Below are 54,962 nucleotides of genomic sequence, written 5' to 3'. Positions count from 1 at the left end.
GAGCGTATTCATAGTTTTACTATGAGTGACAGCAAGGCCTCGGGGTCCCGGGACAGGACCGTGCAGAGCGCGATAGCGTCACCGCTGAACCACGTAGCGCGTTGTCCGGGGGCGGGTTCCCGGCCCTGAAACGCTTGTACCACCTTGGAGGTGAGGGTGTCCCAGATCGCAGGCGAGCCCGCGACCCAGGACTTCGTGGAAGTCCGGCTGCCGGCCGCGGGGGCCTACCTGTCGGTGCTGCGCACGGCCACGGCCGGCCTCGCGGCCCGTTTGGACTTCACCCTCGACGAGATCGAGGACCTGCGCATCGCGGTCGACGAGGCCTGCGCGATCCTGCTGCAGCAGGCCGTGCCGGGGTCGGTGCTCAGCTGTGTCTTCCGGCTCGTCGACGACTCGCTCGAGGTCACCGTCTCGGCGCCGACCACCGACGGCCATGCCCCCTCGCGGGACACCTTCGCCTGGACCGTCCTGTCCGCGCTCGCGGGCAAGGTCTCCTCCGCCGTGGACGAGGACAAGACCGTTTCGATCAGCCTCTACAAACAGCGCGGCGCGGGACCCGGGCCGGCGTGAGGAACGAGGACGGGCCGGTGCGGGACGAAGAACGCGGCACACGGGAGCTGGCGGCCCAGGGCGTGCCGGACGGCATCGACGGCATCCCCGAGCAGGCCCGGCCGCATCCGGAGGAGGACTCCGGAACGGCCGGGGCCCCGGGCGGCCCCGCGGACGGTGCCGGACGGCGCACGCCCGCGGGCGGCCGGACGGGTGCTGCCTCCGGTCAGGCGGGCGTCCCGGCCCGCACCAGGCCGGCGACGGGGGACGAGGCGAACGCTCGGGGAAGGGCGACGGGCGGGACGATGAACGAGCACGAGCGATACGCCGAGGACGAGGCGCCGCGGGCGCCGGGTGGGCCGGGTGGGCCGGGTGCGCCGGCCGCACCGGCCGCCCGCAGCGCGCCGGGCCCTCAGGGCACGCACGGCACGCACCACGACCCGCAGGACCGCAGCGGGGCGCGCGCCATGTTCCTCCGGCTGCGCACCCTGCCGGACGGCAGTCCCGAGTACGCGGAGCTGCGCAACCAGCTGGTCCGCATGCATCTGCCGCTGGTGGAGCATCTGGCGCGCCGCTTCCGCAACCGCGGTGAGCCCCTGGACGATCTCACCCAGGTCGCCACCATCGGTCTGATCAAGTCGGTCGACCGTTTCGACCCGGACCGGGGCGTGGAGTTCTCCACCTACGCGACCCCGACGGTGGTCGGCGAGATCAAGCGGCACTTCCGCGACAAGGGCTGGGCGGTGCGGGTGCCGCGCCGGCTGCAGGAGCTGCGCCTGGCGCTGACCACGGCCACGGCCGAGCTGTCCCAGCTGCACGGCCGCTCCCCCACGGTGCACGAGCTCGCCGAGAAGCTGGGCATCTCCGAGGAGGAGGTCCTGGAGGGCCTGGAGTCGGCCAACGCCTACTCCACGCTGTCCCTGGACGTCCCCGACACCGACGACGAGTCCCCCGCGGTCGCCGACACCCTGGGCGCGGAGGACGAGGCGCTGGAGGGCGTGGAGTACCGGGAGTCGCTCAAGCCGCTGCTGGAGGATCTCCCGCCGCGCGAGAAGCGGATCCTGCTGCTGCGCTTCTTCGGCAACATGACCCAGTCGCAGATCGCGCAGGAGGTCGGCATCTCGCAGATGCACGTCTCCCGGCTGCTGGCCCGCACTCTGGCGCAGCTGCGGGAGAAGCTGCTCGTCGAGGAGTGACGGAGGGTGAGCACACCCGGCGCGTGAGCAGGGCCGAGCACATCCGGAGGCGCGCGGCGGGGGCCCGCCTCGGCCGTGCGGACTTCTGGGCGCGCGCCCGCCTGCCGGCCCGCGGATCCCGCCGGCCGGCCCCGGCCGCGGGGCGCACGGGGACTGGCGCTGCTACTTCCCGGCGTTCCCCGGGCCCCGGATGCCCAGGGCCTGCGTGGTCTCCGCGTTGATCAGCAGGACCAGGGACGTGACGGCGACGACGGCGAGGGCGATGCCCGCCGGGATGGCGATGCTGTCGGCCTGCAGCAGGTTGTAGGCGACGGGCAGGGCCATGATCTGGGTGATGACGGCCGGGCCGCGGCTCCAGCTGCGCCGGCCGAGCAGCCCGCGGGCGGCGAGCAGCGGCAGCAGTGCCAGGAGGATCAGCGTGATCCCGCCGGTCACCGCCTGCTGGCGGTCGTCCGGTTCCCCGGTGATCCCGAGCACCAGCATCCAGGCGCCCCCGACGACGAGCGTCAGCCCTTCCAGGGCGACGAGGCCCGCGGCGTAGGTCAGCCGGCGCGGACGGGGGCCTGTGGTGTCCGGTGCGGTGGCGGGGGTCTGGTCCTTGCTCACCCCAGAAGGGTAGCCCTCGCCCTGGGCGCGGTACCGCCCAGTAGGTACCCTGCATCGCATGCGTGCACTTCTCGTGGTCAATCCGGCGGCAACGACTACCAGTGCGCGCACGCGCGACGTGCTGATCCATGCGCTCGCCAGTGAGATGAAACTCGACGCGGTCACCACCGAGTACCGCGGGCACGCACGCGATCTCGGCCGGCAGGCCGCGCTGAGCGACGACATAGACCTGGTGGTCGCCCTCGGCGGGGACGGCACGGTCAACGAGGTGGTCAACGGACTGCTGCACGCGGGACCCGACCCGGAGCATCTGCCGGGCCTCGCGGTGGTCCCGGGCGGCTCCACCAACGTCTTCGCCCGCGCCCTCGGTCTGCCGAACCAGCCGGTGGAGGCCACGGGCGTGCTGCTGGACGCGCTGCGCGAGGGGCGCGAGCGCACGGTCGGCCTGGGCCTCGCCTCGGGCACGCCGGGCACCGAGGACGAGGCGGTCCCGGCCCGCTGGTTCACCTTCAACGCGGGGCTCGGCTTCGACGCGGGCGTGGTCGGCCGGGTCGAGCAGCACCGCGAGCGCGGAAAGAAGTCGACGCACTCCCTCTACATGCGGCAGGTCGTGCGGGCGCTGTTCGGCGAGCCGCACCGGCGGCACGGGGTGATCAGCCTGGAGGTGCCGGGCGAGGAGCCGGTCGAGGACCTGGTGCTCTCCATAGTCTCGAACACCTCGCCGTGGACGTTCCTGGGCAACCGCCCGATCTACGCCTCCCCCAAGGCCTCCTTCGACACCGGCCTGGACATCTTCGGTCTGAAGCGCCTGTCCGCCGCCGCGGTTGCCCGGTATGGCACGCAGTTGCTCGCTTCGTCCCCTGAGCGCGGTCCCAAGGGCCGGCACGCCGTCTCCCGGCACGATCTCACCCAGTTCACCTTGCATTCGAAGGTGCCACTGCCCCTTCAGATGGACGGTGACCACCTGGGGCTGCGTACCAGCGTGACGTTCACAGGCGTACGCCGTGCACTGCGTGTGATTGTGTGAGCAGAACGGCCCAAAGTCCTTTCACTCGAACGTTTAGGCCAGGGTCCACCCCATGGAAGTACGGCTGTGACCTAGTCGACACCGAAGAATCCAAAAAAACTTCCTGGAAGGGGTTGTATCCGGGGTCGAGGTTTGCGAGTCTCTACTTGGCGATCGGGACGGCCCGCAACACCGGCCTCCACAGATCACCGGAACCCCTCTACGAACCCAAGGACCACGCCAGGGAACCTGGCGGTCGGCCCTTCCCTTGTTGAGGGATTCGTGAAAGCGTTCACATTCACAAGCAACCCGCAGTAATACCAAGGAGAGGTAGCAGCCATGGACTGGCGTCACAACGCCGTTTGCCGCGAGGAAGACCCCGAGCTCTTCTTCCCCATCGGCAACACCGGTCCTGCGCTGCTGCAGATCGAGGAAGCCAAGGCCGTCTGCCGCCGCTGCCCGGTGATCGAGCAGTGCCTGCAGTGGGCGCTCGAGTCCGGCCAGGACTCCGGCGTCTGGGGTGGTCTCAGCGAGGACGAGCGCCGTGCGATGAAGCGCCGCGCCGCCCGCAACCGGGCCCGTCAGGCCTCCGCCTGACACACCCACCCCTGCTGACAGCCTGAGCTTGGCGGCGCGTGCACCGCGTACGCATCTCCCGCCCCCGAGCCGCAGCGCGCAGTTCCCGAATGCGCATCAGCCCCGGACCGTTCACCGGTCCGGGGCTCTTTGCCGTCCACGCACCCCGACTCGCCGTCTGTCCCAGGTCACCTACTTGTCGACCTGCACGGGGATGTCCAGGATCACCCTGGTCCCCCGCTCCGGCGCCGGAACCATGTCGAAGGTGCCGCCCAGCTCACCCTCCACCAGGGTCCGGACGATCTGCAGACCCAGATTGCCGGCTGTCTTCGGGTCGAAGTCCTCGGGCAGACCGACCCCGTCGTCCTGGACGGTGACCAGCAGCCGGGCCTCCCGGCTGGTGCCGCCGCGCACCGCGGAGACCTCGACCGTGCCGGTGTCGCCCTCGCGGAACCCGTGCTCCAGGGCGTTCTGCAAGATCTCGGTGAGCACCATCGACAGCGGGGTGGCCACCTCTGCGTCCAGGATGCCGAAGCGGCCCGAACGCCGGCCGGTCACCTTGCCCGGCGAGATCTCGGCGACCATCGCCAGCACACGGTCGGCGATGTCGTCGAACTCGACGCGCTCGTCGAGGTTCTGGGAGAGCGTCTCGTGCACGATCGCGATCGAGCCGACCCGGCGCACCGCCTCCTCCAGCGCCTCCCGGCCGCGGTCGGAACCGATCCGGCGGGCCTGCAGGCGCAGCAGTGCGGCCACCGTCTGGAGGTTGTTCTTCACCCGGTGGTGGATCTCCCGGATGGTGGCGTCTTTGGTGATCAACTCCCGTTCGCGGCGGCGAAGTTCGGTGACGTCCCTGAGCAGCACCAGCGAACCGATGCGCGTGCCCTTCGGCTTGAGCGGGATGGCACGGAACTGGATCACCCCGTCGTGCGCCTCGATCTCGAACTCGCGGGGCGCCCAGCCGCTGGCGACCTTGGCCAGCGCCTCGTCGACAGGCCCGCGGGAAGGGGCCAGTTCGGCGGTGGTGCGGCCGAGGTGGTGGCCGACCAGGTCGGCGGCGAGGCCCAGCCGGTGGTAGGCGGACAGCGCGTTCGGGGAGGCGTACTGGACGATGCCGTCGGCGTCGAGGCGGATCAGCCCGTCGCCGACGCGGGGCGAGGCGTCCATGTCCAGCTGCTGGTTCGCGAACGGGAAGGCTCCGGCCGCGATCATCTGGGCGAGGTCGGAGGCGCTCTGGAGGTAGGTGAGCTCGAGCCGGCTGGGGGTGCGCACGGTGAGCAGATTGGTGTTGCGGGCGATCACCCCGAGGACCCGTCCGTCGCGCCGCACCGGGATCGACTCGACGCGGACCGGCACCTCCTCGCGCCACTCGGGGTCCCCCTCGCGCACGATCCGGCCCTCGTCGAGTGCCGCGTCCAGCATGGGCCGGCGGCCGCGCGGGACCAGGTGGCCCACCATGTCGTCCTGGTAGGAGGTGGGGCCGGTGTTGGGCCGCATCTGGGCGACGGAGACATAGCGGGTGCCGTCACGGGTCGGCACCCACAGCACCAGGTCGGCGAAGGAGAGGTCGGAGAGCAGCTGCCACTCCGAGACCAGCAGGTGGAGCCACTCGAGATCGGTGTCGTCGAGGGCGGTGTGCTGGCGTACGAGTTCGTTCATGGAGGGCACGTCAGCGAGCGTACCCGCGCGATCGTGCAGCGCTGAAACACCCGCGGGGTACGCCCCCGGGACGCCGGCGGGGTGCGCCCTGGACCGCCTTCGGTACGGCCCTGAGACACCCGCGGGCCGCGGCGCCTGGGAGGGACCCTCAACCCTCCCGGCACCGCAGCCCGGAGCATGATCGGCCGTGGGGTGTGCGGTCCCGGTCGGCCGAGCGTGAGGATCCGGTGCAGTCAGGGCAGAGAGCCCCGGATCCTCGGTCCGCCTTCCTGTGCGGGGGAAGGCAGGTCTGTGTGTTCCTGTCTGGCATTGTGGACTAGACCACTAGCCATGTCCATGCTCGCGACGTCGTTCCCGTCCCGTTCTCCGCCTCTGCCCGGCGTTCGGGCCGGCGTCACGTTCAGAACGCAGCCTAGCTCGAAGGAGTTCCCCTGCGGAGCCGCTCGGCCGTGCAGTTTTCCCGAATGTGATGACGCCGGCGCCCCGCGGGGACACGCGGGGCGAGGACCCCGGCGAGCGCGAGCCGTCCGCGCACACCGCCGGGATGCCGGGGTACCCGGAGCAGGGACACGAAGACGCGGAGAAGACGCGGAGAAGACGCGGAAGAGAGGGAAGAAGGGCCATGGGGCGGGACCCGCTCCTCTGTTAGATTGGTCTAAACCACATCCGGGACGGGCGCCCGCACCGGCGTCCCGCCCGGCCCGAGCCCCTCCTTCCAGATCGGCAGGCCCAGCGTGGAAGTTGTCATCGTTCCGGACGCCCCGGCCGGCGGCGAACTCATCGCCGAGGCCATCGCTCAGCTCCTGCGGCGCAAGCCCGACGCCCTGCTCGGCGTGGCCACCGGCTCCACGCCGCTGCCCGTGTACGAGGCGCTGGCCGCGAAGGTGCGTGCCGGTGCGGTCGACGCCTCCCGGGCCCGGGTGGCGCAGCTCGACGAGTACGTGGGCCTGCCCGCCGACCACCCCGAGTCGTACCGCTCGGTGCTGCGGCGCGAGGTGCTCCAGCCGCTCGGCATCCCGGTGGAGTCGTTCATGGGCCCCGACGGGACCGCCGAGGACGTGCAGGCCGCCTGCGAGGCGTACGACAGGGCGCTGGCCGAGGCGGGAGGTGTGGACCTGCAGCTGCTCGGGATCGGCACGGACGGGCACATCGGCTTCAACGAGCCGTGCTCCTCCCTCGCCTCGCGCACCCGGATCAAGACGCTGACCGAGCAGACGCGGATCGACAACGCGCGCTTCTTCGACGGCGACATCGAGCAGGTGCCGCACCACGTCATCACCCAGGGCATCGGCACCATCCTGGAGGCCCGCCACCTGGTGCTGCTCGCCACCGGCGAGGGCAAGGCGGACGCGATCGCGGCCACGGTGGAGGGCCCGGTCGCCGCGGTGTGCCCGGCCTCGGCGCTGCAGCTGCACCCGCACGCCACCGTGGTGGTCGACGAGGCCGCCGCCTCCAAGCTGAAGCTGGCCGACTACTTCCGTCACACCTACGCGAACAAGCCGCACTGGCAGGGGCTCTGATCACCGTCTCACCACCCCGTCATGGACTAGACCAGCCCCCGTCCCGGCGGTATACAGAGGAGATCACGGAGCGTGCGGGGCACCGCCCCGCCGCGAGCCGTGCCACGATGTGGTCCGTGGCCGATGGGGATGTCGGTCGCTTCGGGACTCGGAGCCGGGAAGGCAGAGCATGAGCACCGACGTCAGCAGTGCGGAGAACGAGAACGGGACCACGGTCCGTACGGCGCGCGTGCCCAAGTACTACCGGCTGAAAAAGCACCTGCTGGACATGACCGAGACCGCGCCGCCCGGCACGCCGGTGCCCCCGGAGCGGACGCTGGCCGCGGAGTTCGACACCTCGCGCACCACCGTGCGCCAGGCGCTGCAGGAGCTGGTGGTCGAGGGGCGCCTGGAGCGCATCCAGGGCAAGGGCACGTTCGTCGCCAAGCCCAAGGTGTCGCAGGCGCTGCAGCTGACCTCGTACACGGAGGACATGCGCGCCCAGGGACTCGAGCCGACCTCGCAGCTGCTCGACCTGGGGTACATCACGGCCGACGACCGGCTCGCCGAGTTGCTGGACATCGCGCCGGGCGGCCGGGTGCTGCGCATCGAGCGCCTCCGGATGGCCAACGGCGAGCCCATGGCCATCGAGATCACCCATCTGAGCGCCAAGCGCTTCCCGGCGCTGCGCCGCAGCCTGGCGAAGTACTCCTCGCTCTACACGGCCCTCGCCGAGGTCTACGACGTGCATCTGGCGGAGGCCGAGGAGACCATCGAGACCTCGCTGGCCACGCCGCGCGAGGCCGGCCTTCTGGGCACGGACGTGGGCCTGCCGATGCTGATGCTCTCCAGGCACTCGCTGGACCGCGACGGCAAGCCGGTGGAGTGGGTGCGCTCGGTGTACCGGGGCGACCGGTACAAGTTCGTCGCCCGGCTCAAGCGCCCGCAGGAGTGAGCGCCGGACGGGGCGCCTGCCGGGACCGCCTGCCGGGGCGTCCGTCGAGACCGCTGCCGGGGCGTCCGTCGCGACCGCTGCCGGGGCGTCCGTCGCGACCGCTGCCGGGGCCCGTGTCGCACCCCGCGTTCCCGGCGAATCGGACGGTTGACAGAGATTTCGTTGCTGTTGTTTTGCGGTTGAGCAGCGCTCGCATACCGCTGAGCGGACACGGGGTTCCTGACCTGGTGCGCCTGACCTAGATTTCCTGCGCATTGCCAGCCGGTGATCCGTGAGGGGACAGGAGCCGCAGATGTCGCAAGCCCCAGACACCGGCAGGGAACCGGTGGTGACGCCCGTGCGCGTCGTCATCGGTCTCTGCCTCGTCGCACCGTTCGTCGCCATGCTGTGGGTCGGCTCGTACGCCAAGACCGACCCGGTGCTGATCGGCATCCCGTTCTTCTACTGGTACCAGATGCTGTGGGTGCTGATCTCGACCGCGCTGACGATGATCGCGTACAAGCTCTGGCAGCGTGACCAGCGTGCCCGCAAGGCCTCGAAGGGCGGTGCGGAGCAGTGAACGAGGACGTCAACGTCGTAGCGCTCGCCGTCTTCATCTTCTTCTTCGTGCTGGTCACGGTCATGGGCTTCCTGGCCGCGCGCTGGCGCAAGGCGGCGAACGAGCACACCCTGGACGAATGGGGCCTGGGCGGTCGGTCGTTCGGCACCTGGGTGACCTGGTTCCTGCTGGGTGGTGACCTGTACACCGCGTACACCTTCGTGGCGGTCCCGGCGGCGATCTACACGGCCGGCGCGGCGGGCTTCTTCGCGGTGCCGTACACGATCCTGGTGTATCCGCTGATCTTCACCTTCCTGCCGCGCCTGTGGTCGGTGTCGCACAAGCACGGCTATGTGACCACCTCCGACTTCGTGCGCGGCCGCTTCGGCTCGAAGGGGCTGTCGCTCGCGGTGGCGCTCACCGGCATCCTGGCGACGATGCCGTACATCGCGCTGCAGCTGGTCGGCATCCAGGCCGTGCTCGACGTGATGGGCGTCGGCGGCGGGGAGCACACCAACTGGTTCATCAAGGACCTGCCGCTGCTGATCGCCTTCGGTGTGCTGGCCGCGTACACCTACTCGTCCGGTCTGCGGGCGCCCGCGCTGATCGCGTTCGTCAAGGACACGCTGATCTACGTGGTGATCGCGGTGGCGATCATCTACATCCCGATCAAGCTCGGCGGGTTCGACGACATCTTCGCCAGCGCGAGCAAGGCGTTCAGCGAGACCAACCCGGCCACCGGCCAGCCGCGCGGTGCGCTGGTGCCGGGCGACGCGGGCCAGTGGACCTACGCCACGCTGGCGTTCGGCTCGGCGCTCGCGCTGTTCATGTACCCGCACTCGATCACCGCGACGCTGTCCTCGCGCAGCCGTGAGGTGATCCGCCGCAACACCACGATCCTGCCGCTGTACTCGCTGATGCTGGGTCTGCTGGCGCTGCTCGGCTTCATGGCGATCGCGGCCGGGGTGAAGGTGCAGAACGGCCAGCTGGCGATCCCGCAGCTGTTCGAGAACATGTTCCCCGACTGGTTCGCGGGCGTGGCCTTCGCGGCCATCGGCATCGGCGCGCTGGTGCCGGCGGCGATCATGTCGATCGCGGCGGCCAACCTGTTCACCCGCAACATCTACAAGGACTTCATCAAGCCCGACGCCACGCCCAAGGACGAGACGCGGGTGTCCAAGCTGGTCTCGCTGCTGGTGAAGGTGGGTGCGCTGGTCTTCGTCCTGACCATGGACAAGACGGTGGCGATCAACTTCCAGCTGCTCGGCGGCATCTGGATCCTGCAGACCTTCCCGGCGCTGGTGGGCGGCCTGTTCACCCGCTGGTTCCACCGGTGGGCGCTGCTCGCCGGCTGGGCGGTCGGCATGATCTACGGCACGGCCGCCGCGTACGGGGTGTCCTCGCCGACCCAGAAGCACTTCGGCGGGTCCGCGGACGAGATCCCGGGCATCGGCGAGATCGGGTACATCGGTCTCACCGCCTTCGTGATCAACGTGCTGGTCACGGTGGCGCTGACCTTCGTGCTCCGCGCGGTGAAGGCGCCCGAGGGCCGGGACGAGACCCAGCCGTCGGACTACACGGCGGACGCGGGCGACCCCGGCGTGCAGGTGGAGCTGCCGCCGGCCACCGCGGCCTCCAAGCACTGACGCGCCGACCCACCAGGCGTGGTTCCCGCGCCGTCGCGGGCCGGACGACGGGCCGCCGGAGTGATCCGGCGGCCCGTCGTCGTACCCGCGTGCGGCAGACCCCTCGTCGCACCCGTGCGGCGGACCCGTCGCCGTACCGTGCGTGGCAGGCCCGTTGTCGTACCCGTGCGGCAGACTCGGCCCATGGACATCGTCATCAGGCCGGTGCAGACCGAGGAGTACGAGGAGCTGGGGGAGATCACCGCCCGGGCCTATCTCGACGACGGGCTGCTGGACTTCGGGGAGAGCGACCCCTACCTGGGCGAGCTGCGGGACGTGGCGAAGCGGGCGGCCGCCGCCGAGGTGCTCGTCGCCGAGGAGCGGGGGCGGCTGCTGGGCGGGGTGACCTTCGTGCCGGAGGCAGGGCCGATGGCGGACATCGCCGGGCCGGGCGAGGCCGAGATACGGATGCTCGCGGTGGACCGGGCCGGCCGCGGGCGGGGTGCCGGGGAGGCGCTGGTGCGCGCCTGTGCGGAGCGGGCGCGGGCGCTCGGGCGGGAGCGGATCGTGCTGTCCACGCAGGCGTCGATGCGCACGGCGCACCGCATCTACGAACGGCTCGGCTTCGTCCGCACCCCCGAGCGGGACTGGAACCCGCTCCCGCACCTGTACGACCTCACGCTGCTCACCTATGAACTGACACTCTGACAGCAGCGCGGCACAACATATGGGGGTGCTCGCAGCACCCGGCACAAGATGTATGCTCATGCTCGCTGTCGCCGCAGGGGAATCCGGTGCGAATCCGGAACTGTCCCGCAACGGTGTACTCGTGCGTGCCCGCATCCCGTGCGCGTCCACGAGCCAAGTCCGAGGACCTGCCGACAGTGCGCCCGGCCGTCCGGCCGGGTGCCCTGACGTCCGGGCCTCGCGGAATGGGCCGGTGGACGCGGCGCCGCGTGCGCTCGTGAGCTGCCTCCTGCCCTCGCCGAGGCCCCTGTGCCGAGCGAGGGAGACCCCACGTGACCATCGCGCCAGCCGATCCGGCTTCAGCGATCGACGTGACCGAGGCGGGCGACGGTCCCGGTGCCGCGCTGCTGCGGACCCTGACCGAGCTGACCGCCGACCTGCCCGACGCCGACCCCGGCCGGGTGGCCGCGGCCGCGCTGCGCGGCCGCTCCGCCCGCGCCGACGAGGCGGAGCTGCGGGAGCTGGCCACCGAGGCGGCGGCCGGGCTGATCTCCGAGGACCCCGCCTACTCCCGGCTCGCCGCCCGGCTGCTGACCATCGGCATCCGTGCCGAGGCCGCCTCCCAGGGCGTCACCTCGTTCACCACCTCGGTCGCGACCGGTCACCGCGAGGGCCTGATCGCCGACCGGACCGCGGCCTTCGTCCGGCGGCACGCCGAGCGCCTGGACGCGCTGATCGACACCGGCGCGGACGACCGCTTCGGCTACTTCGGCCTGCGCACCCTGCACAGCCGCTATCTGCTGCGGCACCCGATCACCCGCAAGGTGATCGAGACGCCCCAGCACTTCCTGCTGCGGGTGGCAGCCGGTCTCGCCGAGAACGACACCGTCCGCGCCCTCGAGGAGGTCGCGGCGCTGTACCGGCTGATGAGCCGTCTCGACTATCTGCCCTCCTCCCCCACGCTGTTCAACTCCGGCACCCGCCACCCGCAGATGTCCTCCTGCTATCTGCTGGACTCCCCCAGGGACGAGCTGGATTCCATCTACGACCGCTACCACCAGGTGGCCCGCCTGTCGAAGCACGCCGGCGGCATCGGCCTGTCGTACTCCCGCATCCGCTCCCGGGGTTCGCTGATCCGCGGCACCAACGGGCACTCCAACGGCATCGTGCCGTTCCTGAAGACGCTGGACGCCTCGGTGGCCGCGGTCAACCAGGGCGGCCGGCGCAAGGGCGCCGCGGCGGTGTACCTGGAGACCTGGCACTCGGACATCGAGGAGTTCCTCGAGCTGCGCGACAACACGGGTGAGGACGCCCGGCGCACGCACAACCTGAACCTGGCGCACTGGGTGCCGGACGAGTTCATGCGGCGGGTCGCCGCCGACGAGCAGTGGTCGCTGTTCTCGCCCTCGGACGTGCCCGAACTGGTCGACCTGTGGGGGGAGGAGTTCGACGCGGCCTACCGCAGAGCGGAGGCGGCGGGCCTGGCGAGGAAGACCCTGCCCGCGCGGGAGCTGTACGGGCGGATGATGCGCACCCTCGCGCAGACCGGCAACGGCTGGATGACCTTCAAGGACGCCGCCAACCGCACCGCCAACCAGACCGCCGAGCCCGGCCAGGTGATCCACTCCTCCAACCTCTGCACCGAGATCCTGGAGGTCACCAGCGACGGCGAGACGGCGGTGTGCAACCTGGGGTCGGTCAACCTCGGCGCGTTCGCCGATCCGGCGACCGGGGACATCGACTGGGAGCGGCTCGACGAGACCGTGCGCACGGCCGTGACCTTCCTCGACCGGGTCGTCGACATCAACTTCTACCCGACCGAGCAGGCGGGCCGGTCCAACGCCAGGTGGCGGCCGGTGGGCCTGGGCGCGATGGGGCTGCAGGACGTCTTCTTCAAGCTGCGGCTGCCCTTCGACTCCCCCGAGGCCAGGGCGCTCTCCACCAGGATCGCCGAGCGGATCATGCTCGCCGCCTACGAGGCCTCCGCCGACCTGGCCGAGCGCAAGGGGCCGCTGCCCGCCTGGGAGAAGACCCGCACGGCCCGGGGCGTGCTGCATCCCGATCACTACGACGTCGAGTTCGCCTGGCCGGAGCGCTGGGCGGCGCTGCGGGAGCGGATCGCGTCCACCGGGCTGCGCAACTCGCTGCTGCTCGCGATCGCGCCGACCGCCACCATCGCCTCCATCGCGGGCGTCTACGAGTGCGTCGAGCCACAGGTGTCCAACCTGTTCAAGCGCGAGACGCTCTCGGGTGAGTTCCTCCAGGTCAACTCGTATCTGGTGGAGGACCTGAAGCGGCTCGGGGTGTGGGACGCGCGCACCCGGGAGGCGCTGCGCGAGGCGAACGGCTCGGTGCAGGACCTGGCATGGATCCCCGAGGACGTGCGGCGCCTGTACCGCACGGCCTGGGAGATCCCGCAGCGCGGCCTGATCGACATGGCCGCCGCCCGCACGCCGTTCCTGGACCAGTCCCAGTCCCTGAACCTGTTCATGGAGACGCCGACCATCGGCAAGCTCTCCTCGATGTACGCGTACGCCTGGAAGTCGGGCCTGAAGACGACGTACTACCTGCGTTCGCGCCCGGCGACCCGGATCGCCCGCGCGGCCCGGGCCCAGCAGCCCACCGTCCCCGCGCAGACCACCGCCGATCCCGGGGCGGTCGCCTGCTCCCTGGAGAACCCCGAGTCCTGCGAGGCATGCCAGTGACCACCAGCACCACCCGTCCCCAGAACCTGCTCGACCCCGGCTTCGAACTGACGCTGCGGCCGATGCGGTACCCCGACTTCTACGAGCGCTACCGGGACGCCATCAAGAACACCTGGACCGTGGAGGAGGTCGACCTCCACTCCGACGTGGCCGACCTCGCCAGGCTCAGCCCTGCCGAGCAGCATCTGATCGGCAGGCTGGTGGCGTTCTTCGCCACCGGCGACTCGATCGTGGCGAACAACCTGGTGCTGACGCTGTACAAGCACATCAACTCGCCCGAGGCGCGGCTGTATCTGAGCCGTCAGCTGTTCGAGGAGGCCGTCCACGTCCAGTTCTATCTGACGCTGCTCGACACCTATCTGCCCGACCCCGACGACCGGGCCGCCGCCTTCGCGGCCGTGGAGAACATCCCGTCGATCCGGGAGAAGGCCGAGTTCTGCTTCAAGTGGATGGACTCCGTGGAGGAGATCGACCGGCTGCGCACCCGGGCGGACCGCCGCCGCTTCCTGCTCAATCTGATCTGTTTCGCCGCCTGCATCGAGGGCCTGTTCTTCTACGGGGCCTTCGCCTACGTGTACTGGTTCCGCAGCCGGGGCCTGCTGCACGGGCTGGCGACCGGCACCAACTGGGTGTTCCGCGACGAGACGATGCACATGTCGTTCGCCTTCGACGTGGTCGACACCGTGCGCAAGGAGGAGCCGGAGCTGTTCGACGAGGAGCTGGGCCGGCAGGTGACCGACATGCTGCGCGAAGCGGTCGAGGCGGAGCTGCAGTTCGCCCGTGACCTGTGCGGCGACGGGCTGCCGGGGATGAACACCGAGTCGATGCGGCAGTACCTGGAGTGCGTCGCCGACCAGCGGCTGACCCGGCTGGGCTTCGCCCCCGTCTACGGCTCGGAGAACCCGTTCTCCTTCATGGAGCTGCAGGGGGTGCAGGAGCTGACCAACTTCTTCGAGCGGCGCCCGTCCGCGTACCAGGTCGCCGTGGAGGGCACGGTCGACCTGGACGAGGACTTCTAGCCGTCCTTCCGGGTCTTTGGGAGAGCGGTCCCGGTCTCCGCTGAGGCGGTCCCGGTCTCCGGGCGCGGTCCGGCCGGGGTCCGCTCGGGTGCCACCTCGCCTCACGCCGCTCGTGCGGTGTGCTGCGAGGTGGCACCGCGGCGCGACGGGTGGCCGGCGGAGGCCGGCGTGCGGCCGGCGGGGGCACGGGACGTGTCCCGTGTCGTGTCCCTGGCGGTCCCGGCCCGGCGGAGCTGACGGTCGATCCTCCGCTCGTGCGCGATGCCGATCGCGGCGGGGAGGACCATCAGGGCGAACAGGGCGAGAACGACGAGCATTCCGATCAGCGCTTCCACGTGTGCGGTATCCATGAACACCACTGTTGCGCCGGACACTCCTTACAAACAGTGGCAGGACTGTCGCACACCCTCGATTTACTGCCAATGACGCGGCACACTGGGCGCATGCTCCGCAACGTGGCGGCCGTCCTGCTGAACGGCGTGAACCCCTTCGAACTCGGTGTCGTCTGCGAGGTCTTCGGCATCGACCGCAGCGACGAGGGACTGCCGGTGTACGACTTCGCCGTGGCCTCGGCGGAGGGCCCCGTGCTGCGCTGCAACTCGGGCCTCACCCTCCAGGTGGAGCACGGTCTGGATCGGCTCGAGGAGGCCGACCTGGTCGCCGTGCCCGCCGGGTCCGGCTTCGAGAGCCGCCCCTTCCCGCCGGAACTGCTCGAGGCCCTGCGCCGGGCGGTGGACCGGGGTGCCCGGGTGCTCAGCGTCTGCTCCGGGGTCTTCGTGCTCGCCGCGGCCGGGCTGCTCGAGGGCCGCCGCTGCACCGTGCACTGGCGCCACGCCGAGACGCTGAGCAGGCAGTATCCGCATCTGACGGTGGAGCCGGACGTGCTCTACGTGGACGAGGACCCGGTGATCACCTCCGCGGGCACCGCCGCCGGGATCGACGCCTGCCTGCACCTGGTGCGCAAGGAGGAGGGCCCGGAGGTGGCCAACAAGATCGCCCGGCGCATGGTGGTGCCTCCGCACCGCGACGGCGGCCAGGCCCAGTACATCGAGCGCCCGCTGCCGCAGCACCGCGGGGACACGGTGGCCGAGGTGCTGGTGTGGATGGAGCGCAATCTCGACCAGGAGGTCACCGTCGAGCAGCTCGCCGCCCGCGCCCACATGTCGCCGCGCACCTTCGCCCGGCGCTTCCAGCAGGAGACCGGCACCACGCCCTACCGCTGGATCCTGCGCCAGCGGGTGCTGCTCGCCCAGCAGTTGCTCGAGCAGACCGACGAGACGGTGGACACGATCGCGGGCCGCACCGGCTTCGGCAACGCGGCGGCGCTGCGCCACCACTTCGTGCGCGCCGTGGGGACCACTCCGCAGGCCTACCGGCGCACGTTCAGGGGCACGGAGGCCGCCTGAACGCGCGCCGGTCGACCGGTCAGCGAGGCGCGCCGTGCCGGCCGGTCAGCGGGGCAGCGCCCGCAGCATCAGCCGCCTGGGCCGCAGCGTGATACCGATGCGGGGCCGGGTGTCCGAGCCGGGTGCGTGCTCGAACCGGTAGTTGGAGGCGATCGCCGCGGTGATGAGCGTCAGCTCGGCCATCGAGAAGTGGTCGCTGGGGCACTTGCGGTTGCCCACGCTGAAGGGGCTCATCGCGTACTTCGGCACCTCCTTGGACCGCTCGGGGAGCCAGCGGTCGGGGTCGAACTCCTTGTGCCGCCGGTACGACCGGTGGTCGCGCTGGATGGCGTACGGGCTGTAGATGAGGTCGGCCCCCTTGGGAATGCGGTATCCGCCGAGTTCCGTGTCGGCCACCGCCCGCCGGGTCAATATCCAGACGGCCGGATACAGGCGCAAGGTCTCGGTCACGACATTCGCGGTGTACGTCAGCTTTCGCACGTCCTCGAATGCGACCTGCCGGTCACCGACGACCGCTTTCACCTCGTCGCGGATCTTGTCCCCGATCTCCGGGCGTTCGGTGAGAACCAGGAGTAGCGACATGACTACGGATCCGACGGTTTCACTGCCGGGCGTGAGTATCGCGATGACCTGGTCGTGGATCTCCTGTTCCCCGATGGGCCGGCCATTCTCGTCCTTCGCCTCGAGCAAAGCCGTCAGCAAATCGTCCGGCTTTTGACCGCTTGCCCGGCGGTCGGCGACGATCTCGTCCACCAGGAGGTGCAGATCGGCCAGCGCGCGGTTGAATTCCCGGTTGGCCGGAAGCGGCACCTTATAAAGCGGGCCGAGCGGCACCACCATGCGCTGGTACATGCCGCTGAACAGAGTGGCGAGCGAGGCGCAGATGCGCTCCGCGCGGGCGTCCATGTAGCTGCCGCGCATCAGGCAGCGGGCGGCGACCCGCACCGCCACCCGGAAGGACTCCGCGGTGACGTCCAGGACCTGTCCCGAGCGCCAGCGCTCCACCAGCGCGTACGCCTCCTCCGCCATGATCGGTCCGTAGGCGGGTATCGCGTCGAGCCGGAAGGCGGGCTGGATGGTGCGCCGCTGGCGGCGGTGCAGCGGCCCGTTGGCGGTGGCCACTCCCTGCTTGCCGAGGAGGCTCTCCAGGGACTCCCACAGCGGGCCGGCGATGATGTAGTCGGGACTGAGGGCCACCGCTCCGGTGAGGGCGGGGGTGGTGACGGCGTACACCGTCTTGGGGCCCAGCTTGAGGCGGACGACGTCGCCGTGGTCGCGCAGCTGGGCCAGGAAGGCGAGCGGGTCGCGGACCAGCTTCCAGCCGTGGCCGAGGACGGGGACCGCGCCCCCGGCCACCGGCGGCTGCCGCAGTCCGTCGGCTGAGTGTGTCGCGGTTGCTTCGGGCCGCACCGACTCGACGGTCATGTGTCACCTGCCGCTTCGTTGTTGACGTACGGGGGCGTGGACCGGTCGTCCCAGCTGTCGACCATGTACCGACCGGACTCGTGGTGGAACCAGTAGACGGAGCTGAACCAATTGCGCATATTGCCGAGGCAGGACTGTACGGCGCCGCTGAGTTCCTTTCCTCCCACCGTCCCGTCGTCGAGGGAGTCGGCGAACCGTAATGCCTCGCTTTCCGCGGCCATGAATTCGGAGATGCAATTCTCGATGCGCCGCCGCATGTCGGCGATCGCCTCTTCCAGAGTCAGCCCCTCGTGCGTGATGAGACTGATTCCGAGATTGTGCACCTCATTGCCCGCGATCTCCTTCGGGAGCGAGCAGAGGTCGTTGTACCAGGCGGCGAATTCCTGGCTGAGCAGTGCCGCCCGGTGAAACGCCGGATTCTCCCGCACCTCGGCCGGGAGTTCACATCCCGCACTGGGCTCGAGCAGATCCGTCCAGATCCAGTGCGCAAAGGTGAGCCGGCGCAGCTGCAGGTACTCCTCGACGCCGGGGACCACTCCGCCGGTGCGGTTGTGGAACTCGCGGTCGTAGGCCTCGATCACCTCATGGAAGTGCCCGGCGAACCGGAGGTTCCAGCGGTCGGTCAGGAAAGAGTAGAGCCGCTGCACGCTGTCCGAGAAGCCCGCGACCAGTGGATCGCTGTGACCGAGGTGGTCGTCGGGGCTGTCGAGGGCGGTGTGCAGCTGGTCCTTCAGCCGCCGCCAGGCGGCGGGCCTGCCGTGCACGATGTCGCGGTCGTGCCGGTCGTCCCAGACGAAGAACCACGCACTGTAGTCGGCGATGGCCTGCAGGACCTCGTCGGCGGCTCCTATGTAGTAGCCCGCCATCAGGTCGGTGTAGCACAGTCCGTCGGCATATTCCGCCACCTTGTCCGCCGACATGAGCCGCTTTTCGAGCAGCCACGCCCGGGTCCGCTTCTGGAGCGTCGGCCAATACGGATGGAGTTGACGCGGAAACGCCCTCTCGATCAACGGGAGGGACAACGACGGTGGAACTGCGATGGCGCTCGGTGCGGATGTGGTGCCGTGTGACAAAGCATGCACGAACAATCCCCTCTCAGCGGCCAGTTGACACGCACCCGTCCCCCGTGCCGGGCGTGCGCCGGTGTCACGCATCCCCGCACAACCATTCAGCACCACAACTGACCGTTCTGGGAATGGATTTGCTTCTTTCACTACCCCCAGATGCCGAGATTCTCCCCATGTGTGTCTAATTCTGTATCAGGACACGACCCGCAGGGGATCGAACGTGTGACGAACATACGAACGGCGTCCCGCCGTGGCGGCCGGGGCCGCCGGCGGGACGCCGCAGGGTCAGGTTCGAGAAGATCAGTCGTTGGCCACGACGGGGTAGCGCGGCTCGTTCTCGGCCATCTGCCGCAGCGCCTCCTTGCGCTCCCGCTTCGACAGCCGGTCGATGTACAGGTAGCCGTAGAGGTGATCGGTCTCGTGCTGCAGACAGCGCGCGAAGTATCCGGTGCCGCGCACCTTGATCGGGTTGCCCCACTCGTCCTGCCCGGTCACCTCGGCGTAGTCCGGCCGGGCCAGCGGCGCGTAGGCGGTCGGCACGGACAGGCAGCCCTCGTTGCTGTCGTCGAGCCGGCGCTTCTCGGCGGGCAGTTCGACGAGCTTGGGATTGCAGACCACACCGACGTGGCGCACGCCCTCGTCGTCCGGGCAGTCGTAGACGAACACCTTCAGATCGACGCCGATCTGGTTGGCGGCCAGGCCCACCCCCTCGGCGGTGCGCTGGCTGGCGAACATGTCGTCCACCAGCTTGCGCAGCTCGTCGTCGAACTCGGTGACGTCCCGGCACTCCCTGTGCAGCACCGGGTTGCCCACGACCGTGATCGGACGGGAGGTGCCCCGCTCGCGGTAGGCGGCCTCACGCTCCTCGCAGTCCTCCGTGTCGATGACGTACCCCTCGTCGTCCACGGGGAGCACGCCCGCGCGCCGCTGTTCGGTGTCCTGCTGAGCCATGCCGACGTAAGCCTTCCTGCAAGCAAAAGGGGGTTGCACTGCTGATACAGGGTACGTGCAAGCGCCCCTGGAGGGGCGCGGCACCGCATCCGGTGCGCGAAGGGCGTCCGGTGCCCGGGAGCCCACGGCGGTCCCGGCTAGCAGACCTCCTCGAGGTCCCGCCAGTCCCGGGTGTCCGGGCTGTCCGCCACCCAGCCGTCCAGCAGCCCCCTGACCAGCGCGGCCGGCGCCGCCACCCCGCACTCGCGCTCCGGCACCCACAGCTGCCCGTCGGTCCGGTGCCCCAGCGGTCCGGGGTGGCCCGGCTCGCTGTGGTCGTGCGGGTCGAGGTGCTCGCCCTCGCCCTCGTCGGACGGCATCCGCGACTCCGAGCACATCCGGCACAGCAGCCGCACCGACGACGACCAGTCCTCCGCCGCGAACCCGGCGTCCGCGGCCAGCTGCTCCAGCGCGTCCCGGTCCGCCTCGCTGGCCGCCTCCAGCAGCACCACCCAGGTCGGCACGGGTGACGGCGCCCACAGCTCGATCTCGTCGAACACCGGGTAGGTGTGCCCGGCGGCCGTGCTGCGCTCGCCGTGCGGCACCCCGTCGTGCAGAACGACCTCGCCCCAGCGCCGCCCCGAGGACGGCAGCGGGATGGACAGGACCTCGATCCGGGCCGGATCGAGCCGCCGCCCCCACACCACCTCGGCCTCCCCCTCCGGGGAGAGCCGCACGGCCGCACTGCCCAGGTCCATGCCGAGCGGCTCACCGGAGTCGGTGGCGGCGCCGGGCACCTTCAGGCCGTAGGCCTGCCAGGCGCGGCGGGCCAGCGGCCAGTCCTGCAGGGCGGTCGCGGCGATGCCGACGTTCCACCAGTCGGGGGCCCCGGTGTCCCGGTCCAGCAGCGCCACCGCCCGCAGTCCCGCGGCCCGCGCCTGCTCCCAGTCGTGCCGGAACTTGTGCAGCAGCGCCAGGTTGAACCAGGACTCCGACAGCCAGGGCTCCAGATCGGCAGCACGTGTCAGCAGTGCGCCCGCGTCCTCGTAACGCCCGTCGCCGATGAGCGTGAACGCCCGGTCCGTCGCCTCCCGCCAGGAGGCGGAGGGCCGGTGCCGTCCCTTGCCGAAGATCCTCACGATTCCCGCCTGCCAGTTCCGTGCGGTGGGCCGGCTGATCCTTGCTCGCGCCCCCCGGACACCCTCTTGTTCGCATCCAACCACGTACGGCCGCAAGGGCGCTCATTACCCATGGGTTACCCAGCCCCGAGGCGGGTCAGACAGTTCTTCCCCCTGTCTCCCGCGTGGCTCCCGCCACGCTCAGCCCCTCTGTTCACGCATCACCTCCGGGTTCCTCGACAGCACACGGGCCAGCGACTCGACCACCTCCGGCGCGTACTCCCCGGCGGTGCCCAGCCGCAGTTCCTCCAGCGCGGTGAGGGGCCCGCCGGGGCCGCCTTCCCGGGACTTCTCCTCGTACGCGTTGACCGCGCGCACGATCCGGGCGGCCAGCAGCTGCTCCCGGTGGGGGTCGGCCTGCTGCTCGACGATCCGGGCGACCCGCGGGTCCACCCCGGTCTGCCGGACGACGGCGCCGCCGAGCAGGGCGATCCGCCGCTGCTCCGTCCGCGGCAGGCCGGCGGTGGCGCCGGCCGGGACCGGGTCGACGAGGCTGAGCTGGCCGATGTCGTGCATCAGGGCCGCGTACTCCAGCACGGTCAGCTCGGGCTCGGTCAGCCCGAGGTCGCGGCCGACCGCCTGGCTGAGCGCGGCGACCCGGCGGGCGTGCCCGGCCGGGGTGTACCCGGCGATCTCGGTGGCCCGGGCGAGGGAGGCGATGGTCTGCCGGTAGGTGGCGCGCACCGCGGCCACCCGCCGGTGCGCCAGCTGGGCGAGCAGCAGCGGCACCGAGAAGACCGGCAGCGCCCACAGGCCGACCACGGCGACCGCGAGCGCCATCACCGCCCCGGTCGCGATGACCGCGGCACCGATGCCGGGCACGGCACGCAGCTCGTCCCGCAGCACCGGCCCGAAGGGCCAGCCGTGCCGGGAGTGGGCCAGGGCGGCGGCGAGCACGGCGTCGCACAGCATGGTCAGCGACAGCAGCAGAAGCAGCAGCAGCGCGTAGGCGGGGCCGCCCCAGTCGTCGAACGTGCCCCGGTTGCGCGGCGGCTGGAAGCAGACGGCGACGAAGCCGACGGTGAGCACCCGGCGCGCCAGGTGGTCCAGGGTGGGCCCGTGCCCGCGCCCGACGTGCGGCACGCTGCCGAGCAGGGAGGCGGCGAGGACCACGGTGACGACCTGGGCGGCGCCGTGCGTGGTGGGGCGCCCGCCGATCTCGCCGAGCAGCCCGTAGGCGAGGGAGCCCGCGGCGGCCAGCGGCGCGGCCTGCCGGACGGGGGTGCGGCCGCGGCGGGTGAGCTCACCGACGGCGACCAGGATGCCGAAGGCGAGGGCGGCACCGCGGCTCTCCAGACCGTGCCACAGGGTGCTGCCCAGGCAGCCGCCGGCCACGGCGGCAGCCGCGCCGTGCACGGCGGTGTGCAGGGGCGGGCGGGGGATCACCTCCGGGCCCCGGACCGGTCGGCAGCCGGCGCGGCGGGCGGGGGCACCCGGGCCGGGGACTGGTCGGCGGTGACCGCGGGATGCCAGCCGACCCGCCCGATCACCCGGACCAGGGCGGCCACCATCCGCGGGTCGAAGTGCGCCCCGGCGCACCGCTGGAGCTCCTTCAGCGCCACGGGCACCGGGCGGGCCCGGCTGTAGGAGCGGGTGGAGGTCATGGCGTCGAAGGCGTCGGCGACGGCCACCACCCGCGCCGACTCCGGGATCTGACTGCCCGCGAGGCCGTAGGGGTAGCCGGTGCCGTCGAGGCGTTCGTGGTGGTGGAGCACTGCGGCGCGGGCCTCACCCAGGAAGGCGATGCCCCGCACCATCTCGTGCCCGTACTCGGGGTGCAGTTCGATGATCCGCCGCTCCTCGGGGGTGAGCGGGCCGTCCTTGGTGAGCAGCCGGGTGGGCACGCCGAGCTTGCCGACGTCGTGCAGGATGCCGGCGAAGCGCAGCACCTCGACCCGCTCGTCGTCCATGCCGAGTTCGCGGGCGATCATCATGGCGGCCTGCCCGACGCGTTCGCTGTGCCCGCGGGTGTAGCCGTCCTTGATGTCGACGGCCTGCACCAGGGCCCGGATGGTCGCCTGGTGGGCGGCGCGCTCCCGGTGGTACTGGGCGAAGGCCCACCAGGAGACCCCCATCGGCAGCAGCACCAGCAGCGCGGCCACCGGGCCGTAGGGGCTGCGCCACAGCAGCGCCATCATCAGGCCGGCCAGCCCGTGCACGGTGAGCGGCGCCAGGGAGCTCAGCAGCAGCCGCCACCAGGCGTCACCGCCGGTGCGGCCCGCGCGGCGCAGCGGACTGCCCGAGGTGAGGGCGAGAACGAGGCAGTCCAGCAGGGTCAGCACCAGGCTGAAGGCGACGACGGCGGCCCCTGCGGCGGCGAGTGCCGCGGGCACCTCGCAGCCGGCGACCGCCTCCCGTCCGCCGGCCGCCGTGTGGGTCTCGGCGGCGGCCCGGACGGCGAGCACCAGCTGGGCGGCGCGCCAGATCCGCCGCGGCAGCAGCGGGGGTTGCTCCACGGGGGCGAGCAGCGCCGCGGGCAGGGCGACCAGCGCGGCGGCGTGCGGCGGCAGCAGGAAGGCCCCGGCGAGCAGCACGGGATAGAGGGTGCCGGACGGGTTCGCCGCTCCGGGGCGGGCGGAGCGGACGAGCCACTCGCCGGCGGCGTAGAGCAGGGCGAGCAGTGCGGCGGCCTGCCACCACCAGGCCGGATCGTCCGGTGCCGGCAGCGGCAGCAGGCACAGCAGCGCGACCAGCGCCGCGCCCGTCACACAGATGCGGGCTCGTGCCGGTAACGCCTCCATGAGCCCCTCCCCGACCGTGCCGGCCGCTCTCGGCCTGCCGCCCGTCAGCCTCCGGAGCCTAGGGCGCGCCGGCACCCGGGCGGGCCGATAAGCCGGGGATTAGCACGTACGAGTGACGCGAGGGGTGCGGGGCTCCTCGGTGGTCAGGACTCCTGTGGTGTGGCCGGTGAGGCGGCGACGTCGTGGTCGGGCACCGTCTCGCCGGAGCGGATCAGCTCGATGCGGCTCATGACCTTCGACCGCAGGTCGCCCGGCACGTCGTCGTGCCCGCAGCACCGCTTGACGAGCTTCTTCACGGCCTGCTCCAGGCCGTACTTCTCCAGGCACGGTGAGCATTCCTCGAAGTGGTGCTCGAACTTCGCACAGTCGTCATCGGGCATCTCACGGTCGAGGAACTCGTAGAGATGATCGAGGATTTCGCTGCAATCCGTCTCGTGCGGCTCTCCGCAGCTCATGACCCCGAGCCTTTCGCTTCGTTCGACTCTCCGGCGCCGGCCGGGACCAGTCCGCGTTCGCGGGCGTAGTCCTCGAGCATGCCGCGCAGCTGGCGGCGGCCGCGGTGCAGCCGGGACATCACCGTACCGATGGGTGTCCCCATGATGTCGGCGATCTCCTTGTACGCAAAGCCCTCGACATCCGCCAGATAGACGGCGATGCGGAACTCCTCGGGGATCGCCTGGAGTGCGGCCTTCACGTCCGAGTCGGGCAGGTGGTCCAGCGCCTGCGACTCGGCCGAGCGCAGTCCGGTCGACATGTGCGACTCGGCGCGGGCGAGCTGCCAGTCCTCGATGTCCTCCGCGGCGCTGCGCTGCGGCTCGCGCTGCTTCTTGCGGTAGGAGTTGATGAAGGTGTTGGTGAGGATCCGGTACAGCCAGGCCTTGAGGTTGGTGCCCTCGCGGAACTGGTGGAACGACGCATACGCCTTGGCGTAGGTCTCCTGCACCAGGTCCTCCGCGTCGGCCGGGTTGCGCGTCATGCGCAGCGCCGCCGAGTACATCTGGTCGAGGAACTCGAGCGCGTCCCGTTCGAAGCGCATGTTGCGCTCGGCGGTCGACTCCGCGCCCGTGCCGCCCCGGCTCTCGGGCTGCTCCGCCTGGCCGTGATCGGTCCCTGCGTCGGTACCGGGAACCGGACCCACCTCCTCCAAGGTCGACGCGGGACCGAGACCGGCCCCACTCGAATCGGAGGATAGACGACGATCCGGTCCGCCCGCCGCCCGAATAGGAGCGGTCTTCGCCGCGTGCAGCACCGTCCAGTCCAGGTCGGCGCGGCTGGTGCGGCTCGGGCAGTGGACAGAACCCATGCGGCGGACTCCCTTGCTGTGACGGCGGTGCCGTCGGCCGGCACGTACGTCCCCTCCAACAGCGGGGGGCGGCCGGGCATTCCCCGGAGGGCGATGGCGGGACCGGGCGGGCACCGTCCGGGGGCGGCAGCCGGACCGGGGCGGGCACCGTCCGGGGGCGGCAGCGAGAGGCGGGCGGCGATGGTCCCCGGGGCCGGCGCCGGGCGGGCGTGCCCGGCGCCGGGCGGGCTGCCCCGCCCTCACCTCCCTCACTCCAGCGAGCCGGTCCACCTCACGACCGCGTCCGTGAGCCGGGCCATCGTCTCCTGCTCGGTGACGCCGGCCCGCTTGGGCACCGCGAAGCCGTGGTCGCCGTGCGGGATCTCCACCAGCTCGTAGGGGCCCTCGGGGAACTCCTCGGGGCGGCCGAACGGGTCGTTGCCGCCCTGCACCACGAGGGTGGGCACGCCGGCGCCGAGCAGTTCGTCGGCACGGGACTTCTCCGGCCGGCCCGGCGGGTGCAGCGGGAAGCTCAGCGCCAGCACGGCACGGGCCCCCAGCTCGCGGGCGGTGCGGCAGGCGACGCGGGCGCCCGCGCTGCGCCCGCCGGAGATCACCGGCAGGCCGGGCGCGGTGAGCGCGGGCCAGACGCCGCGCCAGCCGGTGTCCAGGGTCCTCGGGGCGGGGGCGACCTTCTTGCCGGCCACCCGCCAGGGCTGCTCGACCAGGGCCACGGTGACGCCGTGCGCGGGCAGCGTCCCGGCGAGCGCCACCAGGTCCCTGGCCTCGATGCCGCCGCCCGCGCCGTGGCTCACGGCGAGGACCAGGCGCGGCCCGGACCGGGCGGCGTGCCAGGTGACACGGGCCGGCCCGGCGTCGGTGTCGATGGTCTCGGTCGTCACATCGGAAGCGGTGGTCACATCAGAAGAGTGTGCCCTCCTCGGGGGCCGCCAGCTCCTTCAGGAGCTCCGGCCCGTTGTTGCGGACGTTGCTGACCGCCGTGCTCACCGGGTAGGCGCGCATCAGCCCCGGGGGCGGCGGGGCGAGCAGCTCGCGCAGCTCGCCCGGGTCGGTGCGGGACGGGTCGAGCCAGGCGTCCCAGCGGTCCGGGGTGAGCATCAGCGGCATCCGCGGGTGGATGTCGGCGAGCGACCGCGGCCCCTCGGCCGGGCCGACCGCGAGCGGGGTCCGCTCCGCCTCGGTGGTGATCACGGAGCAGGTCACCCACCAGGCCCCCGGGTGGTCGTCCGGCAGGGTGCGGTCCCGCCAGAACTCGTAGAGGCCGGCCATCGCGAACACCGAGCCGTCGGCGGGGGTGACGAAGTACGGCTGCTTGCGGGGCCGCTTCCGCTTGCCCTCCACCTCCAGCTCCCGCTCCTGGGTACCGGTGACCCACTCGTAGTAGCCGTCGGCGGGCAGGATGCAGCGGCGGGCGGCGAAGGCGCGGCGGTAGGACGGCTTCTCGTGGACCGTCTCGGCGCGGGCGTTGATCATGCGTGCGCCGCCCTCGGGCGTCTTCGCCCAGGACGGGACGAGCCCCCACTTGAGTCTGCGCAGCTGCCGCACCGGGCGCGGGTCGGGGTCGTCCTTGAGCGGACGGTCCAGGACCGCGTAGACCTCCTTGGTGGGGGCCACGTTGTAGTCGGGCTCCAGGGACTCCTGCGGCTCCCACTTCTCTATCTCGAAGATGCCCGCGAGATCCTCGGGCCTGCGGCTCGCCGCGTACCGTCCGCACATGTCCGACGCCCTCCCACCGTCTTCAAATCCCCCACACCTTACGAGGCGGCACCGACAACGGACCGGTCCCCGGCCCGCGGCGGTGCCGTGACCTGCGGGTTCCCCGCCGGGAACGGGCCCTGGCGCACAGGCGTCTCAGGTACCGTCCGCACAGACGTGCCACACTGCCAGACTCCGCCCGCACGCAGGGAGCCACCGGGATCACATGGAACGCATGGTCAGCACCGCATCCGCCTCGCTCGCCTCGCTGTGGGACGAGGTCTCCGGCACCCAGCCGGAGCCCGATCAGTGGGTGGTGGTGGCCACGCTGGTCGCCGCCCTCGCCGTGGTCGTCTGGCATCCGTCGTGGCGGCTGTCCCGCAACGCGATCACCATCGCCCACGAGGGCGGGCACGGCCTGGTGGCGCTGCTCACCGGTCGCACGCTCACGGGGATACGCCTGCACTCGGACACCAGCGGCCTGACCGTCAGCCGCGGCAAGCCCTACGGCATCGGCATGATCCTCACCGCGGCGGCCGGCTACACCGCTCCCCCGCTGCTCGGCCTCGGCGGCGCGGCGCTGCTGGGCGCGGGCCGGATCACCCTGCTGCTGTGGGTGGCGACCGCGCTCCTCCTCGCGATGCTGGTGATGATCCGCAACGCCTACGGGGCCGTGACGGTGCTGCTCACGGGGGGGACCTTCCTGGCGGTCTCCTGGCTGACCGGGCCGCAGGTGCAGGCGGCGTTCGCCTATGCGGTGGTGTGGTTCCTGCTGATCGGCGGGGTGCGTCCGGCGTTCGAGCTCCAGGCGAAGCGGGCCAGGGGCGGGGCCGGGGACTCGGACGCCGACCAGCTCTCCCGGCTGACGCACGTACCGGCGGCGATGTGGTTCTTCCTGTTCCACGCGGTGTCCGTGTGTTCGCTGCTGGGCGGAGGGCGCTGGCTGCTGGGGCTGTGAACGCCCGGTCCGGGGCGCACGGGGCGAACGAGCCGTCCGAGAGCCCGCACGCCGAACGAGCCGTCCGAGAGCCCGCACGCCGAACGAGCCGTCCGAGAGCCCGCACGCCGAACGAGCCGTCCGAGGGCGCGCACGCCGGACGAGCCGCCAGGAGGCCGTGCACCCCCGAACGTGCCTCTCCGGGGGGCGCGCGCAGGCCGCGCTGCCGCTCCGCCGCCCGGGCGCACCCCGCCCCCATGGCGCCGCACCGGCCCGGCGGCCTCCTTATAAAGTGGCCCCATGGCCCCGAACCCCGCACACACCGCCCTCTGGCCCGCCCCGCACGCGAGCGGAGCCGTCGATGCGACGGTCCACGTGCCCGGGTCCAAGTCGGTCACCAACCGCGCCCTGGTGCTGGCCGCCCTGGCCTCCGAGCCGGGCTGGCTGCGCCGCCCCCTGCGCTCCCGCGACACGCTGCTGATGGCCGGCGGGCTGCGCGCCATGGGTGTGGAGATCGAGGAGGGCGTGGGGCCGGACGGCACCGGTGAGGCCTGGCGGGTGCTGCCCACGGGGCTGCGCGGCCCGGCCACCGTCGACGTCGGCAACGCCGGCACCGTGATGCGGTTCCTGCCGCCCGTCGCCACGCTCGCCGACGGTCCCGTCCGCTTCGACGGCGACCCGCGTTCGCACGAGCGCCCCCTGAACGGCGTCATCGACGCGCTGCGCGCGCTCGGGGCCCGGATCGACGACGACGGGCGGGGCGCGCTGCCGATGACCGTGCACGGCGGGGGCGCCCTGGACGGCGGCACCGTCGAGGTCGACGCCTCCTCGTCCTCCCAGTTCGTCAGCGCGCTGCTGCTGTCCGCGCCGCGCTTCAACCAGGGCGTGGAGGTCCGGCACACCGGCGAGACGCTGCCGTCGATGCCGCACATCCGGATGACCGTCGACATGCTGCGGGCCGTGGGCGCCCAGGTCGACACGCCCGAGTCCGGCGGGGAGCCGAACGTCTGGCGGGTCACCCCGGGCGCGCTGCTCGGCCGGGACCTGACCATCGAGCCGGACCTGTCCAACGCCCAGCCGTTCCTGGCGGCGGCGCTGGTGACCGGCGGCCGGGTGGTGATCCCGGACTGGCCGGAGCGCACCACCCAGCCGGGTGACCGGCTGCGGGAGATCTTCACCGAGATGGGCGGTTCCTGCGAACTGACCGACGCGGGGCTGGTGTTCACCGGCTCCGGGAGGATCCACGGCATCGACGTGGACCTGGGCGAGGTGGGCGAGCTGACGCCGGGCGTGGCCGCGGTGGCGGCGCTCGCGGACTCGCCGTCCACCCTGCGGGGCGTGGCCCATCTGCGGCTGCACGAGACGGACCGGCTGGCCGCGCTCACCAAGGAGATCAACGAGCTCGGCGGCGATGTCACCGAGACCGCCGACGGCCTGCACATCCGCCCGCGCCGGCTGCACGGCGGGGTCTTCCACACCTACGAGGACCACCGCATGGCCACCGCCGGTGCGATCATCGGGCTCGCGGTGGAGGGTGTGCAGATCGAGAACGTGGCGACCACGGCGAAGACCCTGCCGGACTTCCCCGAACTGTGGACCGGGATGCTCGGGGCGTAGGGGTTCACCATGCGCCGCTACGGCAGGCACACCGACGAGGACGACATCCGCTCCCGCCCCAGCCGCAGGGGCAACCGGCCGCGCACCCACATCCGCCCCAAGCACGAGGACGCCGCGGAGGGCATGGTCCTCACCGTCGACCGAGGGCGGCTGACGTGTCTGGTCGAGGACCGCGTCGTGGTGGCGATGAAGGCCCGTGAACTGGGCCGCAAGGCCGCGGTGGTCGGCGACCGGGTGGCCCTGGTGGGCGATCTGTCCGGCAAGAAGGACACCCTCGCGCGGATCGTGCGCATCGAGGAGCGCAGGACGGTGCTGCGGCGCACCGCCGACGACGACGATCCCTACGAGCGGGTCGTGGTCGCCAACGCCGACCAGCTGGCCATCGTCACCGCGCTCGCCGATCCGGAGCCGCGCCCCCGGCTGATCGACCGCTGTCTGGTCGCGGCGTTCGACGGCGGGCTCGACCCGCTGCTGGTGATGACCAAGTCGGACCTGGCACCGGCCGGCAAGCTGCTGGAGCTCTACGGGGATCTCGACATCCCCTACGTGGTGACCAACCGTGAGGAGCTGGAGAGCGGGGAGGCCGCGGACCGGGTGCGCGAGCATCTCGAGGGCCGTGTCACCGCGTTCGTCGGGCACTCGGGCGTCGGCAAGACGACGCTGGTGAACGCGCTGGTGCCGGAGGACAGACGGCGCACGACCGGGCAGGTCAACGCGGTGACCGGCCGGGGGCGGCACACCACGACGTCCGCGCTGGCGCTGCCGCTCGCCGGAGCGGAGGGCTGGGTCATCGACACGCCGGGCGTGCGCTCGTTCGGCCTGGCGCACGTCGATCCCTCGCGGGTCATCCAAGCGTTCCCGGACCTGGAGCCGGGCACCGAGGGCTGCCCGCGGGCGTGCAGTCACGACGAGCCGGACTGCGCCCTGGACGCCTGGGTGGAGGAGGGGCACGCGGATCCGGCGCGGCTCTACTCGCTGCGGCGGCTGCTGTCGACGCGGGAGCGGACGGAAGGCGACTGAGCCGGCGGCTGGCTGACGCCTCGTCGGACCCCGCCGGAGGAGGCGGCCGGGATCGGTGTGCCCGAAGGGGCGGCGGGTGCCGGACATGCGGGCCGCGTCCGGCACGGGAAGGCCGGCCGGGCTCCGCGTTGTTTGTCCTGACGTGCGACTGGTAAGTGCATAATCGCACCGAGCCGGAGTTCGTGCCCGTGACGGGCGGTGCCCGCGCGGGCGTACGGGAGGACGACACATGGCGTGGCTGCTGGTCATCGTGGCCGGATTGCTCGAGACCGGTTTCGCCGTGTGTCTGAAGCTCTCCCACGGTTTCACCCGCCTGTGGCCGACCATCGCCTTCTGCGTGTTCGCGCTGGGCAGCTTCGGCCTGCTGACCCTGGCGCTGAAGCGGCTGGACGTGGGTCCGGCGTACGCGGTGTGGACGGGCATCGGGGCCGCGGGGACGGCCATCTACGGGATGGTCTTCCTCGGCGACCTGGTGTCCGTGCTGAAGATCGTGTCCATCTCGCTGGTGATCATCGGGGTGATCGGGCTGCAGCTGTCCGGCTCGGCCCACTGAGGAGCGAGTGCAGCGCGTCGCGCACCAGGTCGGCGACGCTGCCCTCGGCCGGCGGCGCGGCGATGCAGGAGAGCGCGATGCGGATGGTGAGTTCGCAGGCGCGGGCGAGCTCGGCGGGGTCGTACCCCTCGGAGCCGGCGCCGGCGCGCGGACCGGCCAGGGCGCTCACGGCCCGGTCACGGACCAGGGCGACGAAGTCGGTGGGGGACGGCAGGGGGCCGTCGGCGCGGCGCTGCGCGGGGACGGCGGAGCTGGACGGCACCCGGGTGAGGGACGGGGACGGCAGACGCTCGCTCCAGCAGCCGGTGAGCATGGCGCGGACCAGGGCGTTGCTGCGGGCGGTCTCGGTGGTCCACTCGGCGGCGGCGGTGAGCCGGTCGCGGGGGTCGGCCGGGCCGGGAGGACTCAGCGAGGCCGTGGGGCCGGTGAGACCCGTGGCTCCGGCGAGGTACGGGGACCCGGCGGGGTGCGGGGACCCGGCGGGGTGCGGGGACCCGGCGGGGGTGGTGCCTCCCGAGAGGGCCGGTCCTCCGGTGCGGCCCGGACCGGTGGGGCCCGTGCCACCGGTGAGCGTGGCCGTCGTGGTGAGGCCGCCCGGTGGCGCGGTGCCGGACAGGGCGCGGTCGACGCCGGCGAGGTAGGCGTCGGCCTCCCGGCGGACCAGGGCGCGGGCGAGGCCCTCCTTGCTGCCGAACTCGTTGTAGAGGGTCTGCCGGGAGACTCCGGCCGAGGCGGCCACGTCCACCATCCGTACGGCCGACCACGGCCGGCGTGCCAGGGCGGTGTAGGCGGCGTCCAGCAGGGATTCCCGCGCTGCAGGCATCTTCGCCTCCCTCGGGGCGAGCTCACGACCCTGCGGTTCAGAGTTGACGGGGTGGTAGGCACTGTCAAGGGTGCGCGCGGCCACCGGAGGGGGCGCGCACGGCGGGCCTGCCCGCGCCGCCGGGAGGATCCGGACGCCCCCGCCCCGAGCCCCCTGTAGCCCCGGCGCCACCTCGGCAGATACGGTCGTCACATGCCCGACTACCTCGATGACCTGCGTCTCGCCCACGTCCTCGCGGACGCCGCCGACGCCGCGACGATGGAACGGTTCAAGGCCCTCGACCTCAAGGTGGAGACCAAGCCGGACATGACGCCGGTGAGCGAAGCGGACAAGGCCGCGGAGGAACTCGTCCGCGGTCATCTGGCCCGCGCCCGCCCCCGGGACGCGGTGCTCGGCGAGGAGTACGGGGTCGAGGGGACGGGTCCGCGGCGCTGGGTCGTCGACCCGATCGACGGAACGAAGAACTATGTGCGCGGGGTTCCGGTGTGGGCCACGCTCATCGCGCTGATGGAGGCCGGTGAGGGCGGCTACCAGCCGGTCGTCGGCGTGGTCTCGGCCCCTGCGCTGGGCCGCCGCTGGTGGGCGGCGAAGGACCACGGCGCCTTCAGCGGCCGCAGCCTCACCTCCGCCTCCAAGCTGCAGGTCTCCCGGGTCTCGAAGCTGGCGGACGCCTCGTTCGCCTACTCCTCGCTCAGCGGCTGGGAGGAGCAGGGCCGGCTCGACGGCTTCCTCGACCTGACCCGCGAGGTGTGGCGGACCCGGGCCTACGGGGACTTCTGGCCGTACATGATGGTCGCCGAGGGCTCGGTCGACATGTGCGCGGAGCCGGAGCTGTCGCTGTGGGACATGGCCGCCAACGCGATCATCGTGACCGAGGCCGGGGGCATGTTCACGGGTCTGGACGGCCGGCCCGGACCGCACAGCGGCAACGCGGCGGCCTCCAACGGGCTGCTCCACGACGAGTTGCTGGGGTATCTGAACCAGCGCTACTGAGAGGCACGAGGTGAGCGTGCGCGCTCTCTTGGGCCGCGCGCGCCCTCTTGTTGCCCCCTGCTTTGCCTGCCACTCTGAGAGTCCCCCCACTTGTGAATTTGTGAAACCGTGAACAAGCGGATCCGGCGTCCGCGACACCGCACGGTTTCCGGTAGGAGGTGGCTCCATCCCATGCTCGTCCGTGACGCCATGAGCACGGTGGTCCTCACCATCGGCCCCGACCACACCCTCCGCCAGGCCGCCGCCCTGATGTCCGCCCGCCGTGTGGGCGCCGCCGTGGTCCTCGACCCCGACGGCATCGGCATCGGCATCCTCACCGAACGCGACGTGCTGAACTCCGTGGGTCTGGGCCAGGACCCGGACACGGAGCGCGTCCACGCCCACACCACCACCGACGTCGTCTTCGCCGCACCGGCCTGGACTCTGGAGGAGGCCGCGGGGGCCATGGCCCACGGCGGTTTCCGGCATCTGATCGTCTGCGACAACGGGGAGCCCGTCGGCATCGTCTCGGTGCGCGACATCATCAAGTGCTGGGCCCCGGCGCGCCAGCAAGTCCCCGCCTGACGGCGGTCCACCCATGCGAACGGGCCGGGACTCCCGCTCCCGGGGAGTCCCGACCCGCCTTCGCCCGGCGCGGGCCTGCGCCGGGTCAGCCGCGCAGGGCCTGCACCGCGACCTGAAGCCGCTTGCCGAAGTCCTCGTCCGCCCGGCGGAAGTTGCCGATCGCCCGTTCGGCGATCTCGTCCCGGGTGACGCCCGAGATGGCCTTCGCCAGGTTGGCCACCAGGCGCTCCTTCTCCTCTTCCGACATCAGCCGGTAGAGGTTGCCGGCCTGCACGAAGTCGTCGTCCTCGGCGTGGACGGGGGTGACCGTCTCACCGGTGACACCCGTGACCGGGACCGGCTGCCACAGCGGACGGCCGGTCTGGGCGGGGCCGCCGAAGCTGTTCGGCTCGTAGTTCTTCGCGCCCTTGTGGCGGCCGTCGTAGAGGTGGCCGTCACGGGAGTGGGTGCGCGCCTCGGTGGCGCGCGGGCGGTTCACCGGCAGGTGGTCGGCGTTGATGCCGACGCGGTAGCGGTGGGCGTCGCCGTAGGCGAACAGGCGGCCCTGGAGCATCTTGTCCGGGGACGGGCCGATGCCCGGCACGAAGTGGGCGGGGCTGAAGACCGACTGCTCGACCTCGGCGAAGATGTTCTCCGGGTTGCGGTTGAGCTCGAGCTTGCCGAACTCGATCAGCGGGTAGTCCGCGTGCGGCCAGACCTTGGTCAGGTCGAACGGGTTGAAGCGGTAGGTCGCCGCGTCCGCCGCCGGCATGATCTGGACGTAGGCCGTCCAGGACGGGTGGTCGCCGCGCTCGATGGACTCGCGCAGGTCCCGCTGGTGGGAGTCCGGGTCCTTGCCGGCCAGGATCTCCGCCTCCTCGGCGGTGAGGTTCTTGATCCCCTGGTCGGTCTTGAAGTGGTACTTGACCCAGAAGACCTCGCCCTCCTCGTTGTTCCACTGGAAGGTGTGCGAGCCGAAGCCGTCCATGTGGCGGTAGGAGGCGGGGATGCCGCGGTCACCGAAGAGCCAGGTCACCTGGTGCGTGGACTCCGGCGACAGCCCCCAGAAGTCGAAGACGTTGTCCGCCTCCTGCGAGCCGGTGTACGGGTCGCGCTTCTGGGTGTGGATGAAGTCCGGGAACTTGATCGCGTCCCGGATGAAGAACACCGGGGTGTTGTTGCCGACAAGGTCGTAGTTGCCCTCCTCGGTGTAGAACTTCACCGCGAAACCGCGCGGGTCGCGCACGGCGTCCGGCGCGCCCAGGTTGCCTGCCACGGTCGAGAAGCGCACGAAGACCTCGGTCTGCTTGCCGACCTCGGAGAGGAACTTGGCCCGCGTGTACGGGGTGACGTCGGCGGTGACGGTGAACGTGCCGTAGGCGCCGGCGCCGCGGGCGTGCACCACCCGCTCCGGGATGCGCTCCCGGTTGAAGTGGGCCAGCTTCTCCAGCAGCAGCTGGTCCTGCACGAGCACCGGGCCGCCCACGCCCGCGGTCTCGCTGTTCTGGTTGTCGGCGACCGGGGCCCCGGCCTCCGTGGTGAGCGGTCCCTGTGTCACGTGCGCCTCCTGCGTCACTCTCGACCAATCCTGTCCCTTGGCTAAAGACAGGCTCGATCCTACGATAGACATCGTCTAAGTCAAACATTGCTCCAAGTTCACACATGTTCGGGACCTGGTCCCCCTGCTGTTAAGGTGGTCTCATGAGTGACCTTCTGGAACGGCTCCGCGGACGTGGATGGCGGATGACCGCACAGCGCCGTGTCGTGGCCGAGGTCCTCGACGGCGAACACGTCCACCTGACGGCCGACGAGGTGCACGCACGAGCTGTCGCCAAGCTGCCCGAGATCTCCCGGGCGACCGTCTACAACACCCTGGGCGAACTGGTCTCGCTCGGCGAGGTGCTGGAGGTCGCCACCGACAAGCGGGCCAAGCGCTACGACCCCAACGCGCACCGGCCGCACCACCACCTGGTGTGCGCGCGGTGCGGCGCCATCCGGGACGTCCACCCGACGGGCAATCCGCTGGCCGACCTCCCCGACTCGGAGCGCTACGGCTTCACCGTCTCGGACGTCGAGGTGACGTACCGCGGCCTCTGCCCCAACTGCGCGGCGGCGTAGGGCACCCAGACATGACCGAGAGCCCCGGCACCAGCGGTGCCGGGGCTCTCGGGGCCTGCATTCGTGTGACGACCGGAGCGCCCGAGGCACGACGACCGGATCCGGACACGGTCCTCGGACACCCGGCGTCCTCACCGAAGGGTGAACGCACCGAGGGCCGGAACCCTTTCGGATTCCGGCCCTCGGACTTCAGTAGCGGGGACAGGATTTGAACCTGCGACCTCTGGGTTATGAGCCCAGCGAGCTACCGAGCTGCTCCACCCCGCGTCGACGAATGCAACATTACGTCAAGGACGCGGGAGGAAGCAAATCGCCTTTCCGCGCGGTGTCCTGCGGTTTCTCCGCAAGTGGCGGACACCACACCGGGCGCCTGGCGCACGGACGCGCGGGGCGCCCCGCGGACGGGACGCCGGCCGCCGCACGGACGGAGGGGCGGCTCAGGCCGACAGCTCCTGCCGCAGGGCGTCGCGCAGCCGGACGGCACGCTCCGTGACCGCCGGGGGACCGAGCGCCGCAGCCCGGTCGGCCCAGCGCTGCCCCTCGGCGAGCTCGCCCCGCCGCGCGTAGACCAGGGCCAGGCGCAGCGCGGCACGGCCGTGTCCGGCGTCCGCCGCGCGGGTCCACCACACGGCCGCCTCCGGCTCGCTGCCCTCGCGGGCCAGCAGCAGCCCCAGGTTGAAGGCGCCGTTGCGGGAGCCGGCCTCGGCCGCCTCGCGGTACCAGCGGGCCGCCTCGACGACGTCGCCGCGGGCCGCGGCCAGCATGCCGACCCGCACCTGGGCCCGGCGGTGCCCCTGGGAGGCGGCGCGCTCGTACCACTCCTCGCACTCGCTGCGCCGGTTCACCGGCTCGCCCAGCTCGTGCGCGGGCTCGGGCGGGCGGCGGGCGTCCAGCAGCGTCGCCAGGCGGTAGGCGGCCTCGGCGCTGCCGCCGCCCGCCGCGCAGCGCAGGAACCGCTCGGCCTCGGTCTCGTCGCCGGCCCGCAGCCGGGCCATGCCGACCTGCAGCGCGGCCTCGGTGTGCCCGGCGGCGGCCGCCCGCTCGTACCAGCGCAGCGCGGCCTCCTCCTCGCCGCGGCCGGCGTGCAGGATGCCCAGGTTGAAGGCGGCGTCCACGCTGCCCGCCTCGGCGGCCTTGGAGAACCACGGCTCCGCGCCGGTCTCGTCGCCGGCCTGCAGCAGCAGGATCGCCAGCGCGTTGGCGGCCTCGCGGTGACCGGCGTAGGCCGCCCTGCGGTACCACTGCTCGGCCTGCGAGGTGCGGCCCTGCTCGGAGCAGAGCAGCCCGAGGTTGTAGGCGCCGTTGACGTCGCCGGCGTCCATGGCGGCCCGGTACCAGCGCTCGGCGGTCTGGGTCTCGCCGCGCTCGGCGTGCAGCGCGCCCAGGGCGTTGGCGGCGTTGCCGTCGCCGTCCTGGGCGGCGCGCAGCCACCACACGGCGGCGTTCTCGGTGTCACCGGCGTCCTTCAGCAGGAACCCGAGGGCACAGGCGGCCCGCGGCTCGCCGTCCTTGGCGGACGTCAGGTACCAGCGCCCGGCCTCCTTGAGCTCGCCGCGCTTCTCCAGAATCGTCCCGAGGTGCAGGGCGGCCCGGCGGTGGCCGCGTGCGGCGGCCTGCCGGTAGTACTGCTCGGCCTCCTCCAGCAGCCGGACACCGTTGTCGTCGCCGGACCTGTGTGCGGCCCGGCGGTCCAGCGTGCGGGCGAGCCGGTATGCCGCCTCGCGGTGGCCGCGTTCGGCCGCGGCCCGCATCCAGCGCTCGGCCCCGGCCTCGTCCCCGCGGTGCTCGAGCAGGTCGGCGAGCGCGTACGCGCCCAGGGTGTGGCCCTGCTCGGCGGACTGCCGCAGCCAGTACTCGGCGGCCGGCTCGTCTCCGCGCTCGCGGTGGTGGCGGCCCAGCGAGTGCGCCGCGGCGGCCGATCCTGCGACGGCGGCGATGCGCCACCATCCGGCGGCCTCGTCGGCGTAGCCCCGCTGGTGCAGCAGGACACCGAGGTTGTTGGCGGCGGCACGGTCGCCGGCGGCGGTGGCGTTGCGCAGGTGGGGTTCGGCTCCGTCGAGATCACCGCGGCGCAGCAGCATGGCGCCGAGGATGCTCATCGCCTCGACGTCGCCGGCCTCGGCGGCGAGCCGCTGGCGCAGCTCCTCTGCCGCCTCGTCGTCGTTCTCCCCCGCCACCACCGGGGTCTCCTGCCCGTCGACGTGGTGGGAAGGCTGCTCAAATCGCCCTGTCTCGAACAGAGTTGCCTTGTCCCCCATAACGTCCATCGTCGCACCACCTGCAACCTGGGTACACCTGGTATACCGCAGCCAGTGAGGTCACTTCAGCGTTTTGTCGACATGCCCACAGAGAGACAAGTCAAACACAGATCGCTCAACTCCCGTCGGTGGCGCGGCCGTAGCGGGGCGGGGCACATGCGTTCGTCCATGCCAAAGGCCCGGACTCCTCGTGGAATCCGGGCCTTTGGTGCCGCCGTACGGCGACTTCAGTAGCGGGGACAGGATTTGAACCTGCGACCTCTGGGTTATGAGCCCAGCGAGCTACCGAGCTGCTCCACCCCGCGCCGTTGTGTTCACTACCGTATCACGGCGCGGGGCGGCACTGACCAGCCGTTTTCTAATCGCTCGCGGTGGGCCCGGGGCTGGGGCTGCTCTGCGAGCCCGAGCCGCCGCCACCGCCCTGGGCGGACTGCGCCTTCTCGGCCTTGCGCAGGGCCTCCTCGAGGTCCTTCTGCGCCCGGCCGTAGGCCTCCCAGTCGTTCTTCTTCAGGGCCTCCTGGCCGGCCTCGAAGGCCTTCTGCGCGTCCTCGAGCGCCTCGCGGACGGTCGGGTTGTCGCTGCTCGGCGGTGGCGTGGTGCTCTCCTCCTCGCCGTCGCCCTCGTCCTCGCCGGGCGGCGGTTCGACGGGCGAGCCCTTGCCGCCGAAGACCTTGTCCAGGGCCTGGTCGAGGGTGTCCTCGAAGGCCGTCTGGCCGCCGTAGGTCACCAGCACCTTGCGCAGCAGCGGGTACTTCAGTCCGCCACCGCGGACGTAGACCGGCTCCACATAGAGCAGTCCTCCGTCCAGCGGCACGGCCAGCAGGTTGCCGTACTCGACCTCGGAGTCGCCGCCCCGCAGCAGACGGATCGTCTCGGCGATGTCCTGCTGCGAGTTGAACTGGCTCTGCACCTGCTTGGGTCCGGAGACCGTGGTGCTGGTCGGCAGTTTCAGGATTCTGATCTTGCCGTAGTCGGAGGTACCCGGGTCGGCGTTGACCGCCATGAAGGCGCTCAGGTTGTCACGGCCGTTCGGGGTGAACGTCGTGGTGAGCGAGAAGACCTGCTCCTTCTGGTCCGGCATCCTCATGCTCAGGTAGTACGGCGGCACCGCGTCGCCCGTCTTGTTGGTCGGGTCGTCCGGCACCTGCCACACCTCGCTGCCGGAGAGGAACGTGGTGGCGTCCTTCACGTGGTAGCGGGTGAGCAGTTCGCGCTGCACCTTGAACAGGTCCTGCGGGTAGCGCAGATGCGCCATCAGCTCGCCGGAGATCTCGCTGCGCGGCTCCACCGTGCCCGGGAAGGCCTTCATCCAGGTCTTCAGGACCGGGTCCTTCGTGTCCCACTGGTAGAGCTTGACCTCACCGGTGTAGGCGTCGACGGTCGCCTTCACCGAGTTGCGGATGTAGTTGACCTGGTTCTGCTGGGCCACCACCGCACGCTGGTCGTTGGTGGCGGTCAGCGAGTCGGCGGTGGTGTCGCCGAGGGTCGTCCGCGAGGAGTACGGGTAGCCGTTGGTGGTCGTGTAGGCGTCGACGATCCACTGGATCCGCCCGTTCACGACCGCCGGATAGGCGTCGCCGTCGATGGTCAGCCACGGGGCGATGGCCTCGACCCGCTCCTTGGGCGTGCGGTTGTACAGGATCCGCGAGCCCTCACCGATCGCGCCCGAGTACAGGATCTGCGGCTCGCTGAAGGCGACGGCGTAGGCGGCGCGGTTCAGCGGGTTGGAGAGGTTGACGCCGCTGTCCGCCTGGTAGCTGTACGTCTTCTCGCCGGTGTCGTCCGAGTAGTCGACCTCCTTCTGGGGGCCGCCGACGATCGAGTACGTCGTCGTCCGCTCGCCGTAGTAGATGCGCTGCTCGTACTTGCCGAGGTCGCCCTTGGACGGCAGGTCGGACTCGGTGAACTCCGGACGCCCGCCGGCATCGGCGCTGGTGCCCTCGGCGGCGACGACTCCGTAGCCGTGCGTGTAGCGGAAGTGGTCGTTGATCCAGTTCCGCTTGGGGATGCCGTTGTAGTTCAGCTCGCGCAGACCGATGACCGTGTCCTGGTCCTTGCCGTCCTTGCTGTAGCGGTCGACGTCCAGGTTGGTCGGGAACGCGTAGTAGTTCCTGATCTGCTGGAGCTGCTGGAAGGTCGGCGAGACGATGTTCGGGTCCATGATGCGGATGCTGGCCGCACCGGCCACATCGTCCCGCAGCTTGCTCTTGTCCTCGCTCTGGCTGACGCCCGGGTAGTCCCTGACCTGCGTCCCGTCGATGCCGTAGGCCTCACGCGTGGCCTTGAGGTTCTTCTCGACGTACGGCGCCTCCTTGGCCTGCTCGTTCGGCTGGACCTGGAACTTCTGCACGATCGCCGGGTACAGGCCGCCGATCAGGATGGCGGAGAGCACCATCAGGCCGAAGCCGATCACCGGCAGCTGCCAGGTGCGCCGCCACAGGGTGGCGAAGAACAGCAGCGCGCAGATCACCGCGATGCAGAACAGGATCGTCTTGGCCGGCAGATAGGCGTTGGCGTCGACGTACCGCAGACCGGTCCAGTTGTCGGTGGCCTTGAAGTCGCTGGACTTCACCGCGAGGCCGTACCGGTCGAGCCAGTAGGCGACGGCCTTCAGCGCGACGAAGATGCCGAGCAGCACCGACAGGTGCCCGGTGGCCGCGGCCGTGGCGCGGGCGCCCGGGCTGGTGATCCGCAGGCCGCCGTACAGGTAGTGGGTGAGCGCCGCGGCGATCACCGACAGGATGACCGCGGCGAACCCGAAGCCGAGCAGGAAGCGGTACCAGGGCAGGTCGAAGGCGTAGAAGGAGACGTCCAGCTTGAACTGGGGATCCTTCTCGCCGAAGGACACGCCGTTGACCCACATCAGCCACGTGCGCCACTGGCTGGAGGCCGAGGCGCCCGCGATCAGACCGACCAGCGCGGTGATGCCGAGCAGCAGCCACTTCTTGTAGGGCGCGATGCTCATGCGGTAGCGGTCGAGATTCTGCTGCTCCATCGACATCGCGCTCAGCGGCGGCCGCAGCCGGTGGGCCAGCCAGATGTTGAAGCCGACGGAGACGGCCATCAGCAGACCGAAGACGAAGAAGAGTCCGATCTTGGTCCACAGGGTCGTCGTGAACACCGACGAGTAGTGCACCGAGCGATACCACAGCCAGTCGGTCCAGAACCCCGCGAACATGGTGAAGACCATGCCGAGGACGGCCAGGACGCCCAGTGTCATGAGCAGGGTCCGGACCCGCCGGGACGGGCGGCCCACTCTGATCCGTGGCCCCGTCGGGCCTCCGCCGCGGTCCGGCATCTGGAAAGCCAAGGTAGGCACCTCGAAGTTCGCTGTTGATTCGTCAGGCCCGCGTGTTCGTGGACCGTGAGCGGCCCCACGTGATCGTGGGCCCACACCTATGCAACTTACTCACCCTTTACTCGGTTCCCGATTCCGGCCAGGAACGAGAGAGGATTGTGACCATGTCCAACACACCCATGGCGGCCAGCCCGCTCACCAGGGCCGTGCTCGAGATCGACGAGTACGTCTCCGGCCTCGGCTGGGACCGCCCCGCACGTCTGTTCGCTCTCGTCGACACCGCCCGGCTGCGCGCCGAGCAGCCCTCGCTCGCCGACCGGCTCGGTCTGGGCGGGGAGCAGGAGGCGGACGCCCTCACCCCGATCGAGCAGGACGAGATTCCAACGGGCAAGCCGCTCGACGAGTTCCTGGGCACCATCGCCTGGCCGGAGGCCGTGACCGGCTGCGCCCTGACCGTGGAGCGTCTGATGCTGCCGCCGTCCGCGGAGGCGGAGGTGCCTGACGACCTCGACGAGGCCGCGCTCAACGCGTGGGTGGCCGAGCACCCCGAGCGTCAGGAGGTCCGGATGACGGTCGCGGTGCTGCGCGACGGCAGCCGGGAGTCGGCGCTGCGGCTGCGGGAGAAGGACTCCCCCACCGAGGTCCTCACCGGTTCCGATCTGGTGCCGGGGCTGGCGGACGCGCTGGCGGCGACCTTCGAGGAGTAGCCGCCCCGGCGGGACGGGACCGCCGCGCCCTGCTCACGGCCCGTCCTCGGGCCGTGCCGGGCCGCCGTGCCCGGCGGGATCAGGACGCCTTGCAGGACGGCAGGGCGTCGGTGTCGCCGGAGCGGATGTCCTCCAGGGCGTCGAGGGCGTCGTCGAGGGTGTTCACCTTGACCAGGGTGAGGCCGTCGGGGGTGTCCTTGGCGGCCGCGGCGCAGTTGTCGGCGGGCGTCAGGAAGTACTCGGCACCCTTGGCGCGCGCCCCGACGGTCTTCATCTCGATGCCGCCGATCGGCCCGACCTTTCCGTTGTCGTCGATGGTGCCGGTGCCGGCCACGAAGGCGCCGCCGGTGAGGCTGCCCGGCGTGAGCTTGTCGTAGATGCCGAGGGCGAACATCAGCCCTGCGCTCGGGCCGCCGACGTCGGCGAGCTTGATGTCGATGGTGAACGGGAAGGTGTGGTCGGTCCCGGCGGAGATGCCGACGATGGCGCGCTTCTCACCGGCGTCGTCCGAGGTCCGGGTGGTGATGGTGACGTTCTCGGTCCGCGCGGGACGCTTCTCCTTCTGGGCGGCGGCCTGCTCCTTGGCGGGCACGATCGTGAAGACCGCCTTCTCCCCCGGCTCGTGCCTGGTCACCAGGTCGGCCACATCGGCCGGCTCCTTGACCGTCTTGCCGTCGACGGCCCTGATCACATCGCCGGCGTGCAGCTTGCCCTCGGCCGGGGAGCCCTTGACCACGGTGGAGACCACCACCCAGGACTTCACCGGGACGCCGAGTTCCTTCAGCGCCGCCACTTTGGCGCTCTCCTGCGACCGGGTGAACTCCTCGGCGTTCTCCTGGGTCGACTCCTCCTCCGTCTTGCCGTTCGGGTAGAGGGTTTCGTGCGGCACGATCTTGTTGTCGTGCGCCAGCCAGCCGTAGACCGCCTCGACGAGGTTCATCCGGTAGTCGGCGCTGGTGACCCGCACCGTGGTCATGTTGAGGTGGCCGTCGGCCGGATAGGTCTTGCGCCCGGAGATCTGCAGCACCGGCTCGCCGTCGTGCTCGCCGAGGGTGTTCACCGTCGGGCCCGGGGACATCTCCGCGTACGGCACGGGGATGAACACTCCCGCGCACAGAAGCGCGATCAGCATCAGGGTGGAGGCGAGCATCGTCGCGGTGCGGCGTGGCATGTCTCGACAGTACGGGACAGCTCTGTCAGCGCACCGTCAGGGCGCCTGGTCAGGTGCCGGTACGGGACTTCTCCATCGCCTCGCGAAAACGGGCGTATCCGTCCAGTTCGGGACCGTCGCTGCGTATCTTCCGGGTTCTCAGGGTCCAGCTCCCCCACAGGCCCGCGACGACGGCCGCCACGAGCGGAATCAGCAGCCAGGCGAGCGCATCCATACCGACCTCCCAACCCGTGACGTCCGCGACGGACTGATCAGAAGATTAACCATTCGCAGTGACAACGCTCACGTCGGGGGACCGGTTACGCAACCGGACGAACCGCGCTGGGAGAGGCCCCCGCCAGGGGCGGCCGGGTCAGCAGGCTCCGACCCACTCCTGCGTTCCGTCGGCGAACGTCTGGTGCTTCCAGATCGGCACCTCGTGCTTGATGTCGTCGATCAGCTTCCGGCAGGCCTCGAAGGCCTCGCCCCGGTGCGGACAGGACACGGCGACCACCACGGCGAGGTCCCCGACCGCGAGGTCCCCCACGCGGTGCACGGCGGCCAGTGCCCGCACGGGGTGGTCGGCGGCGACCTTCTCGGCGATGCGGCGCATCTCGGCCTCGGCGGTGGGGTGGCACGAGTAGCTCAGCTTCTCGACGTCGGCGCCGCCGTCGTGGTTGCGGACGGTGCCGACGAAGAGCGCCGTGCCGCCGGCCGCGTCGTCCCCGACGGCCCGGAAGACCTCGTCCACCGACAGGGGGGTGTCCCGGATGCCGATCAGCTTGATCGGGTCCTGGGCGGCCTGCTCGCCGGGGTGGTCATGCGTCGTAGCCATGCCCCCATCGTGCCGTACGCCGCCGACAGCCGGGTATTGCGGTTTCCACCGGCAGACGCGCCCGGCGGTTCGGAGTGTTCTACAGGACCGCGGATCCCCGGCGTGCCCGCCCGCGGGACCGGTCCCGCGGAGCCGGTCCCGCGGACTGCCGGAGACGGAGTTGCCGGGTGCTCCGGAGGACTGCCGCACGCGGATGCTCCGGCCGCCCGGTGTCGGAAGCAATGCCGGGAGCGCCGGGCCACTCGCCGTCGGAGGCGGTGCGGCGGCGCCGGGCCGTCCGGTGTCAGATGCGCCGGCGTGCCTTGCGGGCCCGCCGGACCACCGCCGCCGCGCCCAGCAGCGCCACCGTCGCGCCCGCGGCGCCCGCCGCCGTCGCGTCCTTGCGGCCGAGCCGCCGGCCGGCCACCGTGTGCCGCCCGGAGACCTCCTCGAGCAGCTCCGCCAGCACCTCCTCGTTGGTGTAGGCGGGACGCCACCCGGCGTCGTGCAGCCTGCTGCCGCTGACCACCCACGGGTACATCGTGTAGGCGAGGTCGCCCGCCGGGGACGGGGTCAGGCCGATCCGGTGCAGCCGGGCCGCCGCCCCCAGGGCCACCGCCGACGGCAGCTCCATGCGCCGGATGCCGCTGAGCTCCTCGATCTCCTCCTGCTCCAGCCAGCCGTCGCAGCCGACGGCCAGCTCGCCGTCGACCTTCTCGAGCACCGCGTACTCCAGGGCGCTGCACAGGTCCTCGACGTGGCAGAACTGCCAGGCGGGGCGCGAGCCGGCCACCACCAGGAGGCGGGGCGACTCGAAGTACCTGGTCAGCGCGGTGTCGGTGCCGCCCACCAGAATGGCGGGGCGCAGCACCGTGACATTGAGTCCGGGGTGCGCGCGGGGCGCGCGCCTGGCCAGGCGCTCGATCTCCAGCAGGTCGCCGACGCCGGTGGCCTCCGCCGTGGCGCGCAGTTCCGCGTCCTCGGACAGCGGCAGCTCGTTGTCGGGCAGCGCGCCGTAGACCATCGCCGAGGTGGTCAGCACCACCCGGTGCACACCGGCGGCCGCGGCGGCGGTGAGGACGGTCTGGGTCCCCCGGACGTTGTAAGCGGTCCGCGCGGCGGCGTCGGTCTCCAGGTCGAGATCGAGGGCCAGATGCACCACCACGTCTGCGCCGCGCAGCTTGTCGGCGATGGCCGGGTCGCGCACATCGAGGATGTGCCATCTGGCCTCGTCGCACTCGCCGCGCCGCTCGTCGATGGCGATGACCTGCTTGATCTCCTCCGAGGCCACCAGCCGCTCGGTGAGCAGCGCGCCGACGCCGGTCGCGGCGCCGGTGACCGCGACGACGGGCCCGCGGCCGGCGGGACTGGTTGACCGGTTTCGCGCTGCGCGAACCTGCGGATCTGGGGAACTCACCGGGCGTCTCCAGCGGTTGTCTTCAGTACGGGCGCATGTGACGCGTACGTACCAGGTGGCATCCATCCTGCCGCAGGCCTTCTGTCGGCGAAGCACCGAGGCCCGAACCGGCTCAGGTGTCTACGCTGGGTGGTGTTGTCGGGCAGCCGTGCCGCCGGAAAGAACCGGCGGCCCTACCAGCCGAGGAATCCCGTGAGTGACACCCCATTCGGATTCGGCCTTCCGCCGGAGGAGCCGGACGACGGCGACGAGGGCAAGAAGAAGGACCCGCAGAGCGGCGGTGGTCAGGGCCCGGCCAACCCGTTCGGTTTCGGCACCCCCGGAGCCGGAGGCTTTGGCGGCCCGGGCGCGGACAATCCGTTCGCCGCGATGTTCGGGTCGCTGAACCCCACCGACCTGGGCGCGGCCTTCCAGCAGCTCGGGCAGATGCTCTCCTACGAGGGCGGCCCGGTGAACTGGGACATGGCCAAGCAGATCGCCCGCCAGACCGTGTCCCAGGGCACGGCCGACGGCACCAAGGACGCGAGCGTCGGCCCCGCCGACCGCAAGGCGGTCGAGGAGGCCGTCCGCCTGGCCGACCTCTGGCTGGACGGTGTCACCTCGCTGCCCTCGGGCGCGCACTCCGCCGTGGCGTGGAGCCGCGCGGAATGGGTCGAGGCGACCCTGCCCGCCTGGCGCGAGCTGGTCGACCCGGTCGCCGAGCGCGTCGGCAACGCCATGGGCGATGTGCTGCCCGAGGAGATGCAGGCCATGGCCGGCCCGCTGATCGGCATGATGCGCTCCATGGGCGGGGCCATGTTCGGCACGCAGATCGGGCAGGCCGTCGGGGTGCTCGCCGGTGAGGTCGTCGGCTCCTCCGACATCGGCCTGCCGCTGGGCCCGGCCGGCAAGGCCGCGCTGCTGCCGGTGAACATCGAGGCCTTCGGCAAGGACCTGGGCGTCCCGCAGGAGGAGGTGCGGCTGTATCTCGCCCTGCGCGAGGCCGCCCACCAGCGCCTGTTCGCCCATGTGCCGTGGCTGCGCTCGCATCTGTTCGGCGCGGTCGACGGCTATGCGCGCGGCATCAAGGTCGACACCGCCAAGCTGGAGGACGTGGTCGGCCAGTTCGACCCTCAGAATCCGGAGCAGCTGCAGGAGGCGCTGCAGCAGGGCATGTTCCAGCCGGAGGACACGCCCGAGCAGAAGGCCGCCCTCGCCCGTCTGGAGACGGCCCTGGCGCTGGTCGAGGGCTGGGTGGACGCCGTGGTGCACGCGGCGGCCAAGCCCCGGCTGTCGTCCGCCGACGCGCTGCGCGAGACCCTGCGCCGCCGCCGCGCCTCGGGCGGCCCGGCCGAGCAGACCTTCGCCACGCTGATCGGCCTGGAGCTGCGCCCGCGGCGCCTGCGGGACGCCTCGCGCCTGTGGGCCTCGCTCACCGACGCGCGCGGCGTGGACGGCCGGGACGCCCTGTGGGCCCACCCGGACATGCTGCCCAACGCCACCGACCTGGACGACCCGGACGGTTTCGTGCACCGCGAGCAGCAGGTCGACTTCTCCGAACTGGACAAGATGCTCGGCGAGGCGGCGAGCGGCTCCAAGCCGGACCTGACCAAGCACGACGACGCCTCCGGCGACGCCGCGGAGGACGACTCCCCGGGCGGAACGGGTGAGGCCCCGAGGGACGGGTCCGCCGGTGACGCCCCGAAGAAGGACGACGGGACGGAGTGAGCCTCCACGACGACGCGGTCCTCGTGCTGAAGGAGTACGAGGGCCAGCCCGAGCTGCGCCAGACCTATCTGGACCACCTGGCGGCCCGCCCGGACGGCCTGTGGAAGTCCTGCGAGCAGGGGCATCTCACGGCGAGCGCCCTGGTGATCGACCCCGGGCGGGAGCGCGTGCTGCTGACGCTGCACCGGAAGCTGCGCATGTGGCTGCAGATGGGCGGCCACTGCGAGCCCGGGGACGCCTCCCTGGCGGCGGCGGCCCTGCGGGAGGCGACGGAGGAGTCGGGGGTCGAGGGGCTGCGCCTGCTCCCGGGCGGCCCGGTCAGGCTCGACCGGCACCCGATCCCCGCGCCCTGCCACTGGCACTTCGATGTGCAGTACGCGGTGCTGGCGCCGCCGGACGCGGCCCACGCGGTCAGCGACGAGTCCCTGGACGTGCGCTGGTTCCCCTACGCCGAGGTGCCCGGCGTCGCGGACGAGTCCGTGGTGCGCCTGCTGGAGGCGACGCGCGCCCGGCTGTGAGGGCACGACGCATGCTGTGCCGGGACGTGTGAGGGGCGACCGCCGCGGCGTTCGCCCCTCACTGCTGTGCCTGCCGGGTCAGCTCCAGACGTTGCCCTGGTTCTGCCCGCGGGCCCCCTGCTGGCCCATGCCGAACTGGGCCGCCAGGCCCGAGCCGATCTGGGCGTTCTGCGGGGGCAGCAGCTCGCTGGGCTGGACCAGCGCGTATCCGGTGCCCATGAAGCTCAGCTCCCAGCCCTCACCGGTGTTGCCGCGGCGCCGCCACACGCCGGAGGAGTGCGTCTGCGCCTGCATCTGCACCCGCAGCCCGGTCGACCAGGCGACGATGGCGTCCGCGTCGCAGTTGACGTACTTGTCCGGCGTCACCTGCAGCAGCAGCGGCATGCCGGAGGTCATCAGGGCGACCTTGCCGCGGCCCGTGATGTTGAGCTGGTACTTCCCCGAGCCGGAGATGCCGTAGAGGCTGTCGACGGCGATGACCTCGTGGTGCAGCGAGGAGTCCATCGCCAGCACATAGCTGCTGTCGACCGTCAGCCCGTCCTGCTCCACCTCCATGATGTGGATGTGCTGGGCCAGGTTGGCCAGGAAGACCGTGCCCTGCCCGTGGCAGCGCATCAGGTCCAGGCCCTCACCGGTGTTCGCCCGGGCGCGGGACTGCTGGTGGCTCTGGTACTCGGCGTCGAACTCGACGAGGCCCTGGTAGGCGACCATCGATCCCTTGCGGGCCAGGACGTCCTCATGCCCCTCGAGGACGACCCGGAGCATCTGCTTGTTCTGCAGACTCCAGCGCTCCTGGGTCTGCTGGTCGTTGTAGGCGAAAAGCGGGCTCTGCATGATGTGTTGCTCCCCCTCAGCCCCGGAGCCGGAGACGGTCGGTGCTGTCCTCACTGGGCTGGACGACGACGATGCCCTGACCGGAGAAGGCCATCTGATAGGCCTCGCCGCTGCCGCGGCCGATCAGCGACTGGGCGCGGAAGCTGCGCTTGCCCTTCACCTTGAGGTTCGGGGACCAGGCGACCAGGGCGTCCGGGTCGACGTACGTCTCGTCCTCGCCGCCGCCGCAGTCGACGACGATCGGCTTGCCGCGTGAGGTCAGGGCGACCCAGCCCTGCCCGGAGATCCTGGTGTTCCACAGGCCCTGTCCGGCGAACTTGGCCAGGCCCTTGACCCGTTCGACGCCCCACGACAGGTGCGCGTCGAAGGCGAGCAGGTTGGTGGCGTTGACGGAGATGCCGTCGCCGTTGAGGTTGATCACGACGACGTTGGCGCCGTAGTCGGCCAGGTAGAGCAGGCCGTCGCCGGAGCACTTCATCAGCGGCGCCCCCTCGCCGGTCAGCCAGTCCCTGGCGATCTGGCGGACGGCCGACGGGTTGGGCTCGTACTGGATGAAGCCCTCGTAGGCGACCATCGAACCGACGCGTGCGAAGAGGTCGTTGCCGGTCTGCATGGCGACCTTCAGCATGTGGTTGCCGTGGTTCTCCATGCGGGCGGTGACGGGAGCGGGGGCGAAGCCCGCGAGAGGCTGGTTCATGACGGGCTCCTTCAGATCTCGTACGGCTGGACGACGATGAAGTTGCCGGGTGCGCCCCGGAACTGGAGGTTGACGCTCTCGCCGGAGGCGCCCGGGTAGGCGTTGCGGCGCATGCGCACCTGGCTGGAGACGATCACCTGGGCGGCGGCCGACCAGGCCACGACGGCGTTGGCGTCGGCGAACGTGGTGGGCGTGACCGGCAGCACCACGGGCGTGCCGTGGGTCTTCACCACGAGGGTGCCGGTGCCCTGGAACTGCATGGTGAACAGCGCCCCGCCGGGTATGCCGTGCCCCTCGATGCGGCGCACCTCGTACTGCAGGCCCTCGTCGAAGGCGAGGACGTTCTCCGCGGAGACGCACACCGCGTCGCCCTGCAGCTCGATCGGGTGCAGCATCGTGGAGTCCTCGGCGAAGAACACCTGGCCCTGGCCGGTGCAGCGCATCAGCTGCATCTCCTGGCCGGTGGCGTTGCCGACGATGCGGCCGGTGAAGCCGGCGCCCTTGTAGGCGAAATCGACCTTGCCCTGGTACAGCACCATGCTGCCCTGCCGGGCCAGCACGGGCTGGCCGCCGATGCTGAGGTCGGCGCGCACCAGCTTGCGGTTCTGCTGGGTCCAGCGCTGGCCGGTGGGCGTCTCCTTGTACTGCTGGAGCGCGCCGAGCACGCCCGGGGCCTGCGGCGCGCCCTGGGGAGCGCCCTGCGGCGCACCGTAGGGCGCCTGCTGGCCGGGGATCTGACCGGGCATCTGCCCGGGCGCCTGGCCCGGCATCTGGCCGGGCACCTGCCCCGGCGGCTGCTGGCCGTAGCCGGGCGGCGGGGTCGGCTGGCCGTATCCGGGAGGAGGCGTGGGCGCCTGGGGTGCCTGCGGAGCCTGGGGCGTCTGCGGTCCGGCGCCGTAGCCGGGCGGCAGGGGTGCCGTCTGGCCGGGCGCCGGCTGACCGCCGTAGCCCGGAGGGGGCGGCGGCTGCTGGCCGGGCTGCCCGTACGGCGCGGGCGCCGGGGCCGGGGGCGGCACCGGGGATCCGCCGGGCGGGGTCTGCATGGGCGCGATGACGGTCGGCGCACCGTGCACATCGGGCCCGGGAGCCGGCGCCGGGGCCCCGCCCGGCGGGGGCGCGAAGCCGGGCGCGGGCTGCGGCGCGGGCGCGGGAGCCGGCGCGGGCTGCGGCGCGGGCGCAGGTGCCGGGGCGGGCGCGGGAGCCGCCGGGGCAGCGCCTCCGGGCGCGGCGAAGGGCGGCGGTGAGGAGGTCTGCGCGGGCGGCGCGAAGCCGGGCGCGGCACCGCCGGCCTGCGGCTGCTGCGCGGCGGCAGGCTCCTCCTCGGCGACCTCGCCGCCGAAGTTCTTCAGCAGTGCTTCGAGTCCGCCGTCGAAGCCCTGGCCGACGGCGGCGAAGCGCCAGACGTCCTTGAAGTAGAAGTCACCGAGCATCACGGCCCGCTCGGTGGTGAACTCCGACCCGTTGAACGGGTACCGGGCGACCTCCTCGCCACCGGCGACAATGCGCAGATAGCCCGGGCCGATCTGGGACATCTGCCCGGCGCCGTCGATGGTGGCGGTGAAGGAGAGCTTCTTGATGTGCTCGGGAATCCGGTCCAGCGTGACCCGGAAGGACTCCGTGTCGCCCGCCTGGGCGCCCAGGAGCTGTATGGACTCCTCCGGGGACTTCGGCTGGTTGTAGAACACGAAGTACCGGTCGTCGGAGAGCCGTTCGTCGGCGTCCAGACCGAAGCAGCTGATGTCGAAGGTGAGCCCGGGACCGGAGATCTGTACGCCTACGTACAGATCCGTGCCCGCCGTGAGATCACTGATCTTGGCCTTGTGGCCGCGTTGGAATTCCCTGGCCATGCGTACGACCGTCCCCCATCCCGAATGTGAGTGCGTCGCGCCAGGCTAACGTCAATCCCGGACACCGGATGAAGTCGGTACACACCCGGTACAGAACGATCGCCTGCACCTTAAGGTGGGGGCCGCGAGGGGTCGGTACCGGGGTCGGTCTGCGCGAGGCCGGGAGCTGCGCGCGCCGCTCGCCCCGGGGTCAGTCGCCCTGAGACTGATCGTTCTGCGCGGGGCGCTCGTCACGGGCGCCCGGCACGTGCGGCAGCCGCTCGGCGGCGACCACGCCCTCGAGGTACCCGCGGGCCCGTTCGGTCTTCGGGTACGCCTCGAGGAGCCGCCAGAACCGCGGTCCGTGCCCGGGCACCAGCAGATGGGCCAGCTCGTGGCACAGGACGTAGTCGACGACGTACTCGGGCATGCCCTGCAGCCGGTGCGACAGGCGGATGCTGCCGTCGGAAGGGGTGCACGAGCCCCAGCGGGTGTTCTGGTTCGTCACCCAGCGCACCGAGGCGGGCCGGGGCCGGCCCTCGAAGTACTGGGCGGAGAGCCGCTCGGCCCGCTCGGCCAGCTGGGCGTCGCCGAGGGCCCGCCTGCTCTCCTGCGCGGCCAGTTTGTCGAGCATGACAGTGACCCAGCGCTGCTCCTCCGCCTCGGACATCCGGGCGGGGATGAGCACGACGGTGCGATCGCCCTCGCGGTACGCGGAGACCGTTCTGCGTCGGCGGGCGCTCCTGCGGACCTCGATCGCGCTCGCCCGTGAGCCGCTCGTCGGCTGGCTCGTCGTGCTGCGCTGTGACTTTCCGGCGCGGTGCAGTGGGTCGGCGGGCACGCCCCGACCGTACCCGCTGAGCACCGGGAAGTCCCGGCTCCGGGACGGTTCGATGCGGTTACGGCCTCCGGGCGCCGGATTTGTACGATGAATCCCGCCCGCCTGTGGACAACTTTCCGCGGCCCTCTCCGCATCCGCGGCATGCTGGCAGCGCCGGGTCCCGACCGGGCCCGGCCGGAACACGGGGACGATCCGGACGAAGGTCCGTGGACGATCCACGCACACGAGCACGTACGGGGGCTGCCATGCATCCGCTGGTGAAACCCGCGCTCCGGCGCGGCTGGCGCGATCTCAACACGGTGCAGTTCGGGATGACACCGGCGCACGCGCTGACCCTGGGGCCGGTGGACACGGCGACAGGTCACTTCCTCGAGCAGCTCGACGGCACGCGCGGCCTCGAGCTGCTGCGCGCCGAGGGCCCGCGGATGGACCTGCCCGGCGACCAGGTCGACCGGCTGGTGAGAAGGCTGGCGCGGGCCGGGCTGCTGGACGACGCCCGGGGCGGCGGGCCGGCAGCCGGGGCACTGCGCGAGAAGCGGGAGGTCATGGAGCGGCTCGGCCCCGATCTGGCCTCGCTGTCCCTGACCGCCTCCGAGCCGGGCGAGGCCCTGGAGCGGCTGGCGGCGCGGCGCGAGGCCCGGGTGCAGGTGCGGGGTGCGGGCCGGGTGGGCGCGGTGCTGGCGGCGCTGCTGTCCGGCGCGGGCGTCGGCGGGGTCGAGGTGCGGGACGTCGGGCAGGTCGAGCCGGCTGACGTGACGCCGGGCGGACTGCCCGCCGAGGCGATCGGCGAACGCCGGGAGGAGGCGCTGCGCCGGGTGGTGCGCCGCACGGCACCGGACCGGCCGCCCCGCCGCGCCGAGCGCCCCCGGCTGTCGGCGGACACCCCCTGCTTCTCCCTGGTGGTGCTCGCTCCGCGGGACGACGTCGCGGTGCACGCGCCCGACCCGGTCTCCGCCGAGCCCCTGCTGGCCTCGGGCACGCCCCATCTGTACGCCGGGGTGGTGGAGGGAACCGGTGTGGTGGGCCCGCTCGTACTGCCGGGCGAGACGGGCTGTGCGGGCTGTCTCCAGCAGCACCGCACCGACCGGGACCCGGTCTGGCCACGGCTGGTGGCCCAGTGGCGGTCCGGGGGAAGGCCGCGTACGACCGCCTGCGACCTCGCTCTTGCCGCTACGGCGGCGGGACTGGCCGCCGCCCATGTGCTCGCCTTTCTCGACGGCCGTGTTCCATCCAGTGCCGGAGCCCGGTGGGAGGTCGTGCTTCCCGGCCTCGCCTGGCATGCGCGCCCGGTCCCGGCGCATCCCGCATGCCCGTGCGGTGCGGCGGAGAAAGGTAAGGGAGAACACACCTCCGGTCAGGGACGGTCGCACGAGACAATGGCCGTGCACGGGCCGCCGGAGGGGGCGCTCCACGAGGCGCACGCACAGCGGCCGGCAGGGACTTGGAGGGCGCATGTCTGATCTTCCCCGCAAGGCGGTCACCCGGACCGCCAAGCTGGCGGCGCTTCCGCTCGGCATCGCCGGGCGGGCGACCTGGGGACTCGGCAAGCGGATCGTGGGCGAGTCCGCGGAGATCGTCGGCCGCGAGCTGCAGCAGCGCACCGCCGATCAGCTGTTCAAGGTGCTCGGCGAGCTGAAGGGCGGGGCGATGAAGTTCGGCCAGGCCCTGTCGGTCTTCGAGTCGGCGCTGCCCGAGGAGATCGCCGGTCCCTATCGTGCGACGCTCACCAAGCTGCAGGAGGCGGCCCCGCCGATGCCCGGCCGCACCGTGCACGCGGTGCTGGCCGAGCGGCTGGGCGAGAACTGGCGCGATCTTTTCCTGGAGTTCGAGGACAAGCCCGCGGCGGCGGCCTCCATCGGCCAGGTGCACCGGGGCGTGTGGCACGACGGGCGCGAGGTGGCGGTGAAGGTGCAGTACCCGGGCGCGGGCGAGGCCCTGCTGTCCGACCTGAACCAGCTCAGCCGCTTCGCCCGGCTGCTGGGACCGCTGGTGCCGGGCATGGACGTGAAGCCGCTGATCGCGGAGCTGAGGGACCGGGTCTCCGAGGAGCTGGACTACGGCCTGGAGGCGCAGGCCCAGCAGGTCCACGCGGAGGAGTTCGACGGCGACCCGGACGTGGTGGTGCCGGGGGTGGTCCACCAGACCGACCAGGTGCTGATCACCGAATGGATGGACGGAATCCCGCTGGCGGAGATCATCTCGGACGGCACCGAGGAGCAGCGCAACCGGGCCGGGCAGCTTCTGGCGCGCTTCCTCTTCTCGGGTCCCGCCCGCACCGGTCTGCTGCACGCCGACCCGCACCCGGGCAACTTCCGGCTGCTGCCCGGCGGTCCGGACGGTGAGGACGACTGGCGTCTGGGCGTGCTGGACTTCGGCACGGTCGACCGTCTGCCCGGCGGGCTGCCCGTCACCATCGGCGAGGCGCTGCGCATGACGCTGGACGGCGAGGCGGAGACCGTCTACGAGATGCTGTGCGAGGAGGGCTTCGTCAAGGAGTCCATAGAGCTGGACCCGGACGCGGTCCTCGACTATCTGCTGCCGATCATCGAACCGGCGCAGGTCGACGAGTTCACCTTCACCCGCGGCTGGATGCGCAGCCAGGCGGCCCGTGTCGCCGATCCCCGGTCCCCCGCCTACCAGTTGGGCAAGCAGCTCAATCTGCCGCCGGCGTATCTGCTGATCCACCGGGTGACGCTGAGCACGATCGGTGTGCTGTGCCAGCTGGGCGCGACGGTCCGGCTGCGGGAGGAGCTGGAGGAGTGGCTGCCCGGGTTCGTGCCCGAGGCGGAGGAGGAGCGGGCGGCCGAGGCGTGAGAGGCGAAGCGGCCGGCTGCGGTGGCTCCTCCCCTACGGCCGTGGTCGCTCCCCTACCACCACTGCGAGTCCAGCCTGCCCTCGATCGCGCGCAGGTTCTCCCGTGAGCAGACCTCGCAGTAGTGGCGGGGCTCGCCCTGCTCCACGGAGAAGGTCCAGGTCGGTTGCGGTCCCTCGGCCCGGGCACCGCAGCGGGCGCACACGAGGGACTCCGGCTCCGCCGCCCGGGAGCGGTTGTCACTGTCACCGGGATGACTCGTCATCCGGCGACGATAGCGCCGCACCGTGCGGCCCGCCCGGCCGGACGCACCGCGGGGGCCGGTCCGCTTCGACACGGACCGGCCCCCGCGGGGAGCAGCTCCTCCGGTCCGGAGGCAGCGCTCTCAGCTGGTGACGGACACTGCCTGGCTGCTGCCGCCTACTGCATGACGGCCATGGCGAGCGCGCGGCGGGCCCGCCGCGAAGCACGCTCGGCACGCCGCTGCATGCGGCGGGCGGTCGCCAGGCGCGAGGCCTGACGCTCGCGTTCGGCCTCCTGCAGTCGCTCGTGCATATGCGCACGGGCCAGGGCTTCTGGGATGAGTTGCATCTCTCGGGTCCTGTTCTGGCGCGAGTCGTTCGCGCCGCTGGTCGTGAAGTCTTCGGTCGCGGAGCCTGCGGGCTCGTGAGTGGACGGCGTCATCGGGGCCTGCTTCTGGGGGTCGTGCGTGAGGGGACGGTCGATCGTTCCGCGGGTGTTCATGCCGTGACCGGGTTCTTGCGCGGGCGACCACGCGGCCGCTTCCGGGCAACGACAACCCCCTGGACGAACAGCTCGCCACCCCAGACGCCCCAGGGCTCACGCCGCTCCTTGGCGCCGGCCAGGCAGGCCTCGATCAGCGGGCAGGTGCGGCAGAGGGACTTGGCGTACTCCACGTCCGCCGGGGACTCCGCGAAGAAGACCTCCGGGTCGTAGGAGCGGCAGGGGACGGGCACGTCCAGGTTCTCGATGGCGTCGTCGAGCGCGGTGAGCGCGGTGAGCGGAGTCAAGGTCGGGTCCTCCGTGGAGCCGTGCTTGGGGATCGTGTCGGAAGGCGGTACGGACGGGGCGTGCGCTTCGAGTTGCACGGTTC

At 71.7% G+C, this 54,962-nt stretch carries 52 protein-coding genes, 2 tRNA genes and 1 riboswitch; of the genes, 24 read left to right on the top strand and 30 right to left on the bottom strand.

Annotation, left to right across the window (positions count from 1 at the left end):
- The first annotated feature begins 156 nt into the window (after nt 1-156).
- Entirely contained in the window at nt 157-570 is a 414-nt protein-coding gene (locus HCJ93_RS20965) for an ATP-binding protein (RefSeq protein WP_004925829.1), read from the top strand.
- Nucleotides 567-1,745, top strand: coding sequence for an RNA polymerase sigma factor SigF (locus HCJ93_RS20960; RefSeq protein ID WP_373563595.1), 1,179 nt, complete (start codon nt 567-569; stop codon nt 1,743-1,745). Before HCJ93_RS20965 ends, HCJ93_RS20960 begins: the two co-directional genes overlap by 4 nt.
- Nucleotides 1,746-1,907: 162 nt before the next feature.
- On the opposite strand, the gene HCJ93_RS20955 is transcribed toward HCJ93_RS20960, so the two are convergent.
- Entirely contained in the window at nt 1,908-2,351 is a 444-nt protein-coding gene (locus tag HCJ93_RS20955; protein ID WP_167997300.1) for a hypothetical protein, read from the bottom strand.
- Between the two features lie 58 nt (nt 2,352-2,409).
- Here HCJ93_RS20955 and HCJ93_RS20950 point away from each other — a divergent pair, with 58 nt between their 5' ends.
- Entirely contained in the window at nt 2,410-3,378 is a 969-nt protein-coding gene (locus tag HCJ93_RS20950; RefSeq protein WP_167997299.1) for a diacylglycerol/lipid kinase family protein, read from the top strand.
- 318 nt (nt 3,379-3,696) lie between these two features.
- Entirely contained in the window at nt 3,697-3,954 is a 258-nt protein-coding gene (locus HCJ93_RS20945; RefSeq protein ID WP_003992873.1) for a WhiB family transcriptional regulator, read from the top strand.
- A gap of 171 nt (nt 3,955-4,125) precedes the next feature.
- On the opposite strand, the gene HCJ93_RS20940 is transcribed toward HCJ93_RS20945, so the two are convergent.
- Entirely contained in the window at nt 4,126-5,592 is a 1,467-nt protein-coding gene (locus HCJ93_RS20940; protein ID WP_167997320.1) for a sensor histidine kinase, read from the bottom strand.
- A 734-nt stretch (nt 5,593-6,326) separates the two neighbouring features.
- Here HCJ93_RS20940 and nagB point away from each other — a divergent pair.
- From nagB to HCJ93_RS20905, 7 genes are all read left to right on the top strand, one after another.
- Nucleotides 6,327-7,112, top strand: a complete 786-nt coding sequence (nagB, locus tag HCJ93_RS20935; RefSeq protein WP_167997298.1) for a glucosamine-6-phosphate deaminase — start codon at nt 6,327-6,329, stop codon at nt 7,110-7,112.
- A gap of 169 nt (nt 7,113-7,281) precedes the next feature.
- Complete coding sequence (locus tag HCJ93_RS20930) at nt 7,282-8,046, top strand: GntR family transcriptional regulator (protein ID WP_167997297.1); 765 nt, start codon at nt 7,282-7,284, stop codon at nt 8,044-8,046.
- Between the two features lie 292 nt (nt 8,047-8,338).
- On the top strand, nt 8,339-8,605 hold the full coding sequence (locus HCJ93_RS20925) for a DUF3311 domain-containing protein (RefSeq protein WP_167997296.1): 267 nt from the start codon (nt 8,339-8,341) through the stop codon (nt 8,603-8,605).
- Entirely contained in the window at nt 8,602-10,230 is a 1,629-nt protein-coding gene (gene mctP / locus HCJ93_RS20920; RefSeq protein ID WP_167997295.1) for a monocarboxylate uptake permease MctP, read from the top strand. The genes HCJ93_RS20925 and mctP overlap by 4 nt, the downstream gene beginning before the upstream one ends.
- Before the next feature lie 183 nt (nt 10,231-10,413).
- Entirely contained in the window at nt 10,414-10,917 is a 504-nt protein-coding gene (locus HCJ93_RS20915; RefSeq protein WP_167997294.1) for a GNAT family N-acetyltransferase, read from the top strand.
- A gap of 52 nt (nt 10,918-10,969) precedes the next feature.
- Nucleotides 10,970-11,106: riboswitch (cobalamin riboswitch) on the top strand.
- 122 nt (nt 11,107-11,228) lie between these two features.
- Complete coding sequence (locus HCJ93_RS20910) at nt 11,229-13,601, top strand: ribonucleoside-diphosphate reductase subunit alpha (protein WP_167997293.1); 2,373 nt, start codon at nt 11,229-11,231, stop codon at nt 13,599-13,601.
- Between the two features lie 62 nt (nt 13,602-13,663).
- Nucleotides 13,664-14,620, top strand: a complete 957-nt coding sequence (locus HCJ93_RS20905) for a ribonucleotide-diphosphate reductase subunit beta (protein WP_373563596.1) — start codon at nt 13,664-13,666, stop codon at nt 14,618-14,620.
- 101 nt (nt 14,621-14,721) lie between these two features.
- Here HCJ93_RS20905 and HCJ93_RS20900 read toward each other — a convergent pair whose 3' ends face one another.
- On the bottom strand, nt 14,722-14,970 hold the full coding sequence (locus HCJ93_RS20900) for a hypothetical protein (protein WP_167997291.1): 249 nt from the start codon (nt 14,968-14,970) through the stop codon (nt 14,722-14,724).
- A 93-nt stretch (nt 14,971-15,063) separates the two neighbouring features.
- On the opposite strand from HCJ93_RS20900, the gene HCJ93_RS20895 reads away from it, so the two are divergent.
- Nucleotides 15,064-16,026: a GlxA family transcriptional regulator gene (locus HCJ93_RS20895; protein ID WP_167997290.1), complete on the top strand. Its 963-nt coding sequence runs from the start codon at nt 15,064-15,066 to the stop codon at nt 16,024-16,026.
- Nucleotides 16,027-16,071: 45 nt separating this feature from the next.
- On the opposite strand, the gene HCJ93_RS20890 is transcribed toward HCJ93_RS20895, so the two are convergent.
- From HCJ93_RS20890 to HCJ93_RS20845, 10 genes are all read right to left on the bottom strand, one after another.
- Nucleotides 16,072-17,451 carry a bifunctional albaflavenone monooxygenase/terpene synthase gene (locus tag HCJ93_RS20890; protein WP_167997289.1) on the bottom strand — a complete coding sequence of 460 codons (1,380 nt, stop codon included), beginning with the start codon at nt 17,449-17,451 and terminating at the stop codon, nt 16,072-16,074.
- A complete protein-coding gene (gene cyc1 / locus HCJ93_RS20885; RefSeq protein WP_309141465.1) occupies nt 17,448-18,533 on the bottom strand; it encodes an epi-isozizaene synthase in 1,086 nt (361 codons plus the stop codon). The genes HCJ93_RS20890 and cyc1 overlap by 4 nt, the downstream gene beginning before the upstream one ends.
- A 285-nt stretch (nt 18,534-18,818) precedes the next feature.
- Entirely contained in the window at nt 18,819-19,469 is a 651-nt protein-coding gene (def, locus tag HCJ93_RS20880) for a peptide deformylase (protein WP_167997288.1), read from the bottom strand.
- Between the two features lie 137 nt (nt 19,470-19,606).
- On the bottom strand, nt 19,607-20,587 hold the full coding sequence (locus HCJ93_RS20875) for a tetratricopeptide repeat protein (RefSeq protein ID WP_167997287.1): 981 nt from the start codon (nt 20,585-20,587) through the stop codon (nt 19,607-19,609).
- Nucleotides 20,588-20,767: 180 nt separating this feature from the next.
- Entirely contained in the window at nt 20,768-22,012 is a 1,245-nt protein-coding gene (locus HCJ93_RS20870; RefSeq protein WP_309141464.1) for an HD-GYP domain-containing protein, read from the bottom strand.
- Nucleotides 22,009-23,367, bottom strand: a complete 1,359-nt coding sequence (locus tag HCJ93_RS20865; protein WP_167997286.1) for an HD-GYP domain-containing protein — start codon at nt 23,365-23,367, stop codon at nt 22,009-22,011. Before HCJ93_RS20865 ends, HCJ93_RS20870 begins: the two co-directional genes overlap by 4 nt.
- Before the next feature lie 143 nt (nt 23,368-23,510).
- On the bottom strand, nt 23,511-23,822 hold the full coding sequence (gene rsrA, locus HCJ93_RS20860; RefSeq protein WP_167997285.1) for a mycothiol system anti-sigma-R factor: 312 nt from the start codon (nt 23,820-23,822) through the stop codon (nt 23,511-23,513).
- The gene (gene sigR, locus HCJ93_RS20855; RefSeq protein ID WP_309141463.1) at nt 23,819-24,505 is read right to left on the bottom strand and encodes an RNA polymerase sigma factor SigR; all 687 of its coding nucleotides are present in this window, start codon (nt 24,503-24,505) and stop codon (nt 23,819-23,821) included. Before sigR ends, rsrA begins: the two co-directional genes overlap by 4 nt.
- 413 nt (nt 24,506-24,918) lie before the next feature.
- Entirely contained in the window at nt 24,919-25,569 is a 651-nt protein-coding gene (locus HCJ93_RS20850; protein ID WP_309141462.1) for an alpha/beta hydrolase family protein, read from the bottom strand.
- Between the two features lies 1 nt (nt 25,570).
- Nucleotides 25,571-26,386 carry an SOS response-associated peptidase gene (locus HCJ93_RS20845; RefSeq protein WP_167997283.1) on the bottom strand — a complete coding sequence of 272 codons (816 nt, stop codon included), beginning with the start codon at nt 26,384-26,386 and terminating at the stop codon, nt 25,571-25,573.
- Between the two features lie 214 nt (nt 26,387-26,600).
- Here HCJ93_RS20845 and HCJ93_RS20840 point away from each other — a divergent pair, with 214 nt between their 5' ends.
- The 4 genes from HCJ93_RS20840 to HCJ93_RS20825 all read left to right on the top strand — a co-directional run bounded on the left by HCJ93_RS20840 (nt 26,601) and on the right by HCJ93_RS20825 (nt 30,492).
- Nucleotides 26,601-27,323, top strand: a complete 723-nt coding sequence (locus tag HCJ93_RS20840) for a M50 family metallopeptidase (RefSeq protein WP_167997282.1) — start codon at nt 26,601-26,603, stop codon at nt 27,321-27,323.
- Between the two features lie 279 nt (nt 27,324-27,602).
- The gene (aroA, locus tag HCJ93_RS20835) at nt 27,603-28,919 is read left to right on the top strand and encodes a 3-phosphoshikimate 1-carboxyvinyltransferase (protein WP_167997281.1); all 1,317 of its coding nucleotides are present in this window, start codon (nt 27,603-27,605) and stop codon (nt 28,917-28,919) included.
- 9 nt (nt 28,920-28,928) lie between these two features.
- Entirely contained in the window at nt 28,929-29,939 is a 1,011-nt protein-coding gene (rsgA, locus tag HCJ93_RS20830) for a ribosome small subunit-dependent GTPase A (protein WP_167997280.1), read from the top strand.
- A 229-nt stretch (nt 29,940-30,168) separates the two neighbouring features.
- Nucleotides 30,169-30,492, top strand: coding sequence for a DMT family transporter (locus tag HCJ93_RS20825; protein ID WP_167997279.1), 324 nt, complete (start codon nt 30,169-30,171; stop codon nt 30,490-30,492).
- Here the strand turns inward: HCJ93_RS20825 and HCJ93_RS20820 are convergent.
- Nucleotides 30,449-31,315: a TetR/AcrR family transcriptional regulator gene (locus HCJ93_RS20820; RefSeq protein ID WP_167997278.1), complete on the bottom strand. Its 867-nt coding sequence runs from the start codon at nt 31,313-31,315 to the stop codon at nt 30,449-30,451. The genes HCJ93_RS20825 and HCJ93_RS20820 overlap by 44 nt on opposite strands.
- A gap of 192 nt (nt 31,316-31,507) precedes the next feature.
- Here HCJ93_RS20820 and hisN point away from each other — a divergent pair, with 192 nt between their 5' ends.
- Both hisN and HCJ93_RS20810 read left to right on the top strand, forming a co-directional pair.
- Entirely contained in the window at nt 31,508-32,308 is an 801-nt protein-coding gene (gene hisN / locus HCJ93_RS20815) for a histidinol-phosphatase (RefSeq protein ID WP_167997277.1), read from the top strand.
- 171 nt (nt 32,309-32,479) lie between these two features.
- A complete protein-coding gene (locus HCJ93_RS20810; RefSeq protein ID WP_167997276.1) occupies nt 32,480-32,872 on the top strand; it encodes a CBS domain-containing protein in 393 nt (130 codons plus the stop codon).
- A gap of 85 nt (nt 32,873-32,957) precedes the next feature.
- Here the strand turns inward: HCJ93_RS20810 and HCJ93_RS20805 are convergent, their stop codons facing one another.
- Nucleotides 32,958-34,409 carry a catalase gene (locus HCJ93_RS20805; RefSeq protein WP_167997275.1) on the bottom strand — a complete coding sequence of 484 codons (1,452 nt, stop codon included), beginning with the start codon at nt 34,407-34,409 and terminating at the stop codon, nt 32,958-32,960.
- 143 nt (nt 34,410-34,552) lie between these two features.
- Here HCJ93_RS20805 and HCJ93_RS20800 point away from each other — a divergent pair, with 143 nt between their 5' ends.
- Entirely contained in the window at nt 34,553-34,969 is a 417-nt protein-coding gene (locus HCJ93_RS20800; RefSeq protein ID WP_167997274.1) for a Fur family transcriptional regulator, read from the top strand.
- A 193-nt stretch (nt 34,970-35,162) separates the two neighbouring features.
- Here HCJ93_RS20800 and HCJ93_RS20795 read toward each other — a convergent pair.
- The 4 genes from HCJ93_RS20795 to HCJ93_RS20780 all read right to left on the bottom strand — a co-directional run bounded on the left by HCJ93_RS20795 (nt 35,163) and on the right by HCJ93_RS20780 (nt 40,525).
- A tRNA-Met gene (locus HCJ93_RS20795) sits at nt 35,163-35,236 on the bottom strand.
- Between the two features lie 170 nt (nt 35,237-35,406).
- Nucleotides 35,407-37,236, bottom strand: coding sequence for a tetratricopeptide repeat protein (locus HCJ93_RS20790; RefSeq protein WP_206317719.1), 1,830 nt, complete (start codon nt 37,234-37,236; stop codon nt 35,407-35,409).
- A 222-nt stretch (nt 37,237-37,458) separates the two neighbouring features.
- A tRNA-Met gene (locus HCJ93_RS20785) sits at nt 37,459-37,532 on the bottom strand.
- A 53-nt stretch (nt 37,533-37,585) separates the two neighbouring features.
- The gene (locus HCJ93_RS20780; RefSeq protein ID WP_206317737.1) at nt 37,586-40,525 is read right to left on the bottom strand and encodes a UPF0182 family membrane protein; all 2,940 of its coding nucleotides are present in this window, start codon (nt 40,523-40,525) and stop codon (nt 37,586-37,588) included.
- A 164-nt stretch (nt 40,526-40,689) separates the two neighbouring features.
- On the opposite strand from HCJ93_RS20780, the gene HCJ93_RS20775 reads away from it, so the two are divergent.
- Nucleotides 40,690-41,232, top strand: coding sequence for a PPA1309 family protein (locus HCJ93_RS20775; protein WP_167997272.1), 543 nt, complete (start codon nt 40,690-40,692; stop codon nt 41,230-41,232).
- A gap of 79 nt (nt 41,233-41,311) precedes the next feature.
- Here HCJ93_RS20775 and HCJ93_RS20770 read toward each other — a convergent pair whose 3' ends face one another.
- From HCJ93_RS20770 to HCJ93_RS20755, 4 genes are all read right to left on the bottom strand, one after another.
- Nucleotides 41,312-42,403 carry a YlbL family protein gene (locus tag HCJ93_RS20770; protein WP_206317718.1) on the bottom strand — a complete coding sequence of 364 codons (1,092 nt, stop codon included), beginning with the start codon at nt 42,401-42,403 and terminating at the stop codon, nt 41,312-41,314.
- 49 nt (nt 42,404-42,452) lie between these two features.
- Nucleotides 42,453-42,617 (bottom strand): hypothetical protein, encoded by a 165-nt coding sequence (locus HCJ93_RS20765; protein WP_167997271.1) that lies wholly within the window; start codon nt 42,615-42,617, stop codon nt 42,453-42,455.
- 138 nt (nt 42,618-42,755) lie between these two features.
- Nucleotides 42,756-43,217 carry a molybdenum cofactor biosynthesis protein MoaE gene (locus HCJ93_RS20760; protein WP_167997270.1) on the bottom strand — a complete coding sequence of 154 codons (462 nt, stop codon included), beginning with the start codon at nt 43,215-43,217 and terminating at the stop codon, nt 42,756-42,758.
- Nucleotides 43,218-43,500: 283 nt separating this feature from the next.
- Nucleotides 43,501-44,613 carry an SDR family oxidoreductase gene (locus tag HCJ93_RS20755; RefSeq protein ID WP_167997269.1) on the bottom strand — a complete coding sequence of 371 codons (1,113 nt, stop codon included), beginning with the start codon at nt 44,611-44,613 and terminating at the stop codon, nt 43,501-43,503.
- A gap of 192 nt (nt 44,614-44,805) precedes the next feature.
- Between HCJ93_RS20755 and HCJ93_RS20750 the strand changes: the two genes are divergently transcribed.
- Together HCJ93_RS20750 and HCJ93_RS20745 are read left to right on the top strand one after the other, a co-directional pair.
- Nucleotides 44,806-46,320, top strand: coding sequence for a zinc-dependent metalloprotease (locus HCJ93_RS20750; RefSeq protein WP_167997268.1), 1,515 nt, complete (start codon nt 44,806-44,808; stop codon nt 46,318-46,320).
- Nucleotides 46,317-46,838 (top strand): NUDIX hydrolase, encoded by a 522-nt coding sequence (locus HCJ93_RS20745; RefSeq protein ID WP_167997267.1) that lies wholly within the window; start codon nt 46,317-46,319, stop codon nt 46,836-46,838. Before HCJ93_RS20750 ends, HCJ93_RS20745 begins: the two co-directional genes overlap by 4 nt.
- A 78-nt stretch (nt 46,839-46,916) precedes the next feature.
- Here HCJ93_RS20745 and HCJ93_RS20740 read toward each other — a convergent pair whose 3' ends face one another.
- The 4 genes from HCJ93_RS20740 to HCJ93_RS20725 all read right to left on the bottom strand — a co-directional run bounded on the left by HCJ93_RS20740 (nt 46,917) and on the right by HCJ93_RS20725 (nt 51,036).
- Entirely contained in the window at nt 46,917-47,672 is a 756-nt protein-coding gene (locus HCJ93_RS20740) for an AIM24 family protein (RefSeq protein WP_167997266.1), read from the bottom strand.
- 16 nt (nt 47,673-47,688) lie between these two features.
- Nucleotides 47,689-48,369 carry an AIM24 family protein gene (locus tag HCJ93_RS20735; RefSeq protein WP_167997265.1) on the bottom strand — a complete coding sequence of 227 codons (681 nt, stop codon included), beginning with the start codon at nt 48,367-48,369 and terminating at the stop codon, nt 47,689-47,691.
- Nucleotides 48,370-48,380: 11 nt separating this feature from the next.
- On the bottom strand, nt 48,381-50,216 hold the full coding sequence (locus tag HCJ93_RS20730; protein WP_167997264.1) for a TerD family protein: 1,836 nt from the start codon (nt 50,214-50,216) through the stop codon (nt 48,381-48,383).
- A 190-nt stretch (nt 50,217-50,406) separates the two neighbouring features.
- Complete coding sequence (locus HCJ93_RS20725; RefSeq protein ID WP_167997263.1) at nt 50,407-51,036, bottom strand: M48 metallopeptidase family protein; 630 nt, start codon at nt 51,034-51,036, stop codon at nt 50,407-50,409.
- Nucleotides 51,037-51,281: 245 nt separating this feature from the next.
- On the opposite strand from HCJ93_RS20725, the gene HCJ93_RS20720 reads away from it, so the two are divergent.
- Both HCJ93_RS20720 and HCJ93_RS20715 read left to right on the top strand, forming a co-directional pair.
- Nucleotides 51,282-52,496: a TOMM precursor leader peptide-binding protein gene (locus HCJ93_RS20720; protein WP_167997262.1), complete on the top strand. Its 1,215-nt coding sequence runs from the start codon at nt 51,282-51,284 to the stop codon at nt 52,494-52,496.
- Nucleotides 52,489-53,850, top strand: coding sequence for an ABC1 kinase family protein (locus tag HCJ93_RS20715; protein ID WP_167997261.1), 1,362 nt, complete (start codon nt 52,489-52,491; stop codon nt 53,848-53,850). Before HCJ93_RS20720 ends, HCJ93_RS20715 begins: the two co-directional genes overlap by 8 nt.
- 53 nt (nt 53,851-53,903) lie before the next feature.
- Here the strand turns inward: HCJ93_RS20715 and HCJ93_RS20710 are convergent, their stop codons facing one another.
- The 3 genes from HCJ93_RS20710 to HCJ93_RS20700 all read right to left on the bottom strand — a co-directional run bounded on the left by HCJ93_RS20710 (nt 53,904) and on the right by HCJ93_RS20700 (nt 54,957).
- A complete protein-coding gene (locus HCJ93_RS20710; protein WP_167997260.1) occupies nt 53,904-54,113 on the bottom strand; it encodes a hypothetical protein in 210 nt (69 codons plus the stop codon).
- Nucleotides 54,114-54,268: 155 nt separating this feature from the next.
- A complete protein-coding gene (locus tag HCJ93_RS20705; RefSeq protein WP_167997259.1) occupies nt 54,269-54,592 on the bottom strand; it encodes a putative WhiB-interacting protein in 324 nt (107 codons plus the stop codon).
- The gene (locus HCJ93_RS20700; RefSeq protein ID WP_167997258.1) at nt 54,589-54,957 is read right to left on the bottom strand and encodes a WhiB family transcriptional regulator; all 369 of its coding nucleotides are present in this window, start codon (nt 54,955-54,957) and stop codon (nt 54,589-54,591) included. The genes HCJ93_RS20705 and HCJ93_RS20700 overlap by 4 nt, the downstream gene beginning before the upstream one ends.
- Between the last annotated feature and the right edge of the window lie 5 nt (nt 54,958-54,962).

Source organism: Streptomyces composti, from assembly GCF_012034205.1.
GTDB lineage: Bacteria > Actinomycetota > Actinomycetes > Streptomycetales > Streptomycetaceae > Streptomyces > Streptomyces composti.
Note: the sequence above shows the minus strand (reverse complement) of the source record. Positions and strands in the feature narration are given on the sequence as shown.

What these genes read in the sequence shown, in the direction of transcription:
- HCJ93_RS20950 (WP_167997299.1), top strand. Translation starts at nt 2,410, where the DNA reads ATGCGTGCACTTCTCGTGGTCAATCCGGCGGCAACGACTACCAGTGCG.
- HCJ93_RS20945 (WP_003992873.1), top strand. Translation starts at nt 3,697, where the DNA reads ATGGACTGGCGTCACAACGCCGTTTGCCGCGAGGAAGACCCCGAGCTC.
- HCJ93_RS20940 (WP_167997320.1), bottom strand. Translation starts at nt 5,592, where the DNA reads ATGAACGAACTCGTACGCCAGCACACCGCCCTCGACGACACCGATCTC.
- HCJ93_RS20930 (WP_167997297.1), top strand. Translation starts at nt 7,282, where the DNA reads ATGAGCACCGACGTCAGCAGTGCGGAGAACGAGAACGGGACCACGGTC.
- HCJ93_RS20925 (WP_167997296.1), top strand. Translation starts at nt 8,339, where the DNA reads ATGTCGCAAGCCCCAGACACCGGCAGGGAACCGGTGGTGACGCCCGTG.
- HCJ93_RS20915 (WP_167997294.1), top strand. Translation starts at nt 10,414, where the DNA reads ATGGACATCGTCATCAGGCCGGTGCAGACCGAGGAGTACGAGGAGCTG.
- HCJ93_RS20905 (WP_373563596.1), top strand. Translation starts at nt 13,664, where the DNA reads ATGCGGTACCCCGACTTCTACGAGCGCTACCGGGACGCCATCAAGAAC.
- HCJ93_RS20900 (WP_167997291.1), bottom strand. Translation starts at nt 14,970, where the DNA reads ATGGATACCGCACACGTGGAAGCGCTGATCGGAATGCTCGTCGTTCTC.
- HCJ93_RS20895 (WP_167997290.1), top strand. Translation starts at nt 15,064, where the DNA reads ATGCTCCGCAACGTGGCGGCCGTCCTGCTGAACGGCGTGAACCCCTTC.
- HCJ93_RS20890 (WP_167997289.1), bottom strand. Translation starts at nt 17,451, where the DNA reads ATGACCGTCGAGTCGGTGCGGCCCGAAGCAACCGCGACACACTCAGCC.
- def (WP_167997288.1), bottom strand. Translation starts at nt 19,469, where the DNA reads ATGGCTCAGCAGGACACCGAACAGCGGCGCGCGGGCGTGCTCCCCGTG.
- HCJ93_RS20865 (WP_167997286.1), bottom strand. Translation starts at nt 23,367, where the DNA reads ATGGAGGCGTTACCGGCACGAGCCCGCATCTGTGTGACGGGCGCGGCG.
- rsrA (WP_167997285.1), bottom strand. Translation starts at nt 23,822, where the DNA reads ATGAGCTGCGGAGAGCCGCACGAGACGGATTGCAGCGAAATCCTCGAT.
- HCJ93_RS20845 (WP_167997283.1), bottom strand. Translation starts at nt 26,386, where the DNA reads ATGTGCGGACGGTACGCGGCGAGCCGCAGGCCCGAGGATCTCGCGGGC.
- HCJ93_RS20840 (WP_167997282.1), top strand. Translation starts at nt 26,601, where the DNA reads ATGGTCAGCACCGCATCCGCCTCGCTCGCCTCGCTGTGGGACGAGGTC.
- aroA (WP_167997281.1), top strand. Translation starts at nt 27,603, where the DNA reads ATGGCCCCGAACCCCGCACACACCGCCCTCTGGCCCGCCCCGCACGCG.
- rsgA (WP_167997280.1), top strand. Translation starts at nt 28,929, where the DNA reads ATGCGCCGCTACGGCAGGCACACCGACGAGGACGACATCCGCTCCCGC.
- HCJ93_RS20825 (WP_167997279.1), top strand. Translation starts at nt 30,169, where the DNA reads ATGGCGTGGCTGCTGGTCATCGTGGCCGGATTGCTCGAGACCGGTTTC.
- HCJ93_RS20820 (WP_167997278.1), bottom strand. Translation starts at nt 31,315, where the DNA reads ATGCCTGCAGCGCGGGAATCCCTGCTGGACGCCGCCTACACCGCCCTG.
- hisN (WP_167997277.1), top strand. Translation starts at nt 31,508, where the DNA reads ATGCCCGACTACCTCGATGACCTGCGTCTCGCCCACGTCCTCGCGGAC.
- HCJ93_RS20810 (WP_167997276.1), top strand. Translation starts at nt 32,480, where the DNA reads ATGCTCGTCCGTGACGCCATGAGCACGGTGGTCCTCACCATCGGCCCC.
- HCJ93_RS20800 (WP_167997274.1), top strand. Translation starts at nt 34,553, where the DNA reads ATGAGTGACCTTCTGGAACGGCTCCGCGGACGTGGATGGCGGATGACC.
- HCJ93_RS20790 (WP_206317719.1), bottom strand. Translation starts at nt 37,236, where the DNA reads ATGGACGTTATGGGGGACAAGGCAACTCTGTTCGAGACAGGGCGATTT.
- HCJ93_RS20780 (WP_206317737.1), bottom strand. Translation starts at nt 40,525, where the DNA reads ATGCCGGACCGCGGCGGAGGCCCGACGGGGCCACGGATCAGAGTGGGC.
- HCJ93_RS20775 (WP_167997272.1), top strand. Translation starts at nt 40,690, where the DNA reads ATGTCCAACACACCCATGGCGGCCAGCCCGCTCACCAGGGCCGTGCTC.
- HCJ93_RS20770 (WP_206317718.1), bottom strand. Translation starts at nt 42,403, where the DNA reads ATGCCACGCCGCACCGCGACGATGCTCGCCTCCACCCTGATGCTGATC.
- HCJ93_RS20765 (WP_167997271.1), bottom strand. Translation starts at nt 42,617, where the DNA reads ATGGATGCGCTCGCCTGGCTGCTGATTCCGCTCGTGGCGGCCGTCGTC.
- HCJ93_RS20760 (WP_167997270.1), bottom strand. Translation starts at nt 43,217, where the DNA reads ATGGCTACGACGCATGACCACCCCGGCGAGCAGGCCGCCCAGGACCCG.
- HCJ93_RS20740 (WP_167997266.1), bottom strand. Translation starts at nt 47,672, where the DNA reads ATGCAGAGCCCGCTTTTCGCCTACAACGACCAGCAGACCCAGGAGCGC.
- HCJ93_RS20735 (WP_167997265.1), bottom strand. Translation starts at nt 48,369, where the DNA reads ATGAACCAGCCTCTCGCGGGCTTCGCCCCCGCTCCCGTCACCGCCCGC.
- HCJ93_RS20730 (WP_167997264.1), bottom strand. Translation starts at nt 50,216, where the DNA reads ATGGCCAGGGAATTCCAACGCGGCCACAAGGCCAAGATCAGTGATCTC.
- HCJ93_RS20720 (WP_167997262.1), top strand. Translation starts at nt 51,282, where the DNA reads ATGCATCCGCTGGTGAAACCCGCGCTCCGGCGCGGCTGGCGCGATCTC.
- HCJ93_RS20715 (WP_167997261.1), top strand. Translation starts at nt 52,489, where the DNA reads ATGTCTGATCTTCCCCGCAAGGCGGTCACCCGGACCGCCAAGCTGGCG.
- HCJ93_RS20710 (WP_167997260.1), bottom strand. Translation starts at nt 54,113, where the DNA reads ATGACGAGTCATCCCGGTGACAGTGACAACCGCTCCCGGGCGGCGGAG.
- HCJ93_RS20705 (WP_167997259.1), bottom strand. Translation starts at nt 54,592, where the DNA reads ATGAACACCCGCGGAACGATCGACCGTCCCCTCACGCACGACCCCCAG.